Here is a 57,671-nt window from a genome sequence, read left to right as displayed (position 1 = left end):
ATGGTTTGAGATTTGGGTTCACTGAGTTTGAGATACGCTTGGTGTAGCGCGCCGCCAAGTTTTGAAAATGTAACCGCTGGGTTTTGAAAATGGCAAGCGATATCGAGTATCTTTTCGAGTCGGTAGGTGTTGAATAGTTAGTACAGCGAGTGTTGCAAACACCTAAGGTTTAACGTCCTGTAAAGTTAGTCTAATCCCTAAATTAATGGTGGTAATCGTCCTTTGGGCTCATTTTTATGCTGCTATGGCTTCAACAACTATTGTTGCCACTGACAAAATAAGGTTAAGGGTAAATGTTACTTTAAATCAACAATATACCTTTGAACCCACTGTCCTTTCATATTGACTTCAGAGTCGAGCATACCACCGTTGCCGATTATCGCTTTAGCCGACGCAAGATTCGATTGAAGACAATGCAGATGTACTTGTACGACCCCTCTCTGACGTAAGTGTTCTATAGACAGTTGCATGAGTCGTTTGCCCCAATTTTTACCACGCTGTGAGGGGCGTATACTCAACCCGACATGACCACCACAATGGGCAATTTGCGTTGTTAAATAATGCCTTATGTTAGTCACTCCTATTATCTCGCCCTCATAAATCAGCCACAAGGTGGTGCTGGCAGCATAACCGGGAGGCAAGTCTTTTCCTTGAGCAAAACGGGCCATCTTAGCTAACATGGCTTCGAAGTCGTGATGCTCGAAATCAAGCGGAAACGGATAGCGCTCCTCATCACCCAGCTCGTCAATATAACTCAGATAACTCGCTTGATATTGCATTATTGGCAAGAGTAACTCCATACCACTCCTTATGCTTAATCATTCAATAGGTAGTATTAACAAAACTTCAGCATCTCAAAGGGATCATAATGTTGATATTGATAACCCAGCTGCCGACAAATGAGCGAGCCATCGACCACTTTATCCTCCGCCTTATCTCCAGATGAGGCAAACTCTGGCTCAGCTACGCCGAGTATTGCCGCCGCGCGCTGATAAAACGCTGCCTTATTGGGATGTTCGGGTGAGCAGATATTATAAGCTGGTGCCAGTTGGCCTTGATGGGTAAGTAGGGTCATTACGCCACCAACGCAATCATCAAGGTGAGTCATGTTGACCGATAGCATTGCCCCGGTTAAGCCGGTTTTACCGGCAAGAAAGCGCCCCGGATGACGTTTAGGCCCCATTAATCCGGCAAACCGGACAATAACAGCCCCTTTAAACATGGCTTCAGCCTGCAGCAGGATCTTACTCGTATCGTTATAGGCTGTGGCGTCAGCTTCATGTTGTACCTTGCCATTAGCAGGATACACACCTGTAGTGCTAATAAAAATAATGCGCTGATAGGCATGTTTGCCCATCAGCGTCTGTAGACGTTCAAGTCGCACAAGATAGCCACTGTCGCCACGACGAAGCCCTGGGGGAATATTAATGACGATTGCATCGGCGTGAAGTTTAGCTAATTGCTCACCATCAAAAGGCTGCGGCGCGTCAAGATCTAACACAAAACCATCAATGCCCTGCTCTTTTAATGCAGATGCTTGTGTTGCATCCCGTTTAGAGCCGCTAACTAAAAGCCCTTTTTCCACCAACGCTTTGGCTAATGGTAAGCCAAACCAACCACAACCAACAACAGCAACTGAATGAATCATAAAGTGTCTTTACTAAAAAGTCGTACTGATAAAATACCTTAAATGCACTGTTCAGCAAAGCGCTGCTACTCGGTATGACTAAAATAAAAACTACTGCCCACACCACTTTGAAGCACCTTGTGTAGACGCTCATTTAGCTCTGCGTGAGTCACAACGCGCTCAATATCGATTTGCTCTTGATCTAAAAAACGCAGTTTAGGATCGCTGCCATCGGAGGAGCAGGCCCATACATGTGGCTGTTTAACCGATGCTGTGGTGAGCATCACTTTAGCAAACTGACCATCCGACAACTGCACTAGTGTACCGGGCGGATAGATGCCTAATAATTTCACTAATAGCGCGATCAACGTCTGGGCGTGTTTACCCGCATGATTTTTAAATAGAAAGCCAAGAGCTTGCTGTGGGGAATGCTCTTCATTCGCCCACAACTGAGCATCAAAATCATTGGCTAGGCTCACCACTTGGGTCAACATCGGGATCTGCTTGTCTGTTAAGCCATCGGGGTAACCAGAGCCATCAACATACTCATGGTGATGTAATACGATATTAAGCACCGCTTTATTAAATAGGCCCGTTTTACTCAACATGTCGACCCCAAAATTTGGGTGCATCTTGATAAAGTTCATTTCAGCAGTGCTCAAGTCGGCTTTTTTATTGCGGATGTTTTCGGGCACTTTAAGCTTACCAATGTCATGGAATAGACACCCTAAGGCAATATCGCGCATATCCGATTTCGACAAATCCATTGCTTTAGCGATGATTAACGCTAGCACAGCGACACTCACGCCATGTTGAGTCACACTCGTCGCTTCACCTGTGGTGACAATGGCTAATCTTGGGTTATCGGTTTGGTGCAGATGCTCCAGTAATGACTCGACCAAGGTGGCGGCATCACGATAGGCGCCTGCGGGATCGTTTTACCAAAGGCCGCGCGGCAATGATTGATACTGTCGATAAAACGGCTTTGGCTGAGCCGTAGGGCTTTTTTAGCCGTATGCTTGGCCGCTAGTAGGGCCTCATCTTCGCTAGGTTGTGCAGCAGGTGCTACCACGTCCGCTTTAGGCTGTGGGTTGTCTTGTAGTAAGGTTTGCCCTGACAATAAAAATACATAAGGCACATCTAGGCTTTTAATCAGCTCTATTTGCGCCTGTTGCTCAATTTTAATCCGGTTGAGCCAAAAAGGATGATGTTGCCAAGACAGCGGCAACTTAACCGTAATGCCAATTCTAAGTTGAGACAGGGGTAATTGTATCGCCTGCGCTTTAGCCACTTTATGTCGCTCCCTATAACCTTACCTCTTTACAGTAAAGTCACGAAGTCGACAAAAAACAATCATTAGCCAAACAGATTAAACCGTTACAGCAAAGCTAGCTGTAAGTTGCGAGCTTATTTCCCGCTATCGATATGGGTCATGTTAGCGTCATTTCGCCAGTCATTAAGGTAGTAACTTAAATGTTTAGAACTGGCGATATACAGCAGGCTCCAAAACAAAAAGAGCGCGTCCAAGCCGAAATGCCATGTGTACAAAAAGTGATTATGTATTAAGCGTTGCAGTAACAAGCCACCATCAATCATCAATAGCAACACCAACAACCATTTCAATTGATTGAATACAGGACGAACCCAACGAGGAGCGCGTTTCCGCTCGGCTATCACCAATGCATACAGTATCAATGCCCCGGCACCGGCGGCTAATGCCAACAGAAAATCAGACTTTTGCGGATAGATCAACGCCACCAAAGCCGCTCTATCACTGGCTTGAGTCAGCGAGGCAATAAATACACACCAACCTCGAGCGATAAACGCCAATATCAGATAAAGCATGATAGGCGGTTTAAAGTGCCCATTATCGTCAATCCAGTTGATGTGGCCAAAGTTCAAACGTATATCTCCGTGATGAGCCAATCGCTATCGGCAGCGCCTAAACGCGATACTGGCAGAGTACTAACTGGATATATTGTGGCAAGTAATCGAGATTTCAACCATATAGCCAATATCGCGGGTCCCCCCAGCTGGGACTCACGCTTAATCCCTTATCTGACAGCGGTAAAAAAGGCGGCCGTTGACAATAAAAAGCTGACAGATAACCCATAATGCTATCGGCCAGCCGAGTGATTTAGGTGTTTTGGCTAACGATTGAGCAATGCTAATAACTCATCTTCATCGATCACCTTCACCCCTAACTCCTGCGCCTTAGTTAGCTTTGAGCCGGCCGCTTCACCCGCGACTAAGCAGTCGGTATTTTTCGACACACTGCCCGCCACTTTGGCACCTAATGCCTGTAACTGCGCCTTGGCATCGTTACGATTAAGCTGATTTAAGGTGCCGGTTAACACCCAAGTTTGCCCTTTTAGGGGTTGCTCTTCGGCGGCAACCTCTTCGATTGCAGGCCAGGTCACGCCCGCCTCTAGCAGTCGCTCGACCACTTCAAGGTTATGGGGCTGGGCAAAAAAGTGAACTAGATGCTGCGCCACAATCACCCCGACATCATCGACCTTCATAAAGGTCTCGGCATCGGCCTGAATCAACTTATCGAGGGTTTTAAAATAATGGGCTAAGTTAGCGGCGGTGGCCTCGCCGACCTCGCGGATCCCTAATGAATAGAGGAAACGAGCAAAGGTGGTTTGTTTCGCCGCCTCAATGGCTGCGACTAACTTGGTGGCTGACTTAAGCCCCATACGATCGAGCATGGTCAATGATGATGCGCTCAGCTTAAATAAGTCTGCTGGACTTTCGATAAGCTCTTTGTCGATCATCTGTTCGACCACTTTATCGCCCATGCCATCGATGTTTAATGCCTTGCGTGAAGCAAAGTGCTTAATCGCCTCTTTACGCTGCGCTTCACAAAACAGGCCGCCACTGCAACGGGCCACCGCTTCACCTTCGATACGCTCCACATCGCTACCACAGACTGGGCACGCCATAGGAAAAACAATGTCTTGCGCATCATCGGGACGCTTATCACTTACTACGGCGACAATTTGCGGGATCACATCCCCAGCACGGCGAATAATGACACTGTCGCCAATTTTCACCCCAAGACGTGCGATTTCGTCGGCATTATGTAAGGTGGCATTCGACACCGTCACCCCCCCGACAAACACAGGTTTTAACCGTGCCACAGGGGTCACTGCACCAGTGCGCCCGACCTGAAAGTCGACCCCTTCGAGTACCGTCAACTCCTCTTGTGCGGGGAATTTATAGGCGGTTGCCCAGCGTGGCGCTTTGGCCACAAAGCCAAGCTGCTTTTGCTGCGCGATATCGTTGACCTTAAGCACCACCCCATCAATTTCATAAGCCAGGTCGGCCCGGCGCACCATAATATCTTGATAATAGGCAAAAATAGCAGGGATATCCTTGCAGACTTTCACTTCGGCGCTTACGGGCAGCCCCCAAGCTTTAAGCTGCATTAACTGCTCAAAATGATTATCTGCCAAGGGCCAAGATTCAGGTTCGACGACCCCGAGTGCGTAGGCATAAAAGGCTAATGCACGGCTGGCGGTAATTTTACTGTCGAGTTGACGTAGGCTGCCAGCAGCGGCGTTACGCGGATTAACAAACAGCTTTTCACCCTTTTGGCGCGCCTTGTTATTGACCGCTTCAAACGCGGCTTTGGGCATAAACACTTCGCCGCGCACCTCTAACAGCGGCGGAAAATCATCACCACGTAGGCGCAGCGGTATCGACTTAATGGTGCGCACATTTTCGGTAATGTCTTCGCCAACGGTGCCATCGCCGCGGGTAGCGGCGCGTTCATATAGCCCATTGCGGTATAAAATACTGACCGCCAAACCGTCGAGTTTAGGCTCACAGCAAAATGCGGGCGCCGTTATGGTTTTATCGCTCACGCGTTTGTAAAAAGCATTAAATTCGGTATCACTAAACACATTGTCTAAGCTAAGCATCGGCTTTAAATGTGTCACTTGTTCAAACTTTGCTAGCGCTTCGCCACCCACTCGTTGAGTCGGAGAGTCCATCAAAGCAAACTCAGGGTATTGAGCTTCTAAACTCTGTAAGCGGCGCATAAGGCGATCATATTCCGCATCGGGAATAGACGGTGCGTCGTCGACATAATAACGGTAATTGTGAAGATTAAGTTCGGCGGTGAGTTGTTGAATTTCGTCTTGTATGGCTTGCATGGTTTCTCGTCCAGATTAAGCAATAGAGGCCGCAGATGCGGCCTCTATTTTCAATATATATGATTCAATTTACGCTTGGGCACGGATGCGTTGCAGGTATGACTGCTTGGTTTGTTCGCTCCATAAGCCACGACCACCGTCGAGTACTTTGCCGCCTAAATCATCGGCCAATTGGTGCGCCGAATTCAGCATGATTGAAAAGTTCATCAGTGGATCGCCATAGCAAGGTAGCGTCATAAATAACACAATACCTTGAGTGGTAAACTGCTCCATTTCATCGGGGTTAAACACACCAGGCTTAACCATATTCGCCAACGAAAATAAAACTTTACCAGTGCCGGCGTTATCCTCATGGCGATGGAAAATATCCATGTCACCAAATTTAAAGTTAAGGGTTAAGAGGCTAGGCAGTAACTCGGCGCCTTGTAACGTTTCGCCCTCATTGGCCACAACATGCAACACCAGCACATCTTGTGGTTCGCCCAGTGGCTCATCCTTTGTCTCAGCTTGCGCCGGTGCCGCGGCTATCGATTCTGCGGGGGTTTGAGCCTTGGACTGCTGTGCTGCAGAGGACTCATCCGTGTGGTGCGAGTGAGCAGCGTGAGCCGCATCATCGAGCGGTTGAACATCATCAAAAAATGAACTCTGAGCCGGAGTTTGGCCTAAACCTAATTCCATCTGCTCTATAGTCTCCTGGGTATGTTCAGTGTCGCCCATACTGGGCTCAACGTTATGGCCTGTATCGCGTCCAGACAACACCGGCTCTTGGCGCGCACGCGAGACTTTGGCGTGCGGCGTGTCTGATAAGGTAAAATCGGTTTCGCTGTCACGGCTTGGCGCTTCCGCTGATGTCACAATACTGTGACTGTGGTCTCGGTCATTCATCGCCGCGCTATTATCACCTGCACTGCGCCCAGGTGCTTCTTCAGGGCTCAGTTTGCGTACACGCACAGCACCAATACCATCGGCGTCAAAGCCTTCGCGATCACGATTTTTATCTGTGTACATTTCAGCCATAGAGCCAGACTTTAATGACCTAGGCTGCTGCCGTCTAATGGACCAAAAACCATGCACAAGTACCGCGATAATGGCTATCGCTCCTAACACGAACAATACCAGTTGCAAATTTTCCATTGATTACCCTGTTTTTCCCAAAATTATCCTGCGTCGGCTAATGCCACCGCTTCATCAATATCGACGGCAACTATGCGTGATACCCCAGGTTCATGCATAGTGACACCTATTAATTGATCCGCCAATTCCATGGTGATCTTATTGTGACTAATATAAACAAATTGTACGCTTTGAGACATCTCTTTAACCAAACGACAAAATCTGTCCACATTGGCGTCATCGAGAGGCGCATCCACTTCATCTAGCATACAAAAAGGCGCCGGATTTAGCCTAAAAATTGCAAATACCAATGATAAAGCGGTTAGCGCTTTTTCTCCACCAGAAAGCAGGTGAATTGTACTATTCTTTTTGCCCGGAGGACGCGCCATAATGGTCACTCCGGTTTCAAGCAAGTCATCATCGGTCAATGCCAGCTGTGCACTTCCTCCACCAAATACTTTAGGAAACAGTATTCCAAGGTCTTGATTAACCTTATCAAATGTCTCTTTAAAGCGGGTTTTGGTTTCTTTATCAATTTTGCGGATCGCTTCTTCTAAACTATTAAGTGCCTTATTTAAGTCGGCATCTTGGCTATCTAAATAGTGTTTACGCTCACTTTGTTGCTCATATTCTTCAATCGCGGCCAAGTTGATCGCACCTAACTGGGCAATGCGCGCCCGAGTCCGCTCTAGGGCTTTTTGATGCTGGCCCACTGTAATGGCAACATCTAACGTATCTTTGACCGCCTCGAGATTAATCTCGTGCTCTGCCAGCAAAGCTCGCTGGCTATCGGCTTGTCCCTTAATGCCTTCGCGTCGTAACTTTAACGTGCTGATAGCCTGAGTCAAGTGTTCGATATTACCAAGCTGTTGTTTTTGCGTTGTTACTATCTTATCGAGTTGATTTTGTAAGTGTGCTTGCTGGCCACGTAATGCCGTTAATGCTTGCTGCTTACCTTGTTGTATTTCCAGCTCTGCATTAAGTTGCTGCTGCACTTGCTGTGCGCTGTGATCGCTGATTGAGAGAGCCTTGCCCTCAAGTTGCTCTTTCAAGGAAGCTAATGATGCTGAATGTTCACTGATCTGTTGTTGCAGTTGTTGTGTTTGCTGTTGATTGAGCGCCAAGTCTGTCTGTAGTGTTTGCAGCGCGCTTTGGCGCTGACTGCACTGGCGAGCACATTCGGCTCGCTGCTGCTTTAATCGTTTGAGTTGGGCGCTACTTTCTTGCTCCGCACGAGCTAATCGCTCGCTTTGCTGAATCAGGTCGCTAGCACGGGACTCATCCTGAGCTAAGCGCTCACTTAACGCTAGGCAGCGTTGCTCATCGGCCACTAAAGTCAGCTCAAGTTCACTGAGCTGCACCTCAAGCTGACTGCGCTGCTCGCGGCTATGAGCTATACGCTGCTCTGCGGCGTCAATTTGGCTGCGCATTCGCTCAAGGCTCAGCTGCATTTGTTGCATTTTAACCGCGCCATCATGGCAACGGCTGCGGTAGTTTAGCAATTGATTAGCGCACTGCTGTGACTGCTTGCGCAGGGTATTTAAGGTTACTTCGCTGCTTGCAATACTGGCGGTTAATGCCTCTTTTTCCATTTTAAGCTGAACTAAGGCGCTGCCCTGCTCGCTTTTTTGCAATACAAACCCGTGGCCAATTAAATAGCCATCGGCTGTCACGATGCGCTCGTGTTGCTCGATACTGGGCAACATGGCTTGTGCACTACTTAACTCGTTAGCCCAGCGCAAATGCGCTAACCAAGGTGCCAAGTTAACGGCGGCGCTAACATCACCCCATTGATGGGATTCAGTGGTGACAAACCCAAGGCCAGACGCAGCGTCCACCTTTTGGGTCAGTACCCCCTCGAGCGCCAAATCGATTGCCACTTCCCAGCCCGGTGTCACGTTGAGCGCTTGCCATAAGGCACTGCCATCATCGGCATCCGCTACGGGCAGCAGACGATTAACCACATTAAAGCGACCACGCTCCTCGGCGAGCGACTGCGAGAGAGCATCTATCTGCTGCGTGAGACGCTTATCTTGCTGCTCTAGCTCGTTTAATTGGCTATTTAACTGCTGATTACTCTGGTTAAGTTGCTCAGATTGTATCTGTAACTCATCACGCTGGGCTTGCAACTGCTGCAGTTGAGTTGTTACATCATCTTGACTCAGCTTGCTAAGCTGGGTTACCAACGCCGCTTTTTGAGAGCGCTTTTGCGCCAAGTTACTTTTGCTGTGGCTCAGTTCTGTTTGCGCCACTTTATAGGTTAACTGATGTTGGTTCTGCGCCTGTGTGGCGAGAACTTGCGCCTCGCTATCTTGCTCAAACCCTTGCTCAGCTTCGACGAGCTGCTCATCAATCACCTCAAGTTGCATCGACAGTTGCTGGTACGCATCGATCGCTTCTTGGTGATGTTGGCTTAATTGTTCGCGACTATCATCTAACTCTGCCAACTGACGCTGAATCTGGATAAGCTTTGCTTGGGTATCTTCAACCCGTTGATGTAGATGGGCATCTTGCTGCTGACGATGTTTTAGTGATTGTTCGAGTTTGGCGATATGGGTGCCGGTTAGATAAAAATCTTCGACCTGACGATGCTCTTGTTGATCGAGTTCATCGAGTTGCACCTTGAGCTGAGTATGCTCCCTTTGCAGCGCCTCTTTCGCGGCATCGAGCTCACTTTTTTTCAGCTCATGACTAACTATTTCGCCGCTGAGCTTATCAAACTGAGCTTGTAACTCGACAAAACGACAAACCCCGAGCTCAGCATCTTGAGTGCGCTCGGTCTGTTTTAAGGCACGATATTGTTTAGCGGCTTGAGCTTGCTCAGCCAGTTTATCAATTTGACGCCCTAACTCTTGGCGAATATCACCTAAACGTTCGAGGTTTTCACGGGTGTGACGTATGCGATTTTCGGTTTCACGGCGGCGCTCTTTATAACGTGAGATCCCCGCGGCTTCTTCAATAAACACTCTAAGCTCTTGCGGCTTAGACTCGATAAGCCGCGAGATAGTACCCTGCTCAATAATGGCGTAGCTGCGCGGTCCAAGCCCTGTGCCCATAAACAGGTCGGTAATATCTTTACGACGGCACTTTTGTCCATTGAGAAAATACGCCGAATCACCATCGCGACTGACTTGACGCTTAACCGCGACCTCTTGATAACTGGCATATTGCCCAGCTAAGCGCCCCTGTTGATTGTCAAACAATAACTCTACGCTGGCGACAGAAACGGGCCGCCGAGCCGAGGAGCCATTAAAAATAACATCGGCCATCGAGTCGCCACGCAGATGTTTGGCCGAGCTCTCACCTAACACCCAACGCACCGCGTCGATAACATTGGATTTACCACAGCCGTTGGGGCCGATAATAGCACTTAGCGGTTGGTTAAAAGGGATTTTAGTAACATCGACAAACGACTTAAATCCAGCAAGTTTTATCTGTTTGAGTCTCATTGAGCCAGCGGGTCGTCTTCATTGATGGAGCGTGAAAAACTCCGGCGAATATTGGTTGCCACTTTAGCAAAGCACGGCGCATTTTGTAACGTTTTTTATCGCTTAGCGGCTCATTTCGCTCTTGTTTTTCGCGCTATGCTGACACACAATCGTGGCTAATTCAGTTAACGGTGGTATTTAACACAATGAATCAACAAACCCGCTCGACGCCCAAGAGTGGCGTCAACTATTTTATCGATGGTTTTCGGCTCATAAAGCAGCCAGGATTAAGACGTTTTGTCTTTATCCCGCTAACCATCAACTTACTGTTATTTTCGGCAGTGATCTATGTTGCCATTGGGCAATTGGAGCAGATGTTTGCTTGGGTCAGCAGCCAATTACCCGACTATTTAACTTGGCTTAACTTCTTACTCTGGCCACTGGCGGTACTCACTCTACTGGTGGTGCTCTCTTTTGTGTTTAGTTCGGTGATGAACTGGCTCGCCGCCCCTTTTAATGGGTTGTTGGCCGAAAAAGTCGAGCAATACTTAACGGGTAAAGACCTTAATACCGGCACCACGATTGATCTCATCAAAGACTTGCCCCGCATCATGGGCCGAGAATGGATCAAGCTAAAATACTATTTACCGCGGGCATTGGTGTTTTTAATTTTGTTCTGGGTGCCATTTATTGGCCAAACCGCCGCGCCCATTCTGTGGTTTATGTTTAGTGCGTGGATGATGGCTATTCAATATTGTGATTATCCGTTCGATAATCACAAGGTGCCGTTTGAGGATATGAAGTTTGCCCTCAATCAAACCAAGGGCAGCAGTTTCAGCTTTGGGGCATCGGTCACCTTGTTTTCAATGATCCCCATTGTTAACTTTATCGTGATGCCAGTGGCCATCTGCGGCGCGACCTCAATGTGGGTCGACAAATATCGGGCTGCCTATAAAAATAACCTTATTGCCCCCGAGTAATCGCCCACCTTTTACCCGATACGTAAAGGGCGCTGCTACAACGCAGCGCCCTTTACTATCTCGCCCTGCGCCATTGATTAAGGGCTGAAAATGTCGATTAGGTGGAAGTAACCGCTGCAGTGCCTCTGGTGGGCTCGGTCGGATTTAGCCTTTTTTTAGATAAATCGATCACCACAGTTGCCGATATTTTATCTTGGATAGCTTGGCGATTAGCATCCCAAAAAATTTGCAAAAACCCTAGCAACCCGGTGGCGAACCCCGCGCCATAACCGCCATACCGCCCAAAGGCATCCCAGAGTGAAATGGCCGTCCCATCGAGCTGGATCACCCGAATGTTGAGTAGTTTTTTACCCAAAGTTTGACCATCGAACCAGGCGGTGAATACAGTAAAATAAAACGCTGCCCATCCAAACCCTAAGCCTAAATCGTTAAGTAGCCCCTTGGCCCACGCCAACAGACTGTAAGGCGCGTGGTCACTGTTGTCCGACTGACGGCGGTTTGTGTCAGTTGGCTTGCTATTAGGGAGCGGTATACTGCGCGTCTCCTCGATAATAACATTGTTTGTAGTGCCATCTATTTGGGTTAAGCTAGACTCTGATATTGTTGATGCTTCTGATATTGAAAGTGGTGCTTTTGCAGTGATGTCATCGCCAGCACCTGTTGCCACGCGTGCTTCGGCGCTATCGCTGGTAATCTCAATATTCGAGGCAAACATCTCAGACACCGTATGGGATAAGTCTGCCTTATCCGCAGGCGGTAGCTCCAGCTCAGAGACAATGTCCAATAACATCTGCTGCTTGTCAGCCTCGCTCAAGCTTACATTAGCGAGCTTACTGGCCAATAAGGTCAACTGCTTATCGGCACAAAGTCGGCTTTCGCATAGGGTTAAGCTTAAGGTGTCGGGCAATAATGTCAGTGACGCCAGTGCAAGTTTATCAGTGTTGAGGTCTTTACTGTCTGACTGTTGCGTATCGCTGTTCGAGCCTTGTTTAAATTCAATCAAGTTATCACTGGTCACCCAGATGGTCATCAGCAGCATTGCGGCATATAGCAGCCATTTTAAAGCGCGGCCCAATTGATGGCTTTTACGCTCAATCAATAAGGTTAATCCCACCAGCAAGATAAACACAGCGCCAGCCTGCTCGGCCAACACGCTAATCAATAGCCCATCAATAATCATTGCCAATCCCCGTTTTAATGGAGATGCTAACGGCGTATACAACACGCTAGGAGCGATATTAAACGCCAGCGGCGTGACTATGGTTTTTGGATCTTTGTCTCGATTTTTAAAGGCACTATCAAGGTTCACACGTCCGCTCCATGGCATAATTAAATTATCTATATTGAACAAAAAACAATTAAGATCAATAGTTAATGGCTTACACCAATATAAACTAACAAGACGCCCCTCTCACACCACAGACATTTGCTAGCGGCCAGCGGGTTGAGTTGCAGCGGGGTATTTATGATAAATATCTACATATTAATAACTAAAAAGAATAACGAAGATGAAACTATCATTTCTAAACTGGCAAAAGAACACTATGATTTAACAATATAAATAAAGGAGCAAGCAACCCATGAGTCACATTTTCGAAGACAATTCACATACCATTGGCCATACCCCTCTTGTTCGTCTCAATCGTGTCAGCAAGGGTAATGTCCTCGCAAAAATAGAAGCACGTAATCCAAGTTTCAGTGTTAAATGCCGCATCGGTGCAAACATGATTTGGGATGCAGAAAAAAAAGGCTTACTGACTTCGGATATCGAGCTGGTAGAACCCACATCAGGTAACACAGGGATTGCATTAGCCTATGTTGCTGCTGCTCGCGGATACAAATTAACACTCACCATGCCCAATACCATGAGTCTTGAGCGTCGTAAGTTATTAAAAGCCTTAGGGGCTAACCTAGTATTAACCGAAGGCGCTAAAGGAATGAAAGGCGCTATCGACAAAGCTGAAGAAATTCGTCAATCGGCGCCAGAAAAGTACCTTATTTTAGGCCAGTTCGATAACCCAGCTAACCCAGAGATCCATGAAAAAACCACCGGGCCTGAGATCTGGAACGACACCGATGGTGAAGTCGATGTTATCGTGGCCGGTGTTGGTACTGGCGGTACTATCACAGGTATTAGCCGTTACATCAAAAATGTACAAGGTAAGGCGATCACGTCAGTGGCGGTTGAGCCAGTCGACTCACCCGTTATTGCTCAAACGTTAGCAGGGCAAACTATACAACCTGGCCCACACAAAATTCAGGGGATTGGCGCGGGTTTCATTCCGGGTAACCTAGATTTAGAAGTGGTTGATCGCGTAGAAGCGGTCAGTAATGAAGATGCGATTGAGATGGCCCAGCGACTCATGAAAGAGGAAGGTATCTTGGTAGGTATTTCATCGGGTGCCGCTGTGGTTGCCGCTAATCGTATTGCTGCCCTGCCAGAGTTTGAAGGCAAAAACATCGTAGTGATTTTGCCTTCTGCAGCCGAGCGCTACTTATCTTCAGTGTTGTTCCAAGGCCAATTTGGTGATGCAGAAAACGTGCAGTAACACTTAAAATAGCGATGGACTAATAATCAGATTAATTCATAACGCTTTAATGATTAAAACCAGCCCTTAGTGGCTGGTTTTTTTATGAGTCAGCTTCACACTTTACTTTCCATCATGCAAAACCTGCATCCATCTTAATACTAAGCCTCACTGAGCAGCGAAGTCTAACTCCGTTGCGACTACCCCATCATTAAGTCATCGGCTAACGACAAGCATCCTGATAAAAGCCATGCTATTCACCTTTGACACCTGCACGACGCTACACCACTCAGAGGTGAAGAGTGAACAGCAGTGAATAAATAAAATTTACTATTTAAATAAAATAAATCAAATATTCTTATCCAAATTTCCCACTTAAAATGCCATTTAAAGAGAAGAGTTAAGCGTTTATCACTCATTTTTAAGTGATTTTTACGCTGTGTTCGAGGCAATAATTCAACAAATTAAAGGTCAAAGGGGGAAATCATGAGACAAAAAATTCACTCTGTGTATCACGGTGCATCACGCTTACCCAGCCCATTGGGTGGCTTAGCATTGGCTATCGCCAGCTTAGGTTGGGCTTGGGACACCTTGTTACCTCAGCTTAATGGCACAGGACAAACACTGGGCGCGGCGATAGCGAGCGTGCTTTTACTTGCCCTTGTGGCTAAATTTTTGCTTCACCCTCAAATATTAAAAGAGGAGTTAGCACACCCAGTTATCGGCAGTGTGTTACCTACTTTCGCCATGGCCTTGATGGTGATTTCTAACAGCGTTAGCCAATTTCACCTTCAACTTAGTCAAGGACTCTGGCTAACAGGTATCGTATTGCACTTAGTATTTTTATCAGTGTTTCTCTATCATCGCGCACGTGAGTTTCAGCTCAATCACATGGTGCCGAGCTGGTTTGTTCCCCCTATCGGCATCATAGTGGCGGCAGTGAGCTACAGCGGCACCGACTACCAATGGCTTGCCCAAGCACTGCTTCGATTTGGGATAGGCTGCTACTTAGTCTTACTACCTGTGATGTTATATCGGTTAATTTTCTGTGGTGAAATTGACGATGCCGCTAAGCCAACGATTGCTATCATGGCAGCCCCTGCAAGCTTGTCTTTGGCGGGCTACCTTAACATCACTGAGCATCCGTCAATCATGTTAGTGGCATTATTATTAGGTATCGCATTATTAATGACCATCCTAGTGTATATGGCGTTGGTGAAATTATTCACCCTGCCTTTTTCACCAGGCTATGCGGCATTTACCTTCCCACTCGTGATTGGGGCCACCGCTTTATTTAAAGTGTATGACTGGATTAATCACGAATTTGGTCCAACTGACTTAGCCATGGGGATTAAAACAACTGCCATCGTTGAGTTAATTATTGCCAGCGTAGTGGTTAGTTATGTTATTTATCGCTATGTACGTTTCTATAGTATGCGCACAACTAAATAATGAGTAACGGCCAGCATGGCCACATACAATTCGTTACTTAAATGACAACAATGTTAAGGCGCAACAAAACCAACCCGTATTTGCTTGTTAAATGTTCACATTTTAGCGAGAGATCTGAACTAAATAGCTCAAGATATAGCCATAGGTTACTTTTCCCCTCTCGATTATGTAGCGAGTATGTACGTAACAATTGGTGCCAAGCACCCCATTGATACACTGAAATTAGCTCTAAAAATACTCGACTTAAAAAAAACACATATTTAAAAAACTTTTTAAAAGCAACAATTGCAACAACAATAAAACATTTGATGTTATGGAATAGCATTTTAAAGACACGTAAACCGACATAATTCAAATTATTAATATCTATTTAGTTCACAAAATAGATAAAACTAAGGCATCAATCTGATTAAAAAGTGTAAATGAATATATAAAGCAATCAAGGTGTTAATTTATTGGGTTCGCTACGTTAAAAAGATTCTTAACTTAAGCTGTAACCTATATGTTGCAGTTGTTATTTGGCTATGATTATATTCAAGTTAAGTAGAAGTGATTTATATAAGAAAACCTTTAAAAACCTTTTACTTAATAAAAACCAAACCAATAACAATATTATCAGGGAGAATCAAAATGCAGCCTAATTCTATATTGGCTAAAGCTGTGCGTTTTGCATTAATAAGTGGTGCCACTGCCGCCGCACTTGGAACATCTGTAGCCTATGCTGCCAATGAAGATAGTGGTGTTGAACGTATTGAAGTGACGGGTTCACGCATTAAGCGTACCGATATGGAAACCGCCACACCGGTTACTGTAATGAGTGCCGACGAGATGGCCAAACAGGGTTTTACTAATATTCAAGATGCATTAGAAAGCCTAACATCAACAACTGGCGCGATGACCACACAGTCTGTGCACGGTTTTACCCCGGCAGCGTCATCAATCAGTTTACGTGGCGCTGGCGCAAACCGTACCTTAACGCTTATCAATGGTAAGCGTCTAAACCAGTACCCGAAACCTGCTGGCGGTACCGATAACTTCGTTGATACGGCTAACCTGCCGATGGAAGCGGTACAACGTATCGAAATTTTGCAATCGGGTGGTTCGGCTATTTACGGTGCCGATGCCGTCGGTGGCGTCATTAATATCATCTTAAAGAAAGACTTCGAAGGCGTTGCCATTAAATATCGTCATGGCGATACCAGCAACGGTGGTGGTGGCAGTGACCGCATCGCCTTGTCGTTAGGTGCCTCTTCTGATCGCGGAAACGTATCAAGCTTTATTGAATTTACTGATAACCAGCAACTTAAAGCAACCGACCGTGATAATTTTGGCCTACATACTGACAAGGTCCCTTACAGTCCACATTCTGCATACAGCTCATACGGTGCACGCATTGCCGCTGTCACCCGTGACGATAAAACGGTTCCAACAGGACAACGGGTTCTGACGGCACAAGAGTGCACTGATGCTGGTTATACTATGGCTGGGAGCGTATGTGGCTTTGACCGCTCACAATGGCGCGATCTACAACCTGAAAGTACGCGCTTTATCAGCTCGACAAACTTTAACTATGAGTTAGCTGATGACATCACCTTTGTGGGGCGTCTCGATTTTGCTGAAGCCAAATCGGTAACCAATATCGAGCCTATGGCCATTGGTGATGAATATGGCATCACAGTCGATGGTAATAGCCTAACTGTGACTGGCGCGGGCCAAAGCAAAACGTTTGCAGACAAAACGTTAGCCCTTGGTGGTGACTTTGCCAATGCTGAAAACGGCGAATACTTTTACGCCCGCCGTCTGAGTGAATTTGGTAGCCGCGGTGGTGAAACCAAGACGCGTAACTACTTCTTTACTACGGGCCTTGAAGGCATGCTAGCCGACGAGTATAACTGGGATGCATCGGTAAACTACGGCCGTACCAATGTCGATGTGTTTAGCCAAGGCTTGGCAACAGAGCTTGGCATGTATAACTACCTGACTGCTGGAAATAACGGTAACTCATTATTGGAAAAAATGAGCGATAGCGATGTGGCTAACGCTGCTTATACGCCATTTGAAACAGCCCAGTCGACTCAGAAAAACATTCAAGCCAATATCTCTGGTATGGCGTTCGAGATGCCAGCTGGTGATGCGATGTTTGCCTTTGGTGCTGAGTACACAGAGCAAGATTACCAGAGCGATGCCGATTCTGAGTCGAAAAAAGGCAATATCTTAAACAAAGGTGGCTCATCAGGGTCGGGCGAGCGCTCATACTGGGCAACCTATGCCGAACTAAGCTTACCTGTAACCGATCTCATCACCATTAACGCGGCACTGCGTTACGATGATTACGATGATTTTGGTAGTAACTTGTCACCACAGATTGCCGTTGAATATCGTCCACTGCGCGAACTCTTAGTGCGTGGTTCGGTCTCTAGTGTGTTCCGCGCCCCCGATATGCACCGCGTATATGGCGATCCTACCGATGCTTTCTCATCGGTTATCGACTTCAAGCAGTGCCAAGCGATGGGCGGTACCCCGGGCCAAGCTTATGACAATGACGCAGCACTGAATGAAGTGTGTAAAGAACTGCACATAGATATGACCACAGGCTCTAACAAAGATCTCGAAGCCGAAACCGGTTATACCGCTAACATTGGCGCAGTATGGGGCGGCGATACGCTTAATGCTTCTTTCGACCTGTGGGAGTGGAAGCTCGATGACATGGTCAGTGATGTCAGTCCAAGCAAAGCGGCGCGTGAATATGAGCAGTATGAAGATATGATCACCCGCGATGAGAGTGGCAAAATCACTCACATCAACGCAGTAGCTCAAAACCTCGCCTTCCAAAAAGTGCGTGGTATTGACATCACTGCTGGCTACGGTTGGGATCTTGAGCAATTTGGTGAGCTAAAGCTTAACTTTAACGGTAGCTATATCTTACTGTCTGAAGGTCAGATCTCGCCGACCGATCCAGTCGAAGACGATATCGAAAATGGTGGCTTACCTCAGTACCGCGCTAACCTTGTTTTAGGTTGGTTTGTTGAAGATTTCGAAGCGACACTGGGTGCTTATCACACGGCGCGTATGCACGGTATGTACTACAAATCGTTTAAACAATCAGCCATTGATAAAGGACAAGCGTTTGACGAAAGTGCATATGAAGTGGCGTCGCAAACGAAGTGGAACCTGACTGCTGGTTACAACATTAACGATGCGATTAAGGTTAAAGCCGGGGTTGTTAACCTATTTGATGCCGGTCCTAACTTCGATCCAACGGCCACCTCTTGGCCACATTATGACCGCTCGGTTTACAATGCACGTGGACGCGAATGGTTTGTTGAAGGTGAAGTGAAGTTCTAACATAAGCATCACCCACTAAAAACGGCATCCTTGGATGCCGTTTTTTTATCGCGCCAAATAAGTTTAATGCACCAGCCCCTGGCTCATCATATACACGATAAGTTAAACAAAACCTAAATAATGCGCCGCGATAACCAATAAACTCGATACGACAAACAAACCCAGCATAAAACGCCAAATAAACTTAAGCCATATGGCCCAATCGACTCGGCACACGCCTAATGTCGCCATTAATGATGCCGATGTGGGCACCAACACATTGGTAAAACCATCGCCCAATTGAAAGGCCAACACCGCAACTTGCCGGCTCACCCCCACGATATCGGCTAATGGCGCCATCAAGGGCATAGTCAAGGCCGCTTGACCCGAACCCGAGGTGACAAAGAAATTAAATACAGATTGAAATAACAACATAAACCACGCCGATAACGCCGCAGGCAGCTGGCCAATAATACTGCCCGCCCCACTGAGCAAAGTATTAAGCACACTAGGCGAAGTCGGATCACCACCGCCCAATAAAATTAAGATCCCCGAGGCACAGCCCACCAAAATGGCCGGCTCTAACATGGTCGCCGCGCCCTGCTTAAAACTGCTGGCGACCCGATTAATGGTCATGTCATTGAGCCCAAACATCACGGCAATCGCCCCCACGGCGATCCCCATAGTAAAAAACTGACTGGCAATTTCAGGAATAAACCACCCATTAGCCACCACGCCCCATATCACCCACACCACAGTCACTAAGATGCTGCTAAGTACTAGGATATCGCCCCAGTTAAAACGCGAGTCTAGGCTGGCATGAGACTGATGATCACGGAAATACTTATCGCTATGATAACTGTATGACAAGCTAGGCGTGGCACGAATTTTAGCGCCATAACGCATGGTAAATATGATCCCCATCAGCGTAAAACCAGCCCACATCAACCCGCGAACGCCAGCACCCGACAACACAGGCACGCCAGCGATACCTTGAGCAATTGCCACACTAAACGGGTTCATCCACGAGCTGGCAAAACCGATTTGTGTCGCCACATATGTCACCATAACCGTGGTGATGCCATCAAAGCCTAAGCGGATCATTAATGGGCAGATAATAATCGCAAAGGCGATGGCCTCCTCCCCCATACCAAAGACGGCACCCCCTAGCGAAAATAGAGTGAATAGTGCAGGAATAAATAGGTTTTCATTACCTTGAGTTTTATCGATTAAGCGCAAAATACCATTGTCTATGGTGCCCGTTTCCATCACGATCCCAAAGGCACCACCAATCACCAGCATAAACATGATGACCCCGATGGCCGTGCCCCACTTAGACCCCGAGGCTAACCCCTCAAACGCAAAGTTAAAAAAGCCCACGCCACCGCCGCCCTCAAACAACGCCACGGGTTGCATCACAGCATTACCACTAACATCTACTTGATATTGAAATGAATATGGGTCAACCACATTGCGAGTTTTCTCAACACCATCATTAAGATAGACAATCTCTTGGGTGTCAAATGAGCCCACCGGCACTAAATAGGTTAATGCCATTGCAGCCAGGGCGACAAAGAAAATAATGACTAAGGTATCTGGCATCTGCCAGCGGGTGAACAACGTTGCGACAACAGAGGATTCTTGATTAGTTTGTGAGTGCATGTTACGACCATGATTCTTATTATGATGAGACAATCTGCACGCAAATATAAACTAATTCACCCATCATTTACACTGGCACAGCAAATTGCGGCCAAGTTAGATTCAAGCCTCACCTCGTCTGCTCATCACTTGCTCAATTAAACGTTCGACAAACAACAAAAAGCCGCTTAATCGGGCAGTATTAAGCGGCTAATCGGCTCAAAATCAACGGCTGATGATGTTAATCGTTACAAAGGTACATCGGCCTGCTGCGAGGGGCGCCGCTGGATCATATGGGTCAATAGCATCGCCACCAAAGAGACCGCCAAAGCCGGTACAATCGGGTGGATATGCCACATAAATGGCGCGCTCCATTGCAGCAATAAATAACAGCCTAAGCCCGAGAACATTGCCAACAGCGCACTGGTGCCATTAATACTTGGCCAAAAAACACCTGCGATAATCGGCCATAAAAATACCGCCTGCAGGGCTCCGAAGGCGGCCAAATTGATCCACACTATCATCTTGGGCGGCGATAGCGCCCAGTAGGTGGCCACCAAGGTGATCAGGGCGATGGCGATGCGCGTCAAACGCACCTGCACCGTCGAACTCAAACTGGGATAGCGTTTCAGCGCACCATCACGAATAAGGCTAACCGCCGATTGCAGTAGCATAGAGTCCACCGACGACATCACAGCCGCGATGGGAGCCGCCAGCAATACCCCAGCCCAAAACGGATGAAATAAGCCAGCAATCAAGGTCGGCATAATGTCATCAGGCACTGACAGCTCAGGATACAAGGCTCGGCCGAGGACGCCGCACAAATGGGGCAATAGGGTCATCAAGAAACAGATCACTGTGCCCCAGACCATACCTCGCCTCAGTGACGGGCGATCTTTAACGGCCAATAATCTGACTAGAGTATGAGGTAACCCCATGGTGCCAAAACAGATCAGCACCCAAAATGACAACATCATTGGCCAGCCAAGCGCATCATTTAACCCGTGGGGACTTAACATGGCCGGTGAATGTTCACTAACCCGCTGCATCAGCTCAGGTAATGGCGCCTGTAATAAGATCACCACCAACAGCAGTAACAACCCAGCTAACATGACCATGCCCTGCAGGGCATCGGTCATGACGACTGCGCGAAAGCCTCCCGTTAGGGTGTAAGCTAGCACTGTAGCCACAAATAACCCTAAGCCCAACTCATAACTGATGCCGCTGACCCCTGCAAATAGGCGGGCGCCGCCAATAAATTGCACCGCGATCATTGCAATAAAGCCCGTCACGAGACTGAGTACCGCTATTCGGCTAAGCCAAGGGCTGTGATAACGGCTGTCGAGCCATTCGATTAAGGTAGCATGCTGCGAGGCGCGCTGACGCATAAACTTAGGGCCCAACACTCCTAAGGTTAAAATGGCAACAGGCACTTGAATTAATGCCAGCCATACCCAGCCTAAGCCCATTTTGTAAGCCGCCCCAGGGCCGCCAATAAATGAACTGGCACTGGTGTAGGTTGCCACGAGAGTGAGCGCCAGCAATGGACCGTTCAAAAAAGCACCACCAATAAAGAACCGTTTCGCTTTATCTGAATAAAGCTCGCCACTGCTTTGATTTTGCCTATGGCTCCACCAGCGAGTGATCACTAAGCTCAACAATAAATAGCCTAATACTGGCAGCAGATTAATCATCATCAACCACGCTCATTGTTAACACCAATACCAAAATAAGCAGCAATGGTGCGGCAATGCAGGAAAACCAAAACCACAAGGGTAACCCAGCCCATGTACCAGCCTCTTGCAATAATAAGGGGCCAGCGCACCACAGCAGTAAGTAACCAAGGGTTAATACCAGTGCCGTTTTCGACAATGAAACCATAAGGAGCACACGAGAAATAAACCAAGGGCTCGATTCTAGACAAAACCATAGATATGAGCTAGCCCTAATCCATCACACTGAGGGTGGAGTAGCAAAATGACGCCGTACCATACTCTAATATCATACTCTAATATCATAGCGCTAAGATCATAGGCTTAAGATCATAGCCACGCCATGTCAATCAGCTGCGACCAAGATGCGCCGTAACAGAGAGGTGATTGACATTGAGTAGCCAAGGTCAGCCCACCAGTAGATAACGGAACCGACAAGAGTGCGTCATCGCACAGTCACCACAAAAAAGTGAACCATATCTCTATCTCATCTAATAGATCAACAACTTACTTGTATCCCCTGATTGACGCCCCTACAATCATTGGTAAATAACCATCAATTATATTGATACTTTAAATTCATTCTTTTTTCCGTTAGGGGAAACGTTCGCTGTGATGAAGTATTCACTCAAGCAAATCATGGTTTTCGATGCCGTTGCCAGCTTAGAAAGTGTCAGCGCCGCCGCTAGAAAACTGTCGATGACTCAGTCAGCCGTCAGTATGTCACTGGGGCAATTAGAAAATCTCTTGGGGCGACCGCTGTTTATTCGACAGGGTAACCGACTCACGCTTAGCCACTGGGGCAACTGGCTACGCCCCCGTGCGAGACGCTTGCTACAAGACGCACAGCAAATTGAATTAGGCCTTCATGAACAACATCTTATCAGCGGGCGCTTCCGATTATGCTCCAGTCAGACGGCTGCAGAGCATCTCTTACCTGAACTTATCAGTAAAATCGATACTGATTTCCCCGAACTGAGGATAGAACTGACCGTTGAAAATACCGAAAATGTTATCGAGGGCCTGCTCAATTACGAATATGACTTTGGCATTATTGAGGGGCGTAACGACGACACTCGCCTGTACCAAGAACAATGGCTCGACGACCATTTAGTGGTTGTTGCCGCGCCACATCACCCATATGCCAGCTATAACACCACCAGCTTATCGCAATTAGAGCAGGCAAAGTGGGTATTGCGTGAACAGGGTGCTGGCACACGGCGTATTTTTGAAGGGGCAATACATGGCGTAATAGAGAAATTAAATGTATGGAAAGAGTATGAACATGTCTCTTTGCTCAAAGCGCTAGTTAAAAATGGACCTTACTTGAGTAGCCTGCCCTTTTTAGATGTAGAGAAAGAAGTCGCCGCAGGTGAGTTGGTGATCCTCGCGACGCCGCAGCTTAATATGCAGCGCCATCTCTCCTTTGTTTGGCGTTGTGATTCTGGAGAAAACCCGCTAAGGGACTGTTTAATAACGGAAGCACGCAGACTGACTAAATACCGTCAGAGAACAAGATAACTCGATGATATATAATAAGAATGGAGCCTTAAGCCCCATTCTTAGCGGTCGTTAATGATCAGTGAGGATTATCCATATACTCGGCTGACTCTTGCCGCTATCGCCTCGCGACTAATCATCCCAAGTAATTTACCCGCTTCCACCACAGGAAAACTGCTGGGTTTATTAGCGTAAGCATGCCTTAAACGCTCCTCATAACTAGCAAACGTACTGCCGGTGAGTACACCCATTTGGTTAACAGGGAATAATTTATTTCTGTCGACCACCATAAGTTCAATCAAGTCAGCCACGGCATCATTAGGAGCGACCGTTAGCACTTGGGTTTGCATTAAGTCAGCCACTTTATAGGCAATGCCACGCACATATTCTTCTGACCAAAGGCTACGCAATAAATCTTGCTGTGAAATAAACCCTAATAACCTTTGCTGTTCATCGATCACTGGCGCCCCCCGTTCATTGGCATTAGATAGGCGCTTAAGGCCTTCATAGACAGATAACTCAGGCGTTAAAGTGAAAGGCGTGGTGTTCATGATGTCGCTAACATTTAGTTTTTGAATTGATTTAGGCATTGATAGGTCTCCAGAAGGCTCTACTGATAAAGGATGCGCTTGCACATAAGCGTTTTGTGTCACCGCTTGATTAACTGACTCAGCCAAGGAAGATGGCAATTGCGTGACTGATTTTTTAACGGCTAAAGGGGTAATGCACTCGGCCAAAGGTGGCGGAGCAACCTGTAGCACAATGGCAGGCTTAGGCTGTTTTTCTATCAGCCAGTAGCCTAGGCCGACTAATACTCCCCCGCCGACTATGTTGCCCAGTGTCACGGGGATCAGGTTATGTAAGATAAAATTACTGATGGTTAAATCGCTATACTGCGTAGCATCGACCCCAGCGCTAACAAAAAAACTCGCATCGGCAAAATGGACAATAGCGATCCCAAGCGGCACCATAAACAGGTTGGCAATGCTGTGTTCAAAGCCACTGCTGACAAACATGGCCACCGGCAGCATTAACAAAATGGCTTTAGTCAGTGCATCTTTGCTAGCAAAGGTCATCCATACCCCAAGGCAAACCAGCATGTTACATAACACACCCAGTACAAAAGCTTGTCCCCAACCATAATGCAGTTTGTGCTGCGCGATATTCAGTGCATTCACGCCCCATAAGCCGCCATCGAGTTGATGCATACCACCAGCAAAAACCAGTCCCAGCATCATGAGGGCGCCGAATAGGTTGCCAATATAAACACGCAGCCAACAGATAAGCAGAGCATTAGTATTCACCTGCTTTTGTGCCCAGGCCACGGTGCTAAGTACCGTACTGGTGAACAGCTCACCGCCACAGATCACCACCAACATTAAGCCCAAGCTGAAGGCCAACCCACCCGCTAGCCTAACTAAGCCCCACGAACCAGTCGCCCCTGTTGTCACTGTGATGTAAAACACAAAGGCTAATGCAATAAAAGCACCGGCAAAAACAGCTAAACCTATGGACTGGCCGTGGGACTTACTGACTTTTGACAGTCCGTAATGCTCGGCATGTAAATACATGCTCATCGCTCCATTGACCGCAGCGGCATTAGGATGTTGCACATAACACTGGCGATGATGACCCGCTGGCGAGTTTAACGAAGAGGTTGACATGACCGCCCCTCTTTCGCACCGTCACAAGGGGGATGGTATCTGTGGCATTTACTCAATAACATTCTGTTCTCCATGATAAATTACCGAAAATAGTTACTCGATATCGATAAGTTAACGTTAAATAAAACAGAAGAAAATCTGATAATAATGATGAGTAGTATCAATATAAATGATAACACTAACTAGTGCGCCCTCAGCGAATATTGAGATAACGTAAAAGCGGCGAGGAAACCTCCTAACTCGCTGTATTAAAAGCTTTATACTAGGTGTAATTCAATAAGCATGGCGGTGGATTTTAACAGTGAGCAACAGATGCTCAAGGTTGCCCCCCCCTAACACTTAATGCTGACCATTAATGACTCGGCATATCCCAACGCCAGCCAACAAACGTGACCCACCCCACACTCCAGCACATCTTTGCGTCATACGGCTACCCCGCAAGCACAATAAAAGAGAGGTAACTCAAACTAAAGCCAAGACCAGCGGGACGATTCACAAAATAGTGAGATAGTGAGAGCCCTGCTGCGGCGCAATATGCATGCCTAATTGGTAAAAATCGGCTAATTGGTGGCGTAAGTTGTTAAGTGGCTCCCAATTCATCTAATCTTTAGTTTCAACTTTATTGATACTTAATGTCAGCCTTATTTGGCTGTGTTAATATTTTTGAGGTAAATTGGTCTGACCAATTTTAAACAAGAAAAGGACGTATCTGCTCACTTTATAATGGAGCGTTTTCATTTCATTTACAGTGGCGGCCAAGTTAATCGAGTATCACAGACGGCATACAAGCCAGCGCCGCTTGACTAACTTATTAGGGATTCTGTTGCAGCCATCATCAATTTAGATGAATCACTATGTTCTTTTCGGAGAATGAGAAATTATGTCAGAAACCGTCAAACACGCAGAAATGGAAACCTCAGAGCAGTCTTATAAAGCGCTTCATCGTCCCGCGTCTGAGTTTAATACTCGTGAAGAATACTTAGATCATGAATTACAAATCATGAAGCCTAGGCGTTGGGGTCTTAACTTACCGGGTCGAGATTTTCGCTTTGAATGGGAAGACCTTGTTCCCGCCATCGCTGGCACTATCGGCATTACCGTTATGTATTCTGCGGTAATGGCAGCTTGGGCTGCTGGACTGACCGAGAAATGGGAGCACGTTAATTTAGGTGCCGAATTTGCCATTCAAGTTGTTCGAGTAGAAATGCTCATCCCTGCGTTACTCTTTTGTATTATCAGTTCCGGTTTTATCAACCCTCGCGCCAACCTTGGCGGTAATCATGGCCCCATGATCCCACTGATAGGGGCAATCGCCTTAGCTGGCGCACACCCTCTCGCACTGGCCATTTTACTCGGTGTCTTTGGCCTTATTCTCAGTTATTTTAAAGGCGGATCGCGACTGGTTAACCTCACCTCTAGTGGCGTGGCCGGTGGTTTATTGGTGTTCCTCGGTTTTATGGGGGCCAAGAGTCAAATTAGCTCATTGTTCGATTGGGCTGGGAGTTTACAATCCAAACATGCTCTGGATTACAGCTTAGGCTATGTAGCCTTCTTTATTTTGTTGGTGAATGTGATCTTATATGCCTATCTTGCTAAGGTGGGTAAACGTTGGCTAGCTATCCCATTGTGCTCAATTGCCGCGATTGCTTTAGCATTTGGCCTAGGAGCGGGGCTAGATCTGCAATTTGTGACGGAGCCTGGTATCCCTAATTTGAATCCAGCTTATTGGTGGGGTTCAACCGAATACGGTTGGCAACTAGGCCTGCCTAATGCGGCGCATTTTATCGCTTCACTTCCCTTTGCGATTTTGGCGGTTGCCATGTGGTCACCAGACTTCTTAGGTCACCGTATTTTCCAAGAACTGAATTACCCTAAAGGCACTGAAAAAGTACTCATGGATGTTGATGACACCATGACCACCTGTTCTTTACGCCAAATGGTCGGCACCGCTGTGGGTGGTGGTAACATCACCTCATCATGGGGCACTTATATGATCCCTGCTGCCATTGCAAAACGCCCTATTCCTGCTGGTGCTATTTTACTCGGTACACTGTGTATCATAGTTGCTGTACTTGGCTATCCAATGGATGTGACGGTGTGGCGCCCTGTAATGTCAATTGCTTTACTTGTGGGGGTATTCTTACCGCTACTCGAAGCGGGTATGCAGATGGTCAAAGACACCCAAAGTAGCCAAGCGGCGGGGATCTGTATTTTCGCCTCGTTTGTGGCCAATCCTGTGCTGGCATGGGCACTCACCATGTTCTTAGACAACAATGGCCTCATTGGTGACAAAGAGCGAGCTAAAACATTAAGCGTCGCTGACCGATTAATTATCCCAGGTTTGGCCTTCGTTATCTGCCTTGCAGCAATGCTAGCAGTAGGCATGATCCAAGGGATCCCAGCTCTATTGTAAACACTGTGCCACAAAGTGGTGGATCCCCCTGCTGTGTGGCTATTCTTTTATACTTGTGATGATTAAGTGCCCTCTGATTTATAGTCAAGATTATCGTTGCTAAACATAGGGCCTGTTGATTTTTCAAGGTTGTTTTTGCAGGGAATTGTTGGATATTCATACAAAGCAGAAGCTTTGTGGTGTAGTGATTCTACATAAAAAGCTGAGAACGCAGTAGAAATGACCAACAAACGCTGCTCGAAGGGGTCGGCTAAAAACGTTTTACTCTTTGTTAAGTGAATTTTGCTTAGATGACTAGGCTGCAATCCACTCGCCTCGATTAACACGTTTTTGTCTCGAACAACATTCAACCAGCAAAGATCAACAGGCCCTAACAATCTCATACTCAATCGGGATTGTTATTCGTGCACAGTGGCGATAATTTAGGTCTAAATAACCGACTTTAAGATGAGATGCAATTAGAGAATGCGGGTGAAAATGATAGGTCGGTTACAGTTTTGCCTTTATCTCTAGCGAATCTGATGCAGCTAGCAAGTGGATATGCTAATATCCATCAGGTAAATTGGTCTTACCAATTAAGTGGTCGCCGGTAAAACTGTAACGTGTCATCTTATCGGCCATCTAAAGTATAGAATTTAATCGATTCGATAATCGGTTCCCATCATCAGGGCAACATATTGAGGGGAGCTGTTAAGACTTAGCTATTGGTGTATCGCACTCTTTGTTATCAGAGCCAAATCGATACCCAATAACCTTTATCTCAATACAGAAGGTATTAGTACGATGACCGAAAAAACTGAGCTGTTCACCAAAGCGTGGGAAGGTTTTACTCCTGGTGATTGGAAGTCTGCAGTAAATGTACGAGACTTTATTCAAGCAAATTACACCCCGTATGAAGGCGATGAGTCATTCTTAGCTGGCCCAACCGAGGCGACCCTAACATTATGGGACAAGGTCATGGAAGGCATCAAGCTGGAAAACCGCACCCATGCGCCTGTCGATTTTGATACCGATAAGGTATCGACTATCACCTCTCACGAAGCCGGTTATATCGCTAAAGAATTAGAAACCATCGTTGGCCTACAGACTGAAGCGCCTCTTAAGCGCGCTATGTTGCCAAACGGTGGTATCCGTATGGTAGAAAGCTCTTGTGCTGCCTACGGTCGTGAATTAGATCCAAACATCAAATATATCTATTCTGAGCTACGTAAAACTCATAACCAAGGTGTATTTGATATCTACACCCCAGAGATCATGCGTTGTCGTAAATCAGGTATCCTAACTGGTTTACCCGATGCCTATGGCCGTGGCCGTATTATCGGTGACTACCGTCGTATCGCGCTCTATGGTATCGACTATCTGATGCAAGATAAATTTGCCCAATTTAGTTCGCTACAAGAAAAGTTTGAAGCCGGTGAAGACTTAACTGCCACAATGCAACTTCGTGAAGAAATTGCAGAGCAGCATAAAGCTCTTGGCCAAATGAAACAGATGGCGGCGGGCTATGGCTTTGATATTTCACGCCCAGCAACCAACGCCAAAGAAGCGATTCAATGGACATACTTTGGTTACCTTGCGGCAGTGAAAAGCCAAAATGGTGCGGCTATGTCACTGGGCCGTACGTCGACCTTCCTTGATGTATATATCGAGCGTGACCTGAAAAATGGTCTGATCACCGAAGAACAAGCGCAAGAAATGGTTGACCATTTCGTGATGAAACTGCGTATGGTTCGCTTCTTACGCACCCCAGAATACGATGAGCTATTCTCTGGCGACCCAATCTGGGCGACCGAATCTATTGCAGGTATGGGACTGGACGGCCGCACTTTGGTGACCAAGTCAAGCTTCCGTTTCTTACATACGCTATACAACATGGGCCCAAGCCCAGAGCCAAATATCACCGTACTTTGGTCAGAAAAACTGCCTCTAACCTTTAAAAAGTACTGTGCTAAGGTGTCAATCGACACTAGCTCTATTCAGTATGAAAACGATGATCTAATGCGTCCGGACTTCCAGTCCGATGACTATGCAATTGCTTGTTGTGTCAGCCCTATGGTTGTGGGTAAACACATGCAGTTCTTCGGCGCACGTGCCAACCTTGCTAAAACCATGCTTTACGCTATCAACGGCGGTATGGATGAAAAACTCAAGACCCAAATCGGTCCTAAGTTTGAGCCTATTACTGACGAAGTGCTCGATTTTGATGACGTAATGGGGCGCTTAGATGTCATGATGGATTGGTTAGCTAAGCAATATGTATCAGCGCTTAATGCCATTCACTTCATGCACGATAAGTACTCTTATGAAGCGGCCCTAATGGCGCTACATGACAGAGACGTTCGTCGCACCATGGCGTGTGGTATCGCGGGGCTTTCTATCGCAGCCGATTCATTGTCAGCTATCAAATTTGCCAAAGTGAAGCCTATTCGTGACGAGCACGGCATTGCTATCGATTTCGACATTGAAGGTGATTATCCTAAATTTGGTAACAACGATGCACGCGTCGATGATTTAGCTACTGAACTGGTTGAGCGCTTTATGGCGAAAATCCGTGACATGAAAATGTACCGCGATGCCATTCCGACTCAGTCAATTCTCACCATCACCTCAAACGTGGTTTATGGTAAGAAAACAGGCACGACTCCAGATGGCCGCCAAGCAGGAGCGCCATTTGCGCCAGGTGCCAATCCAATGCATGGCCGTGATGAGAAAGGCGCTGTCGCTTCATTAACCTCGGTGGCTAAACTGCCCTTTGCTCACGCTCAAGACGGTATCTCTTATACCTTCTCTATCGTGCCAAATGCACTAGGTAAAGACGATGATGGTCGCCGCACTAACCTGGCTGCGTTGATGGATGGCTATTTTGCCCATAACGAGTCTCGTGAGGGTGGTCAACATCTTAACGTGAACGTAATGAACCGCGAAATGCTTGAGGATGCAATCGTTAATCCTGATAAGTACCCACAGCTGACAATCCGTGTTTCTGGTTACGCAGTGCGCTTTAACGCCCTAACACCAGAGCAGCAACAGGACGTTATTACACGTACTTTCACCAAAGGGATGTAAATTTAAGCGTTCCCCAGTATTAACTGTGGATTTTTGGTGAATTTAAGATAGGCTGTGCGGCTAATTTAGCACAGCCTACTTTATAGGAGTCGCAATGACAGTAAAAGGCCGGATTCATTCACTCGAATCCTTTGGCACAGTCGATGGTCCAGGCATCAGGTTTATCGCCTTTATGCAGGGCTGTTTAATGCGCTGCCAATACTGCCATAACCGTGATACGTGGGATCTACATGGTGGCCGTGAAGTCGAGGTTGATGAGCTAATGGAGCAGATCATTAGCTATCGCCCGTTTCTCGAATCGAGCGGTGGAGGGGTAACTGCCAGTGGTGGTGAAGCCATACTGCAAGCCGAGTTTGTTGCTGCCCTCTTCCATGCTTGTAAAACCCAAGGTATCCACACCTGTTTGGACACTAACGGTTTTGTCCGTAAATACACCCCAGTTATCGACGAACTGCTCGATAACACAGATTTAGTGCTACTGGATATCAAACATATTGATGATGCCAAGCACATCGAATTAACCCAAGTCAGTAATCATCGCACCCTGCAATTTGCGCAGTACCTTCAACAACGCCAACAAAAAACATGGATTCGCTATGTGGTTGTAGGTGGATTTACTGATGATATTGACTCAGCGAAAAGCCTCGCTGAGTTTATTAAACCCATGAATAACGTTGAAAAGGTAGAGTTATTGCCCTATCACGAACTCGGCAAACACAAGTGGGAAGCCCTAGGTGAAGAGTATCAACTGAGCCATATTTCGCCCCCGAGTCGCGACACGATGGAACAGATAAAACAGATTTTTTTAGATGCAGGGATCAATGCGGTTTATTAACCACTACAGATTTTCCCAGTAACTGTTATCGAGACGTTCAAAGGCTATTTTTAAAATCACCGCCATATCGAGATAACACGCTTTTGCCCCTAAAGGGGCACAAGCAACCCCTATGCTTTGCAGTTTGATTGACAAATTATTACACCAATCGAGCAAGCTTAACGGTAACGGATGCGTAGCTCGCCAGCCGAGCCAAAATAAACCTTGGATAGGTAAACTGATAAAAAACAACGCGATGGTAATGGCTTGTGGTAAAAAAGCCCATCCATAAAGATACAGTTGACTGCCAGCAGCAATAATGGCTAACAACGGCATAAAGCGTAATCCCAGCTGAGTCGCCCTGACAACGCGATACTCTGGGAAATAGAAACTAAGTTGTTTAACCATGGGCCACGTCTTCATATAACGACGACCGTCCCCTAAGGTTTTAAACACTTTTACTGTCAATGATGACACCTAAACTTTGAGACACTGTCCTTACCATAGCACAATCGGTTTAAGAGTCCCAAGTACTCCAAACCCGCTTAAGGCAGTTTATTCGCCCCAATATTGGGCAAAACACATGGTTTGCACTACATATTATTGCAGCCATTACATTTTGGTGAACGCACCCGATTCATCTACTTTGCAAAAGGTTTTAAACATGTCAAATAAACTGGTATTGGTACTTAACTGCGGCAGCTCTTCATTGAAGTTTGCTATTATTGATGCCCTCACAGGTGATGACCAGATCTCTGGCTTAGCTGAGTGTTTTGGTCTTGAAGACTCACGCATTAAGTGGAAAGTTAACGGCAATAAATCTGAGTCAAAACTAGGCGCCTTTACCGCTCACCGTGAAGCGGTTGAGTTCATTGTGACCAAAATTTTGGGTGAACACCCACAAATTGCCGAGAAGATCCAAGCCATTGGTCACCGTATCGTTCATGGCGGCGAGAAATACACCCAGTCTGTCATTATTGATGACACCGTACTTAAGGGTATCGAAGACAGTGCCGTATTTGCACCACTGCACAACCCTGCTCACCTGATCGGTATTCGTGCGGCGCAAGCCTCTTTCCCTGAGCTACCACAGGTTGCCGTGTTTGATACTGCGTTCCATCAAACCATGCCTGAACATGCTTATATTTATGCACTACCTTATAAGCTATATCGTGAACACGGTATCCGTCGTTATGGCGCACATGGTACCAGCCACCTATTCGTTAGCCGTGAAGCGGCTAAAGCCTTAGGTACAGAACCGAGCGACACCAATGTTATCTGCGCTCACTTAGGCAACGGTGCATCGGTTACGGCGATTAAAGGCGGTAAGAGTGTTGATACCTCAATGGGCTTAACCCCTCTAGAAGGCTTGGTGATGGGCACACGTTGTGGCGATATGGACCCTTCAATCGTGTATCACCTTATCAATAAACTTGGCTACACGGCTGATGAAGTCAACAACTTGATGAACAAGCAAAGTGGTCTATTAGGCATTTCTGAGCTAACCAATGATTGCCGCGGCATCGAAGAAGGTTACCAAAATGGCCATAAAGGCGCGACATTGGCATTGGAAATATTCTGCTATCGTTTAGCAAAATATATCGCCTCTTATACTGTGCCACTGGGTCGCCTCGACGCACTGGTCTTTACTGGCGGTATCGGTGAAAACTCCGATCTTATCCGTGAAAAAGTGCTTAACTTGCTTTCAATCTTCAATTTCGAAGTGGATACAGAACGCAATACGGCTGCGCGTTTTGGCAAACAAGGTCAGATCACCACTGACAATGGCCCTATCGCCATGGTTATTCCAACCAATGAAGAGTGGGTTATCGCCGAAGACGCGGTATCACTGCTCAATAAATAATAGTGAGTCGGGATTAACCCGTCTCGCCTAAGCGTAAATTGACCTGCAAGTTACGGCTTGCAGGGTAACAAGAGGTATTTATGTCTCGCAATATCATGCTCATACCCAACGGCACTGGTGTAGGCTTAACGTCTATCAGTCTCGGTATGGTTCGCGCGTTAGAACGCCACGGCGTTAAGGTGCGTTTTTTTAAGCCTATCGCCCAGCAGCGTCCAACCGATACAGGCCCTGAACGTTCGACCACTATTTTAAGTAAGTCGCCTACAGTAAACCCGCTTGAGCCGTTCGATATGGCTCACGCTGAAAACCTGATCCGCAACGATCAAACCGATGTGTTAATGGAACAGATCATTGCGCGCGCCACTGAATGTGCCGATGCCAGTGAAACATTGATTGTCGAAGGTTTAGTGCAAACCCGAAACCATCCGTTCTCTGACGACATCAACTATCAAATTGCGAAGGCGCTCGATGCGGATATTATTTTCGTCGCAGCGCCGGGTAATGAAACCCCAACGGCACTGATGAACCGCCTTGAAATTGCATTCAACGCTTGGGGCGGCATTAAAAACAAACGCATTATCGGCGCGATTATCAACAAGATCGGCGCACCAGTTGATGATGAAGGTCGTGCTCGCCCCGATCTGTCTGAAGTATTTGACCATCAAGATGTGCAGCGCCCCGATCCAGCAAGTATGTTCCAACTGCCAGGTAAGAGTAAACTGCGTATTCTAGGCAGCGTACCTTACAACTTAGATTTGGTCGCACCACGGGCATCGGATCTGGCTAAGCACTTACGCGCGCGCATCATTAACGCTGGCGAAATGCATACGCGCCGCTTACGTAAAGTCACCTTCTGCGCACGCAGTATTCCTAACATGGTCACCCACATTAAAACCGATTCATTGTTAGTCACCTCGGGCGATCGCTCAGATGTGATTGTATCGGCCTGCCTAGCGGCAATGAACGGGGTCAAGGTTGGCGCGCTGCTGCTCACAGGTAGCTATGAGCCAGAGCCTGAGATTATGGCATTGTGCGAACAAGCCTTTGAAACCGGTTTACCTGTGTTCCTAATCGACACAAATACATGGCAAACATCACTTAATATTCAACGTTTTGATCATGAAGTGCCTGTCGATGACGCCGTGCGTATCGAACAAGTACAAGAGTATGTGGCTAGCCATATCGATCAAAATTGGGTAGAGAGCGTGACCGAAAACTCACCTCGCGAACACAGACTCTCGCCACCAGCTTTCCGTTACAAACTCACTGAAATGGCGCGTGCTGCCGCTAAAACTGTAGTACTACCTGAGGGCGACGAACCCAGAACCATCGAAGCGGCAGCCATCTGTGCACAGCGTGGTATCGCTCGTTGTGTGCTACTTGGTAATCGCGAAGAGATCTTGCGTATCGCCAACCAACAAGGGGTTACACTTGGCGAAGGCGTTGACATTGTTGAGCCAGAATCCGTACGCGAACGTTATGTTGAGCCTATGCTCGATCTTCGCCGTCATAAGGGACTGACCGAAGTCGTTGCGCGTGAACAACTCGAAGACAACATGGTACTAGGGACTATGATGTTAGCCCAAGGTGAAGTTGACGGTATCGTTTCTGGTGCAGTCAACACCACAGCGAACACCATTCGCCCACCGCTACAGTTAATTAAAACTGCGCCGGGTTCAAGCTTAGTCTCCTCTATCTTCTTTATGTTGATGCCAGATCAAGTGTTGGTGTACGGTGACTGTGCGATTAACCCAGATCCAAATGCAGAACAACTGGCCGATATCGCCATTCAATCGGCAGAAAGCGCAGCAGCCTTCGGTATTGAGCCCCGCGTGGCAATGATCAGCTACTCAACGGGCAGCTCAGGCACGGGCTCTGATGTAGATAAAGTGCGTGAAGCGACCCGTATCGCCAAGGAGAAGCGCCCTGATCTGATCATCGACGGCCCACTGCAGTATGACGCAGCGGTTATGCCTAATGTGGCTCGCTCTAAAGCTCCCGATAGTCCTGTTGCCGGTCAAGCGACGGTATTTGTATTCCCAGACCTAAATACAGGTAATACAACTTACAAAGCCGTACAGCGAAGTGCTGATTTAATTAGTATTGGTCCAATGCTGCAAGGCATGCGCAAGCCAGTTAATGACCTTTCACGTGGTGCACTCGTCGATGATATCGTCTACACCATCGCACTGACTGCGATTCAAGCTTCACAAAGCTAAGCGATAATCCAAGATAAGTCGTTACCAACAAAAAAGCCTGTCAATCGACAGGCTTTTTTATTATTGCGGCAATGGAGTCGAGATAAAGGCAGATAAGCCCAGTAAAATCACAATGCATCAAAATTTAACCAGTAGTTATTATCAATTAAGTTCAACAACTTAAAAGTTATGCATCGAGTCTTCAACATAGTTGTCCACAGAATCTGTGGATAACCGCAGTAAGTTATCTATTCAGATATGCCTCATTGCTGCATCATAGTCAAGCCATTTATGACAACAAACTTAATATTAACATCGCCGCTAACGTCCACCGCCATAGGCATGAAGCTTCAAATGACGACTTCGCTTATTGTTAATTGCCTCACCAACTTATGCAGACAACGCTTGTCGATGTATCCCAATCTAGGCAAGCTAACAGCACAACATAAACGCTAATGATGACAAATCCCCTCTAGCCCTTGCCAAGTAAATACAGAGCCGCGATACTGTTAAGCAAATTTCATTGATATAAATTACATGAAAAACTTACTTTTTTTGGTGATGGTCTTACTCGCTGGTTGTGGCCAGGGTAGCGACCCAATGAAAGGGGTACAGACCCCTGAACAGGTTTCATTGGGCTTTTTCAACGCTATCTATGTCGATAGAAGTGTCGACAAAGCATTACAATATGTTGATGAGCCAATGCAGCGAGTACTGCAGCACTATTATATCGCCTCAGCAGTACAGCGCCATGTACTCAACTTATCAATGACAGATGTCACATTAGAGATAGAAGAAATTGATATCGATTTTTTTCGTAAATTCACCAAAGACATTACGGTGATAGTAAAGATATTTGGTCTTAAAGATGGTCAAAAATGGATAGACGACCGTACGATCAGGTTGCATAAGGTGGATAACCGCTGGGTGATTGTTGAAATATTACCCGAAAAAGGGAATTTAAATTAAGACTAATCAACTTAGTTTCTGCACTCTTTATCGGCGATAGAAATGAGCTTATTTATCATATAAATAAGCTCATCTTAGCAGGGTATTTTTCGCGGGCTCCCCCAGTCTAACAAGGTTAGCTCAGGCAATACGGTGAATATCAATAGTAACAAACAAAAAAATAGCAACCTAATGGTTGCTATTTTTATCTAAAATCGGCCTTATGCGCATCGAGGGTACGGTAATGCAGATCCAGTAATGGGGTTACCCATTAACACAATCCCTTATCCAAAAACGTTTCGTCATCCATTTCAACAGGAAGTGACTCAATCACATCATCTTGAACTTGGTAATATGCGCTTTCGTAATCACGTGCTTCCATAACGACTCCAGATAGTATTGTAGGGTACAGGCATGCCTTTATGAATGCATTTTGCCTTGGGTCTTAATCTGCCTTTCAGCAAACTATGGGCGGCATACTAACACCAAACAACACCGACTTACAAAAAACTTTCACAATTGTCGCCCCAAATAGGCCTAAAACCTTAATTCACACAAAAACCACCACGCAAGAATGAAAGACTTTCAAGGTCAGGCACACTTTTACGACTCAAGGCTTATGAAGATGACGCTTACAATTAAACAGCCTATTGTTCTGATCTCAGTGCCGAGACGTCATAGACACTGTTTACGGTTGTTGGTCAATCAATACTGCTGCGAAACGGATATGGATGCACTGGTGGAATTTGATGTGAAAAAATTAGTCGACCTGTTTGTTCAAGGTGACACATTGTCAATCCATGTGTTTATGGCTCCTGTGTCCATTTCGTTCGTATAACCCCTAACCTCTGTATACTATTTATATCCTTTTTAAACGATTATCTTGATTTTGATCAAAGTTAATACCTTGTTCTCTTTGGTGTGTCCCCCTAAAGTGTAATTAATATTATATAGGGGATCATTTATGTTTCACCCTCTAGTCATCAGAACAACCATACATATTGAAGAAAAAAATGAAATAAGACTGCCAGTTATTTACACGCAAAATGGGGTCTTGAAATCATATCTGGATTATTCAATCTATAAACGAAATAAGAGCATGTCTTGGATTGATGCGAGTGCTCGAGCAGTTTGCTTACTCGTCGAATTTGTAGAATTCAATAGCACGTATTTCAAATATCCTGCAGACCTTTTCTCAGCCTTTTCAGACAAACTATTCTCAGGAACAATCAACCAAAATGGTGAAGATCCAACGGGACTCCGATGGAGAAAGCGAAGTATACAAAATGGCAATAAAATCATTTCGTATGTGACTCAATACTCTGATTGGCTTTGCGACCATAAAGAACTTAACAACAAAGACAACCTTAATCCTTGGCGTGAAGCTACAAGCCACGAGGAACGATTAAATTGGGCAGCATATTCACATAAACATAAAAATGCTTTTCTAGCACACACATGGTCAAAAAAATCAGCGCAAGATAGAAACAAATTATCTAGAAATGTTCGATACCAACAAGAGCATAGGGGCAATGATAACAACTCTGCCTTGAACAGGTTCCCTGATGAGTATATTGACGACTTAATTCATAAAGGGTTTGTAAAGCCCGGTGTTTTAGCTACAGCCCCAGCTTATACCCGTCTTGAATTAAGGGACATACTCATCACTATGTTGCTTCATTTTGGTGGGTTGAGAAGATCTGAACCTTTTCATTTATGGCTTGAGGATATAGAGCTTCATCCTGAAAATTCAAATGAAGCTTTGGTATGTGTGTACGAACCTGAAATCGGGCAGTCTCCTATGTCATATACCAATGGGCGCATTGAGGTTCGTGAAGAAACACTGGCTAAAAACTTCCAACTTTTGCCCCGAAATAAATATGAAAAAAGTAAAAAGGTTTATGCAGGTTGGAAGAATAATAAATTATCCCCATCGAAAAAAAATTATATGGTTGTGAATTGGTTTGAACCATCAGCTGGTGAACAGTTTTTGTTTTATTGGCGTTTGTACCTAGCTAAACAAAGGATTAGTCCACATAAAAATCGTAAACACCCGTATGCTTTTACTAATCAATTTGGTGACCCTTACTCGATAGATGCATTTGAACGAAAATACAAAAAAGCAATTGAACGGGTTGGGCTTGTTTTTGAGAAAGATTTAGGGACAACGCCACATGGCCACAGATATGCTTATATAAATCGTCTAGAAAAAGCTGGTGTTAGTAATTTATTCGTAGCTAATGCGGCACATCACAAATCGATAAAATCTCAAGACTCTTATAAATCACTATCGCCAAGAGAGATTAGGTTGGAGTTTAAAAATTTCGAAAGCAAAACTAGAGAAACGTTAGAATTGGAGAGTGTTTATGAGTAAATACACAACGATTCAAGAGGCTTCAACAGCCGCCATCAAACTCGGGATTAAATCGCAACGTAATTATACAAAGCGCTATAGAGAGGATCCTCGGCTTCCTTGTAATCCTGACATCTATTATGGTGAGAACTGGCGAGTGTTTGGCAGATGGTATGGTTTTTTAGGCCGTTCTATCCCAAATTATTACACCACGATTCAAGAGGCTTCAGCAGCTGCCATCAAACTCGGGATTAAAAAGCAATCTGACTATAGTAAGCGCTATAAAGAGGACCCGCGGCTTTCTAGTTGTCCTGACGTCTATTACAGTGAGGCTTGGCAGGCGTTAGGTAGATGGTATGGTTTTTTAGGGCGTTCTATCCCAGATTATTACGTCACCATTCAAGAGGCTTCAATAGCAACCATTAAACTCGGGATTAAATCGCGACCTGAGTATGTCAAGCGCTATAGAGAAGACCCTCGGCTTCCCTGTGCTCCTAATAGCTATTACAGTGAGGTCTGGCAGGCATTTGGCAGGTGGCATGGTTTTTTAGGCAATGCTATCCCAGATTATTACGCTACGATTCAAGAGGCTTCAACAGCTGCCATCAAACTCGGAATTAGAAACCAACCTGACTATATCAAGCGCTATAAAGAGGATCCTCGGCTTCGCAGCAATCCCGCTACTTATTACAGTGATGACTGGCAGGCGTTTGACAAGTGGAAGGGGTTTTTAGGCAATACTATCCCAGTTTATTACGCTACGATTCAAGAGGCTTCAACAGCCGCCATAGAACTCGGGATTAAATCGCGACCTGAATATTTCAAGCGCCAAAAAGAAGACCCTAAGTTCCCCTGTAATCCTGACATCTACTATAGCGATGACTGGCAGGAGATTGGAAGATGGTATGGTTTTTTAGGTCAATTAAAGCCTTATTCTCGTGGAGACATAAGCTTGAGTTTTAATGGATGGCGAGATTTATTTGATTCATATATAGAGCAATCTCAGCGTAACATTGCAATGAGAAAAAGAACTAGTATCTGCTTTATCTGTAAGTTCATCATGGAAAATAATTATCCAGCCAAACCAGAGGTATTCCTGTTTAAAACAACAAAGATTGATCGTAATCAGTATGAGCAATTTTTAAAGTTTTTTGGTGAACAAGATAAGTCTAAATTCCACGTGATCGTTCTTGAATTTCTTCAATATTGCCTTTCTCAATTATGTACTTTGGAAGATGAGGATGAAGTTATTATCCATCCTGATTTTCATAACCCATTAAGTCAATTTCAAAGTCATTTACTGGAAATTAAAGCTAATAAATTACCTGAATCAGATAAACCTCTTTTAGCTTATACATATGTGGTTAAAGCAAGAGAGTGGATTGTACCATCAGAATCCAAAAATCTATGTGATTTAAATCATTTGCACGGTTTGATGGCAAATGATTGGTTTGATGTCGACCCTTCTTTAATTGATGAAAGTGATCCGGATTGTGTCTACCGATATGTAGAAAAAGATCGTCGAAAAGGAAAGCATACTGGAGAGTTAATAGGTGCTTACAACGAAAAAGTTTGTCAAATATGGTCTCCAGCGCGTTTTTTTGCTTTATACACTTTATTGAGTGTCCCTTCAAGAGGACAACAGATTCTCTGGTGCGATAGCGGTGAAGCTGATAAAAAAATTCCTGAATTTGTGAATGGTAAAATCGAATGGATGGAAAATGCTGGTTTATTAGCGGGGAGGACAAAGAAACAAGGTTTTATAAAAGAGTATCCTGATAATGAGCTAGGTTTACATTTTACTACCAATAAAACATCGCGTCTGGAAGGAGGCTACGACATACCTTGGGTTCCTGATAATTTAGATTATTGGATGATCAAACTTAGAAATTGGCAATCAAAATATAATGCTATTACTGAGCCAACAAAATGGACCGATCTCAATCATAGAGTTCCTATTGGAAGTAGGGTTTTAGAGCAACGAGGCACTAATTGCTTTTTATTTAGAATGGGCAATAGTTGTCAACCTCACCAGCAGCCTATTTTTTCTAAGGCGCTTGCGTATGTTCTGCATCAAATAGAAGAAAAAGGTAATCCATTAACAAATAAAGTTAATAATCAAGAGGGTGTAGGTTCGTATAAATCAGACTATACACCTCACGCCATGCGTGTAAGCTTAATTACAGCATTTGTAGTTGACGCAAAAGTACCTATTCATATTGTTCAAAAATTGGTCGGTCATGCAAGGTTAGTGATGACGATTTATTATACTAAGGTAGGTCATGCCGAAATACGTGATGAACTTAATGCGGCAAATAAACGAGCTTTAGCCGTTGCACCATTAAGAATTCAGCAACAAATTCGAAATAAACAATTTGAAGCAGTAAGAGACTCCCTTGTTCCGAACGATCAATTAGCTTTTAACAATTTAAATAACGAACATCCGGCTTCTGCATTTTCTTTTACAGATATAGGTATATGTCCTATGGGGGGGGGGAAATGTGAGGAAGGAGGAGAAGTTGAAAATAATGAAGTCAAATATAAAAAGTATTTGTCAGTAGGATCCGGATATCTTGGTGAAAAAAATTGTATTCGTTGCCGTTTTTTTATCACAAGTCCCGCATTTTTAGGTGGTTTAACCGCAGTGTTTAACGAAATTTCATTAAAGCAATTTTATATTAAGCAAAAAGAACAGAATCTAATTATTCATATTGAGTCATTAGAGGATGAACGTTATGACGCTGAAAAAAAGGAACAGGTGTTCATTAAATCCATGGAGTTAGATAAAGCGGCATCAAACCTTGAAATGATAGCTAAAGAAACCAGTATGTATGCGACTGATACAGTGCATATTGCACGGCTTATTATGCAGTGTACCAACCTATTGAACCAGTCCATTGAGGCGGAGGAAGGTAAAGGAACTATGTTAGTTGCTAATACGGAATCTTCCTCTATTAACTGGAGTATTGATGAAACTAATAGCGAGTTTCATCAGCTAAGCACAGTGTGTGAAAATGCAACTATTTTTACACTAAGTGATGCATCATTGGCCAATGCTAGGCGCTCTCAATTAATCGACAAGATGGCGCACCAAAATGGCATTCAGCCATGGTTGTGTATGCTTTCGCCTGAGCAGCAGCTAGAAGTGGGAAACCAAATGAGTGAGCTATTAAAGAGTCGTTTAAAGTCGTGGGATAATGTCGAAAAACTGATGAGAGCAGAGATCCTTTTAAGTGATTTTAATGATGATAATCAGCTCATGCCGCTTCATGATGAAGTGAAGAAGATCTTACTCCAAAGTGAAGCGAATCAACTGACTACTACAAACAAGCCTTTATTGGAGGCTGTATGAGTCATGAACCTAATGAACTTTGTGAAGCACTTAAGAAAATTTCAACTCCCAAAACGGCAAGTTCAATAGAGCTAATTCATCAGATATGTATTGAGCAGTCTGAACGTGGGTCCTGTGATTTTACAATAGCGACTATTGGACGTTTAAGTGAAGCTGTTAATGGTCCGAAGACACAGGCCATCAGAAATAAAACAGGTGAAAAATACCGAGCGCTTATTCAATCATGGGCAGAATATAAAAAGCCCCTAAAAGTTATCTCAAGCAAAGTAAAAGAGCAAAATTCTTGGGTGGGTGATATTGACGACGCTCGCATCAGATGGCTTGTAATGGATTTAATAGCACAAAATAGTAAGTTAACTGGGCAACTTCAATTAGCAAAAGAGCTATCCAATATTAATATTGATCTAAGGCCATCAGCTAATAACAATGCAATGGAAAGTTCATCTCATCCATCTTTAACTAAATCGAATCTACTTCCAACAGAATTAGAAGCCTTATCCCATTCTATTGATCCTGATACATTTGAAAAAATTGGCTGGACAGTAGATAAGCGTGGCAGAGTTAAAGACCGTGATGGTAATACAATATTTAAAGCTGGTTATGTCGATGCTATTGAAAAGATATTGGCTATATAAGACCTAAAATAGTAGACATTTTCTTGAACAAAATATTGTCCTAGAGCAACGGGTATAGGCAATCAATGCTAGTAAGTAGCAAGGTTAAACCTCGTTCTAAAATCTGACAAAGGTAGTATATGTTAAAAACCGAAGATACGATCGCAAACTGGTACTTATACTATATGGGTCCAACTATTGATCTCCTGATCGTTTTTGCCGATTCCACAGAGTCACAAATATCTAGTCAGATACAAAATTACCGAGAGAACAAACAGAATATTGTAATTGAGCATGATGGAATACCTGAAGCAGACTATATGGTCACAGAGTTTGCTGGCCTCACTAGCGATACATGGGACTTAAAATCTGTTTTTTCAGAATACTACCCTAATCTACATCGACGTTCTGCCATTTTAACAATAGTGGGCATTTTTGAGCATGAGTTAGTTAATTTATGTACTAAGTGCTTTGAAGAATTCGATTTACAAGAAAGTCTTAAGGATACACGTGGTAAAGGGTTAGAAGGTGCGGTTAAGTATTTGTCAAAAATAGTGAAAGTCGAAATGCACAAATCGACTCAAACTTGGCAGACAGTGCTCAAGATAGTTAAACTGCGAAATGCTCTAATTCATCAAGATGGAAAGGTTATTGACCATGCAGGCAATGAGATTTCAGCTATTATAGAGCACTGCAGAGCAGTAGATAGCCTTAGTATTGATGAAAATAATCAATTAGTTTTGCGTGAAGGTTATTTGCATTTTGTCTTAGATACATATCGCAAATACATTGAGCTGGTAAATAGATCTTTGATAGCGAAAAAGACTTAACTAACGATTTGAAGTGACAAATATTTTTTGATTTTTTGATTTTTTGCTTCAAAACGGGCTTTGTGGCTGGAGTGTTAGTTTTAACTTCAACGCATTTGGCTGTAATTTAAGCTGGGCACGACTTCACATTTGCCCACCATACTTTTCTAGTTAAAGCTAATTAATGAAAATCAAATCTCTCAGGAGCTGATTTTAATCAATACCACGACTAATTAGTTTGGAAATAAAGCCTACTATTCCTTGCTCACTGTTGCTGGCACATCCATGAACTAAGTAGTTACGGATACCAAAGAACGCACCAATCAGAGCACAAGTAATGCCTATCCACTCAAACCAATGAATACGTCGAATAAACAGAGACTCAAATGCTTGAGTTACCATACTACCGTTAGTATCAGTTATCTTGGATTCTAGATACGCAGGTATACCAAAATAGAAAAACACAAAAAGTACTGCCCCAAAACTCATTGCTCCCCACCATGGCAGACGAGCTGAAATATATACTGAATCCCTAACTATCTGGGCTCCGTTTGAACCATTTCGATATCCTCTTCCCATCACCTATTCCTTAGCGTAAAAACTTCCATAACGACAACTATCGCAAATTTAATACATTAAACAAATTGCTTTTTGAACTAAGGCAACAGCTCCCTTATATCACACTCCAATACTTCAGCTAGTAGGTACGCCTTTTCGAGGGTAATGTTCACTTCTCCGCGCTCGATTCGTCCAGCATAACTGCGGTCAATCTCTGCTAATAACGCCAATTTATCCTGAGAAATGCCTAGTGTTTTGCGCTTATCACGCAATTTTGCTCCAAATTGGATAGCTAAGTCTTTCATTTTTCATCTCGTTAAAGATAAAGACTATCCAAAGTTGCGGCTTATAAAGCCACGGATTATAATCCGTATTTAGTTTAATGCTCATTACAAAGAGCTTAAGACAGTGAACCACTACCTCTTGCGAGAAAGTAATGTCGATAATTTCAATAAAAATATGCACAAGGTTGCATACTATTCTCCAGGATGAGAGCTTTAACAATTTTCGTGTGTCTCAATTACGGGATGCATATTTAGCAATATCTCCTACTAATAAGGATTCTGTAGATGTTCGCAAGTATGTGTATAGACAAATTCTGAGACTAGTTAAGAAAGGTCTATTGTTAAAAAAAGGAGCGAAAAACTCTAAAAAAGTTACGTATCAGAAATCGGATCTGTTTTATGAAGCGAGCTACATAACTGAAGGAGATGCAGCAAAGGTCAATAAACCTAAAGTGATTGTTGATGCAAGTACTAATTTTGCATTCCAACAGCTTGAAAAGCGCCTAAAGGAATCTGAAGTTGATTTACTAACTAGTATTGGCGAATCAGAAGAATATATGCGGTTGTATCAATCTTTCCCAGAGATGAAAGCGCACCTTGAATCCCAGTATTTACAAGCCCGTGAAAATAGCTCGAAACTACTCGGCCAAATCAAAGCGATTAAGTCTGTTCTCGCTCATCAGCAAAAGTAACCTTAATGCATTTAAGACAATGGCAATCAGAGTGCGTCAATCGCGCTCTAGAGCACTTTAGTGCCAAACATAAACACTTCCTTTGTTTGGCAACCCCAGGCGCTGGTAAAACGATTATGGCTTCAGAAGTCGCTGTTCAGCTGCTTGAGCAAGACCTTATCGATTTTGTACTTTGCTTTTCACCTTCGATAAATATATCGCAAGGTATTAAGCATACTTTCTCGAAACGGCTGGAATGCCGTTTCGATGGCGTCATAGGTGCCGTTGGTTGCTCCTATACGTATCAAAGCATGTTGTCTTTTAAAGAAGATTTCTGGCAACTGTTAAAACAAAATCGGGTACTCGTGATATTTGACGAGATCCATCATTGCTCTGGCAGTTCTCTTGAAGATGCTAACGCCTGGGGGGAAGAGATCTTATTGAATATTCAAAGCCAAGCCGAATATACTTTAGCGTTAACTGGCACTCCATGGCGCTCAGATCAAGCACCGATAGCTTTATCTCGTTATACAGATCCAGACAATCAAATACAGTGTGATTATATATATGGATTAAGGGACGCTGTTGCTGATGGTGTATGTCGAAGTCCAAAGATTGTATTAATTGATAATGAAAGGATTTCGGTTACTGACGAAGAACATGAAACTAAGACGTTCAATAGCCTAGAAGCTCTATTCAAAGGTTCATTAGTTACTTACCAATCGATCATCAAAAATGATACAGCCATTCGGCATGCCTTAACACTGGCGACGAACAAGCTAGACAACATTAGACGGCATAACCCTAATGCTGCAGGACTTGTCGTTGCATCATCGATAGAGCACGCCGCATATATCCTAAATATGCTCAGAAGTGAATATGGGCAAACTGCCGAAATCGTTACCTATAGAGAAGAGCTACCTTCACTTAAAATCAATGAGTTTAGGAACAGCACAACAAACTGGATTGTCAGCGTAGGCATGATAAGCGAAGGTACAGACATCCCGCGTTTGCAGGTGTGTTGCCACCTAAGCAGAGTTAAAACCGAACTCTATTTTAGGCAAGTACTCGGTAGGATTTTACGAGTAAACAAGGCTATCAATCAGGAGGCTTGGCTATATACTTTTGCAGCACCAAAGCTTGTAGAGTTTGCAAATCGGATCGCTGAAGAAATACCTGATGTACCCGTCATATTCAGGGAATTCGATACTGTTACGGTCTCCGTTGAGCAGGGAAAAAGTGAAATAATAAGAGCAAGTTCCCCATCTCAAGAGAGTCATACTGTTAGGTTTAGTACTCCACACATAGCTGCACAAAAGCACTCGTTCATAACCGCTTCGAACAATCAAAACCTATCTTGGCCGACCTCACCATCTTTTGAAATTTTAGGTGGTTTTAGAGAAAAGGTGGTATCTACTTTCAACTCACCTTTTTGATGCGGTAATCTTATTTATGGTGTTTTTGGTTCGTGTAAGCATATATTACTTCACATAATATTTGAGATTGACGTTCACTAATTGTGATTATTACTTCTTAGCTCGAACTTTTAATAGTAATTTATCCAGAGTTCTATTAACGTCTAACTCATCACCAACATCTAAAGTAGGTAAAATTGCTTTCATTAAACACAACGTATTCTCAGGCCAAGAATAATCTTTCACTGAAAGAGCTTTGTTTATATTAGCAAAGTGAATTTCAGGATTTTTTAGTAAATATCTATTCGGCCCCCAAAAAGCTAACCATTTAACTGTAATTGATTCAAAAGCCAATCTGGATATTAAGTTTGACTGTTTTATGTCAATACCAATTTGAATAGCGATTAGAGCATGGTGAAATACTGTAACAATTAAATCAATGGGTTCTCTATTTTGCTGATGGCGTAAACGCATCAATAATTTTGAGTTGTGAGATAATGCATCAGTTGCATTTATATCTTTTCCTTTCAATATACTAAATAATTCTTTGCGAATAACCATTTCAGGTTCTATTGAAATATAGTCAACTAGTTTGTCGACTTCACCCCACTTATTTTGTAGTGTACAACTTATAACAAAACTAAGTAAGTATTGCTCTACTATACCACTATAACGTTCAAAATCGGCTATGGTTGCTTTTGGTAGTATTTGATATGTGAAATTAATATCTATTGATTCATTTTTATCGATTACAGTAGCTAAAGCATAACTTAAATGTGGCACGAAGCTTTTCAAAGCGTTCACAAATAACTCTCCATTTGGTTTTATGATTGCCGTATCAAGTCTTGAAGAAACTAAAACAAACTCTCCTTCTACAATTGGACCATTAACCAAATTTACTAAAAGCTTTGAAGGTATACCTACATCTAATGAGCAATAATTCTCTATCGAAGCTAACATGTACCAAGCCATTTCGATAGGCGTTAACCCTTGCTTGCCTATATCTATACTAGGCTCAGGGTTACTAACGATTCCTGGAAACATACAGACCTCTTCACCGCTAGGTACAAATTGCTTATTTTTAGTTGCTTCTTGTTGAAGCCATAACAAAATGTGACGAGATGTTGCGTGGCAGTGCGCGGCTTGTAACGAGCTTTTAGGATCTATTTCTTTAAGTTCAAACAGCACTTCAGCAAGATCTTGAATGCACTCTTTTCTATTGCCACTATGCCAACTCGCTAAAGCTGCATCAGCTTTCAAACCTACTTGCATAGGTTTATTTTCTAGAAACGCCCTTTTTCTGTTAGCAGAAGCGCCAAGTAAATAATACTTTCTTGCTAATGAGTAACTACTCTCATTTTCTGCACAAATAGCGGAATCCCGATAAAAATATATTTTATCGACATGATTAAGTGGGGCATTAGAGTCTATCAGTTGATTTGAAAGAGAAAGGCTTTTACCATATTCTTTTGCCCTAAATAGGACTTTTGCTTTTGCTCTTATTAAGCCAAAATTTGAATCTCCATACTTCGCTAGACCTGAATCAATGACCTCTAGCGCTTTCTCTTTTTGCCCTCCTGATTCATCCCAAATAATAGCGGAGAATTGTACGCAAACTGACGCTAGCTCCTCATACCCCCACTTATTTGCAAAAAATTCTAGTTCAGAGAATATAGCTGAATGCTTTTCGCAATCAATTGTTTCTCTTTTATACTCATGTAACCATGCCCCTCTCACAAAAGCATCTACCCCAAAATCAATTTGTTCTATAGTTTGGAACAGCTCTTCTCTAGCATCTGATTCCAATGTATCAATAAATTCAAATAATGAAGTTAGTGCATCTATCGTTTTAATTTGACTGATTTGATTAATAATTAAAAAACTTACAACTGATATATCATCAACTTTTGTCGGTATCTCTTTATGAGGTATAGAAGACGGAAGTAATACTGCTTTATTTTTATATAGAGTGTTAAGCTTAGTGACTATTAAATTCCAGTTTGGTAAAACTCCAAATTTAGGCTGAGATAAAAGTAGCTTTGAGTATATCATGATGCATAATAATACCGAGCTGCCAGGCTCTTGAACATCAGAGTTATCTGCTTCGATTTCAAAACGGTTAAACGTTTCTAAGTAACGCTCTTCTTTATCTTCAAAACACGTTAACAGTAGTAGTTGAGCGCCTCTCAGCATAATATTTACATTTGAGTCATTTTCATAAATTGAACGGTTTGTATTCAAAAAAGTAAACATCATTAAATGTGGGGCGATCATTTGAAGTTCACTGAGTTCAGTTGTAAGGATTAGATAGCATAACAGTGTAAGCGCTCTAGTATTTTCTCCTGCAAATGCAGCAATAAATGCGGTATTAATTGTAATTGGATCAATTTCTTTTGTACGGAGAATTGAGTCCGCAATTTCACTTTGAACTTGTTTTTGTTGTTGTCTAGTTAGGGTTGCAACTGCAAAGTTTGATAACAGAGGAGATAAAGAAAAGCGATCTATTTCATGCTGATCAATCCAAGATCCTATAAGTTGGTCAAAGGTAATTCCTGCGTCAGTTATTTTAGGGGGTAAGAATGCTAAATCAAGAACCAGATGCCTGTTAAACCTACCTGTAATTAGAGATATTCGCTCGACAAGTTCCCTTGCACTAGCTGGTAGTTCACGAAGTAACCGTTCCCTTGTTTTCTTCTTAACTTTTTCTACCGTTTCATTTTTTTGTAGTAAAGAGTCTAAGGTTCGAAGTTCTTCAATGTTCCATTTGCTTGTATTCATACTTTGAATCATTGCGATAACTAGTTGAGGATGTCCTCCACCTGATGACATATATATATACCGTGCCCAATAACCCTCTGTCACACCAAAAGACGATAAAATTTCTTCAATATCTTCCTCCGAAAAATCATCAACTTTTTGTTCAATATTCTGGGGAAGGTTAGCAGAAAAAAGAAAGTCCTCATCAATCGATTTTGAAGATGTGAAAACCAGGCAGATATTAGCATTGTGACAGGAGCTTTGAAGGCTAATTAACTTCTCTTGAACCATAGAATCACATGCACAGTCGAAATCATCTATTAGAACGCCACTTATTTCATGGTTGTACTGATTAATTAAAGGGCTAGCGAGTACTTGGCAAACTTCTTGTGAATTTAGCCCTCTTAAATTTACTCCAAACCAATTTCCACCGACACATTTTGCCGCCATTTTTGCTGAAACTGTTTTTCCAACTCCAGCAGCACCGTACAACCATGCTGTGCCATGTTTATTAAGGGAATCGGTAATACCGTCGATCAAACTATTTCTTGATGCGATTGCTGTAGGTAGCGGAACACCTTGGATTGAGCTGAAATTAGATATACGAGATACAACTAAATCCGAATTCCCCGAAAGAGCACTGGGTAAAATACTAGACATTAAATTTTGTGTAATCGCACGTGACAAAGCTTCTATATCTGGAGTATCACTACCGGTGATTAAATGACTTTGTTTCTTAGTGAGTTGATTATGAGGTAATTGTTGGAAATCAATTAAACTTATTTCAGGAATTAAATGTTCCTTAAATAAGGATATACAAATACTATTTATCCCAACAAAGTTGTCTTTACTTACTGATTTAACTACTGACGTTAGAAAAGCATCACTTGAATCGTCATCATGAATAAACACTCCGCTACCAGATAAACCTTGTAAAACCTCAGCTCCAGATTCGCCTTCAAAATCAGTATAATCTTTAACAGGTATCTCAATATGAATATCTTCCCCCGCAGTACCGTTTTTACTACAAGGTTTTACTGAGTAAACTTTTCCACTTTCAGACTTAGAACGCCCTCTAAATATAAATTGCAACTTAGGGTTGTTTGTATCGTCTGTAAAAAGTATTTCTGGAAATTTTTCACATTTGACTTCAACCTCGACAGCTAAAATGTCATGAGCTTTGAATATATCAAGATTTCCTAACTCTTTAACAAAAATTAACTCTCCAATTGATTCTGACTCGTAAGTTAAGGTTGAACTAAGATCTTCACTGTATTGATTACATTCTTTCCCGAACGGTACATGAGCAGCGGTTAAAACATAAAACACATCCTCAACTTTAACGAGTACAGCACTTCCAAGATAGGTTGATTCGTTAAAAATTTGAACCGTCGTATAGGGCAGAAATGTTAGGTGATTCATGACAATCTAATCTCATTTTGTTCTATGTAATTTATCTTGTACAAAAAGCGTTCTTCTGCACTTAATAAAGGGCCATTTCTTGTTTCAATAGATGAAATTGAGTGATTAAAGTAAAAATTAATTTCATCATTGCCATTTCTATCAACCAAAGTTGCTAGCTTGGCAATAGTTTCAACACTAGGGTGCTTACTCCTTGCCTTTCCACCGTTTGTACTAATAATAAAGTTATTACAACTAATCATGTTTAGTAGCTGTTTTGAGATGCTTTTTGCACTGCCATGGTGCGACAACTTAATAAAGTCAAATGCTGCTTTTTGTTTAGAGTTAAAACCTTCCTTTAGTAGATATTCTGAAATAACTTCAGGATGTGAATCAGCTAAAAAAAGTACTTTTTTATCTCTAAAATTGAGAATGAAAGCAATAGAGCTAGCATTAGCAATATCATCATTTTTTTTAGGGAATGAATCTGGTTGTTTTGCCCACTCAAGAAGAGGCTTAGCGACTGAGTTTAGGGATATGCTTGTTCCCTTAGTATTCTGCTTCACTGTAGCTAGATGGTCATTATATTTCTCGTAATAATTATCTAGCTCGGTTTGAGTTGGAGAGATAATATCTAGCGATAGGTTTTTAGAGACCTCAATAGTTTGCCCTTGAATTAGACCCTCAAATGGTAATTTTTTGTCTTGTAGCAAATTAACTAAATCTTTTGCTTGCCGTATAGATATTACGCCATTAGTTCTGGGAATCGGTATAGATTCAGGGGAGTTTACGTAAACTTTATCTAAGGCAAATTTTTCAGGGTAGTCATTAATTAATGGAAAAGCGCCATTGATGTGATCCTCATCAGAGTGCGTTAGAATAATGAAGTTGGCTGAATTGATTTTCTTCTTTATGTGATGCTGGTAGGTTAATTTGAACCCACAATCAACTAGAAGCTTTATACCACTGACATGCTCTTCAATAAGAAAAGCATCCCCATATCTTGCTTCAAAACTAGTTATTATCAATCCCATGTTTACCTGTTAAATCCTCTATTTGGCATTAAACTATTCAGGTTGCTTTTTGAGCGTTAGATTATTTAAGTATTGAAATTTGGCTAATTATTGACATCGATGTTTCAGTACCACCACATTAATCCTATCTTAAATCAACATCATAATCAGAAAAAATTTTACTTCTCATCTGCTTCAAGTGAAATCCACTCAAGCCATTTTTTAGCACCGTTAGTGTCAAATGTTTTGGTTCCATACCCAATAGATAAAACGTCGTCTGGCAAGAACTCATCAAACTTCTCGACCTGCTTTTCTAACACTGATTCGGCTAGCATTGTTTCGTTAGGCAATTGGGCTTGTGCTAAAGTTTGTAATGTAGCTTTAACATCTTCAAGGGATGTTTTTTCTATCTCAATAACTCCAGCATAGGCGCCGGCTTCATAGCCTTCCCTAATAAGAAGAGCTACGATCGTATTTACTATTTTGTCTCCCAACCATGTGAATATGTAGGTTGTATTACTAGCCTGTAGCAATGACCTGTTTGCTAGCCCTGCTGTATTAAAAAAACCAATACTTTCATGGAATAGCTCTTTAGCTGGAGTATCTGCAAAATCTACTTTTTGGTCGCCGACTGATATCCTGTAATCGCCTTCTTTAAGCATGCGATACATTTCTTGGCGCACGACGTCATGAATTGACATCCCGCCACCACCGAACTTTGGCGGTTTTCCACCTTTGGCGAACTCTACATAGATAGCTTTTTTGTCGGTATCGACATCTTTTACTTTCCAGCGCTTTCCAGCAAAAATAATGTGCTGGCCAACTAATACAAGTGAATCAACAGGCAGTGTTCCAATTGTATTTACGCCATTAATAACCCTGAACTCTTCTGGAGTTTTGAATACCGCATAAAATGAATAATGATTTGTAATGCGCTCACCTGATAGCCCTAAAACAATCTCACCGTTACCTAACTGCGTTATTAGCTCTGTTTTCCCCATATGACTCAGGAGAGCTTTAAAGTTCTCAACTCCGACGTTCTGAAAAGGGCCTTCCTTACAAAGTAATTTAAACAACTGCTCCGCTCTAATACCACCCCATTGTGCAATGACTGCAAGTGTCTGATGCAGAAGCGCTGAAAAGTGGTAAAGGGATGTATCAGCAGGCTCATACCATTTATTGCTAATTAATAATCTGATCATTGCGAGGGATTGCACTAACTCCAATCGGAGTTTATCGATAACACTCGAATCTTTTGTTAACTCATCTTCAGCGATCAGCATTCGAAGTATAGATGGACCCCCACGCCGCCCTGAACGTCCCATTCGTTGCCTTAAACTAGAAATGGAATGAGGGGCCGTAACCTGAACAACCGAATTTACTTTTCCGATATCTATACCCAATTCTAGTGTCATTGTACAAACAGCTGTAGTAGGTAATTGCTCTTTTTGAAGTCGCTTTTCTAAGCTCTCTCTAAGCTCTTTCGAGAGTGAACCATGATGAGGAAAAAACTCATTAGGTACGATTTTTTGATCACAAAAATCACTTAATGTTGCGGCTATACTTTCAGTTCGCTTTCGACTGTTTGCAAAGACTAAATGATTACCTCCACGGCAAAATTTTAACAAATCTTGGCATATTTGGTATTCCGCATCTACTGGAGCCTTATCATCTACACCTGCGGAGTTTAGATAACCTTTCACTTGAATCTTAAATGTAGATGTAGAGTACGAATCTTTAATTATTTTGCACGGAAAGGATTGGTTTGGCCTAAGTGACAATGGCACCTTTTCCAATTCACCGAGTGTTGCGCTCAATGCAGCCCTGGGAATTGGTGACTTTAATCTCCCTAGAAGGTGCTCCAAACGATGAAGCAGGGAAAGTAAGTGATGTCCACGTTCAGTGCCAAGAAAGGCATGGAATTCATCAATAACAATATATTTTAAATTAGAAAATGCAGACTTCACCCAGCCAGCATCACGAATAAGCAATGACTCAAGTGATTCAGGGGTAATTAGTACAATACCAGCTGGTGAACGCCTTAATTTATTCTTCCTACTTTGTAGGCTATCACCGTGCCATGGGGTAACAGGCATATCTAGTAAATCTGAAAGGCTCTCTAAACGTCTATCCTGATCATTGATTAAGGCTTTTAGTGGGCTGATATATAGAATACCAACCCCTTCTTTTTGATCTGCTATGGCACTGATTGCTGGTAAAAAAAAAGCTTCAGTCTTACCCGCTGCTGTTGAAGCACTGATCAGAACATCAGTTTTGGCAGATAGTATCGGATCTATAGACAAACATTGTATTTCTCTTAAGTTTGCCCAGCCTTGCTTAAAGATCCATTGTTGAACCCCGATATCTAGCTTTTTATATTCGTCGATCATAGTTTAAAGTCAGCAAGTCCATCTTCGCTCTCTTCTACCTCAAGTTCGACATCTGAGGGTTTTTCTTCTTCAATAGAAACCGATGAAATTAAACTGTCCCATACAATAGATGGATTTTGATCAACTACCGCAAGCATGTCTAAGAATGCTTTTATTGTATTACGAGGAGTCCTGAAATAAGCGTCCCCAATTGTCTGACTACAGTGGTGAAGAAATGATTTAAGCGCCTCATCGGGCACAAGGTACTGCGATTGGTCACCAGAAGCATAGACGTGTCGTAAATTTTTCAAAAGAATATATAGCTCTTCTGGTGTAAGGCTAGTCAGGTGCAATGCTGGTGAGGAGTAGTCAATTACACCTGCTTGCTTAGCAAATGTATTTCCTGCTAGACGTGACTGAAGAGCTTCATAGCTGTATAGCCCCTTTCGTGGGTCTAATAAGAACTCCGGCGTACCACCTAGTAGAAAACCAAGGTGCTCCGCTGACCCTTGTAAACAATCATTAAGCATTCTTAGAATTTGCTCATAATTAGACGTTCTTGCTTGAGTGCTATGTAGCTTGTACAAATTAACCAATTCATCGAGGTTAACAATCAAGCCTTGGTATCCTGCTTGCCGAACAAATAGACTTAACAGTTTTAGAGAGTCGTAAAAGGATGCATCCGTAATTATGCTTCTGACACCTAAGTCTTTACGAGCATCTGTCTTGGTTGAATACTCTGCTCTAAGCCACTTTATCGCATGACTTTTTAAGTCATCATTATCTTGCTCATGACCTAGCCAATAAGCTTCAATAACTTTGGCAAAATCATACCCTCCAACTAACTCTGATAAAGACGAAAGACGTTCATGAATAACTACGGTTATTTCTTTGTTTGATGCATCAGCTTCTTTTCTAGCTTCAGTAATAAATTTTTCAACGACACTTGTTAGAGCGTTACCGTCAGACTTATTCCGTGTTGACATGTTACGCATTAACTCAGAGTAAAGATTACGAGCTTGACCTGATGAAGCATGAATACGGCGATCCGGTGATAGATCAGCATTAACGGTTACCAATTTTCTTTCAAGAGCGATAGATCTTACAACACTCAAGAAAAATGTTTTTCCCGAACCATACTCACCAATAATGAGTCTAAAAGCAGAGCCACCATCTGAAACACGTTCAATATCTTGAATCAGTGCTTTTAACTCTTTTACTCGGCCCACTTGAATGTGTTGGATCCCTACTTTTGGTGTCACTCCTGACTTTAAAGACTGGATAATTGCATCTCTTTCTTTAGACCGTATTTTTTTCGCAATCATCATTTATCCTTTTAACTCTTCAACAATTTCAAGATCGACATAGATGTCACCATCATCATCTAATACCGGAGCATCTACTTTTTCATAAGCCCAGTCATTGATCGTTTCTATCGCACCATCGACCATGAGGCTAAGCTTGCCACAAAATTCATGAACTTCATTACGCGACCATGTTTCTTTACTGAGCAATGTGTCGAACAACTCTTTATGAGCATGGTCCAATCCATCAGACTCTGCTTGCTCTCTAATAACCTCTATTTCAGGTTCATCATCAACTGCAAAAATGTTTTCTAACATTGTCTTGGCGTCACTTGTTTCACTTTCATGCATAGCCAAAATGCCTTCATCCAATTTAAATGTATTGGCGCTAGTATCGGAATTTTCTGAACGAGTAATAGTACGGCTATTCGAGGAAGTTAAATGATGGATATCACTAGTAACAAGAGACCTATCCAACCCAAGTGAGGTGTAAAGCTTTTCGATTTGTTTTATTTCTGATGAATCTACTTTCCCATCAGCTAGTGCTATGGAAATCATGAACTTCTTTAGAAACTCAATTTCATTAGTTTTAAGCTTTTCAATTCTTGCTTTCAATCCAGCAGTATTTGCTGGGCTATTTAATCTCCAGATCAAATAGGCTTTGAGTGAGTTTTTTTCTGATGGGCTCATATTTTCATCTTGATCTACTAGCCTTTGCAGTACTAGTTTCTCTTCTTGATCAACGTAGCCATCGATTGTTGCTACCATTGCTCCAAGCCTCATAGCTAAGCTAACTTGATTGAATGCTTGGCTTGGTTCAAAGAACTCACCATGAGCAGGTGTGAACAGTACAATATTGCCATCAGCTTTAACCTTTGCTTGATGAAAGCGTTGATCTGGGGCAATTCCTATATTCGCTTTGGTCGCTAGATTGGTTAGTAACTCGTGTTCTTTTTTATTTATGGCCTTAGGAAATGGCATCCCAGTGTGGGACCAAAACTCTTTAACAGTAGTAAGCCCATCTTGCTTTTCTATGACTTGTTCTGCCCACTTTTTAAATTCTCCAATGACAGGGGAGTTTGACTCATTTACCAACTCTTTAGGCAATAGCATTAATGCAGCAATATCATTTTTAGAAGTATCAGCCTTACCCAGGTATCTGCTGTAACTTGCCAGCTCCTCGGTACAAGCTTCTGCAATGGGAATTAGTTTCTTAATGGGTCCTTTTAGAATGCTCGGATCGGGTAATTCCTCAACAGCTAAATCAATCCCATGAATGCCATTACTTGCGGCATGATACGAAAGACGCAGCTTTGTTTTATTAGGCTTAACAGATATACCTTCACCAAACTTTTGCGAAAAACGGATTTCAAAAAGTGTTCTAAATTCTTCTTCGCATCTTCTCGCTGGCATTTTGAGTGAATACTCAAAAGTATTTTTCAACCAAGCTAGAGCTAATTTAACTCCAACTATCTGGTCATTAACAACTGTATTAGCTAATTTAATTTTGAATGATAAAGCATTATTCGTATCGGGTATTTCGTCCATCCGATACTCAAGTAAAGAAGGCCTGAACAGAGTCATCAATTCTAGAAAGTCAGATGAATATCTATTAAATGAACCGTTGGAACTAAATACTTTATTTAAGCGTAGAACCTCGTCGAAGATAGCTATGAACTCTGGATCAGATACATCAGAGGTAGCTTTGTTTTCTATGATTCTTCGTTCAAAGCCGTAGAAATAAATGAAAACATATCCAATTGGTATATTGGGATTTGAACGCTCTGAAGCTAACCAATCGAGATATGCTCCTCTACAACCTTGCGATAGTGATGCATAGCTTGGCCAATATCCTAAGGATTCATCAGAATGTGTTTCTGCATTTTCATTTAAAGGAGGCTTAGATACAGGTCTCTTTTCATCAACTAACGAAGGCTCTATCCCATACCCATCAAGAGAATTCATTACTCCACCAAAGTAGAAAAGACCTCTTTTGAGTTTTCGACCATTAATAGTTAACTGTTCACTTTCTCCAATCCATCGACCCTTTTGCTTATTCGATGATTCTTCAAGTTCATAACCAAAACTTGTCTCGATCGTGAAAGTTGCAAATTCGTCATCATCACTGCTGTCAAATGAAGAAACTGATGATCTGTTCACGCTAGATGAAGCAGAGGAACTAGTTCTATGTGGTAAGCCCCTAATATCTTAGACACTTAACTGTTTCTCAAAGTACTGCTTTTCGAACTGCACAGGAGACAGTCCATTATTACTACCATGACGACGCACTGGATTATAGAAATATTCGATATAGTTAAATATTTCTGAGCGAGCTTCAT

39 protein-coding genes and 1 pseudogene are annotated in these 57,671 nt (G+C 43.6%); 19 read left to right on the top strand and 21 right to left on the bottom strand.

Annotation, left to right across the window (positions count from 1 at the left end; all coding sequences use genetic code 11):
* Positions 1-296: 296 nt before the first annotated feature.
* The 4 genes and pseudogenes from DN599_RS06860 to DN599_RS06845 form a co-directional block, all read right to left on the bottom strand.
* On the bottom strand, positions 297-800 hold the full coding sequence (locus tag DN599_RS06860; RefSeq protein WP_110456928.1) for a GNAT family N-acetyltransferase: 504 nt from the start codon (positions 798-800) through the stop codon (positions 297-299).
* A gap of 35 nt (positions 801-835) precedes the next feature.
* Entirely contained in the window at positions 836-1,648 is an 813-nt protein-coding gene (locus tag DN599_RS06855) for an SDR family oxidoreductase (protein ID WP_110456927.1), read from the bottom strand.
* Between the two features lie 65 nt (positions 1,649-1,713).
* A pseudogene (locus tag DN599_RS06850) lies at positions 1,714-2,918 on the bottom strand (HD-GYP domain-containing protein).
* A gap of 116 nt (positions 2,919-3,034) precedes the next feature.
* Positions 3,035-3,529, bottom strand: a complete 495-nt coding sequence (locus DN599_RS06845; RefSeq protein WP_110456926.1) for a DUF2919 domain-containing protein — start codon at positions 3,527-3,529, stop codon at positions 3,035-3,037.
* On the opposite strand from DN599_RS06845, the gene DN599_RS06840 reads away from it, so the two are divergent.
* Positions 3,488-3,742 (top strand): hypothetical protein, encoded by a 255-nt coding sequence (locus DN599_RS06840; RefSeq protein WP_162599168.1) that lies wholly within the window; start codon positions 3,488-3,490, stop codon positions 3,740-3,742. The genes DN599_RS06845 and DN599_RS06840 overlap by 42 nt on opposite strands.
* Before the next feature lie 35 nt (positions 3,743-3,777).
* On the opposite strand, the gene ligA is transcribed toward DN599_RS06840, so the two are convergent.
* From ligA to DN599_RS06825, 3 genes are all read right to left on the bottom strand, one after another.
* Positions 3,778-5,787 (bottom strand): NAD-dependent DNA ligase LigA, encoded by a 2,010-nt coding sequence (gene ligA, locus DN599_RS06835; protein WP_110456924.1) that lies wholly within the window; start codon positions 5,785-5,787, stop codon positions 3,778-3,780.
* A 69-nt stretch (positions 5,788-5,856) separates the two neighbouring features.
* A complete protein-coding gene (gene zipA, locus DN599_RS06830; protein ID WP_110456923.1) occupies positions 5,857-6,921 on the bottom strand; it encodes a cell division protein ZipA in 1,065 nt (354 codons plus the stop codon).
* 23 nt (positions 6,922-6,944) lie between these two features.
* Positions 6,945-10,349 carry a chromosome segregation protein SMC gene (locus DN599_RS06825; protein ID WP_110456922.1) on the bottom strand — a complete coding sequence of 1,135 codons (3,405 nt, stop codon included), beginning with the start codon at positions 10,347-10,349 and terminating at the stop codon, positions 6,945-6,947.
* A gap of 185 nt (positions 10,350-10,534) precedes the next feature.
* Between DN599_RS06825 and cysZ the strand changes: the two genes are divergently transcribed.
* Entirely contained in the window at positions 10,535-11,308 is a 774-nt protein-coding gene (gene cysZ, locus DN599_RS06820; RefSeq protein ID WP_110456921.1) for a sulfate transporter CysZ, read from the top strand.
* Positions 11,309-11,405: 97 nt separating this feature from the next.
* On the opposite strand, the gene DN599_RS06815 is transcribed toward cysZ, so the two are convergent.
* Entirely contained in the window at positions 11,406-12,617 is a 1,212-nt protein-coding gene (locus DN599_RS06815) for an RDD family protein (RefSeq protein ID WP_239473249.1), read from the bottom strand.
* A 271-nt stretch (positions 12,618-12,888) separates the two neighbouring features.
* Between DN599_RS06815 and cysK the strand changes: the two genes are divergently transcribed.
* The 3 genes from cysK (at position 12,889) to DN599_RS06795 (ending at position 18,633) form a co-directional block, all read left to right on the top strand.
* On the top strand, positions 12,889-13,857 hold the full coding sequence (gene cysK / locus DN599_RS06810; RefSeq protein WP_110456919.1) for a cysteine synthase A: 969 nt from the start codon (positions 12,889-12,891) through the stop codon (positions 13,855-13,857).
* Positions 13,858-14,322: 465 nt separating this feature from the next.
* On the top strand, positions 14,323-15,288 hold the full coding sequence (locus DN599_RS06805) for a TDT family transporter (protein WP_110456918.1): 966 nt from the start codon (positions 14,323-14,325) through the stop codon (positions 15,286-15,288).
* Between the two features lie 630 nt (positions 15,289-15,918).
* Positions 15,919-18,633 (top strand): TonB-dependent receptor plug domain-containing protein, encoded by a 2,715-nt coding sequence (locus DN599_RS06795; protein ID WP_110456916.1) that lies wholly within the window; start codon positions 15,919-15,921, stop codon positions 18,631-18,633.
* Between the two features lie 102 nt (positions 18,634-18,735).
* Here the strand turns inward: DN599_RS06795 and yfcC are convergent, their stop codons facing one another.
* The 3 genes from yfcC to DN599_RS06780 all read right to left on the bottom strand — a co-directional run bounded on the left by yfcC (position 18,736) and on the right by DN599_RS06780 (position 22,134).
* Positions 18,736-20,274 carry a putative basic amino acid antiporter YfcC gene (yfcC, locus tag DN599_RS06790; protein ID WP_110456915.1) on the bottom strand — a complete coding sequence of 513 codons (1,539 nt, stop codon included), beginning with the start codon at positions 20,272-20,274 and terminating at the stop codon, positions 18,736-18,738.
* A 227-nt stretch (positions 20,275-20,501) separates the two neighbouring features.
* Positions 20,502-21,947 carry a sodium/pantothenate symporter gene (panF, locus tag DN599_RS06785; RefSeq protein WP_110456955.1) on the bottom strand — a complete coding sequence of 482 codons (1,446 nt, stop codon included), beginning with the start codon at positions 21,945-21,947 and terminating at the stop codon, positions 20,502-20,504.
* Entirely contained in the window at positions 21,940-22,134 is a 195-nt protein-coding gene (locus DN599_RS06780) for a DUF997 family protein (protein ID WP_110456914.1), read from the bottom strand. The genes panF and DN599_RS06780 overlap by 8 nt, the downstream gene beginning before the upstream one ends.
* 446 nt (positions 22,135-22,580) lie before the next feature.
* On the opposite strand from DN599_RS06780, the gene DN599_RS06775 reads away from it, so the two are divergent.
* Positions 22,581-23,486 (top strand): LysR substrate-binding domain-containing protein, encoded by a 906-nt coding sequence (locus DN599_RS06775; RefSeq protein WP_110456913.1) that lies wholly within the window; start codon positions 22,581-22,583, stop codon positions 23,484-23,486.
* A 68-nt stretch (positions 23,487-23,554) separates the two neighbouring features.
* Here the strand turns inward: DN599_RS06775 and focA are convergent, their stop codons facing one another.
* Positions 23,555-25,042: a formate transporter FocA gene (gene focA / locus DN599_RS06770; RefSeq protein WP_239473253.1), complete on the bottom strand. Its 1,488-nt coding sequence runs from the start codon at positions 25,040-25,042 to the stop codon at positions 23,555-23,557.
* A 967-nt stretch (positions 25,043-26,009) separates the two neighbouring features.
* Here focA and DN599_RS06765 point away from each other — a divergent pair.
* From DN599_RS06765 to pflA, 3 genes are all read left to right on the top strand, one after another.
* Positions 26,010-27,542 carry a DUF3360 family protein gene (locus tag DN599_RS06765; protein ID WP_110456911.1) on the top strand — a complete coding sequence of 511 codons (1,533 nt, stop codon included), beginning with the start codon at positions 26,010-26,012 and terminating at the stop codon, positions 27,540-27,542.
* Positions 27,543-28,325: 783 nt separating this feature from the next.
* Complete coding sequence (gene pflB / locus DN599_RS06755) at positions 28,326-30,608, top strand: formate C-acetyltransferase (protein ID WP_110456910.1); 2,283 nt, start codon at positions 28,326-28,328, stop codon at positions 30,606-30,608.
* A 94-nt stretch (positions 30,609-30,702) separates the two neighbouring features.
* Positions 30,703-31,443: a pyruvate formate lyase 1-activating protein gene (gene pflA, locus DN599_RS06750; protein WP_110456909.1), complete on the top strand. Its 741-nt coding sequence runs from the start codon at positions 30,703-30,705 to the stop codon at positions 31,441-31,443.
* A 3-nt stretch (positions 31,444-31,446) separates the two neighbouring features.
* Here the strand turns inward: pflA and yfbV are convergent, their stop codons facing one another.
* The gene (gene yfbV / locus DN599_RS06745; protein ID WP_110456908.1) at positions 31,447-31,890 is read right to left on the bottom strand and encodes a terminus macrodomain insulation protein YfbV; all 444 of its coding nucleotides are present in this window, start codon (positions 31,888-31,890) and stop codon (positions 31,447-31,449) included.
* Between the two features lie 196 nt (positions 31,891-32,086).
* Between yfbV and ackA the strand changes: the two genes are divergently transcribed.
* From ackA to DN599_RS06710, 8 genes are all read left to right on the top strand, one after another.
* Positions 32,087-33,286 carry an acetate kinase gene (gene ackA / locus DN599_RS06740; protein WP_110456907.1) on the top strand — a complete coding sequence of 400 codons (1,200 nt, stop codon included), beginning with the start codon at positions 32,087-32,089 and terminating at the stop codon, positions 33,284-33,286.
* Between the two features lie 80 nt (positions 33,287-33,366).
* Positions 33,367-35,505, top strand: a complete 2,139-nt coding sequence (gene pta / locus DN599_RS06735) for a phosphate acetyltransferase (protein ID WP_110456906.1) — start codon at positions 33,367-33,369, stop codon at positions 35,503-35,505.
* 516 nt (positions 35,506-36,021) lie between these two features.
* Positions 36,022-36,453, top strand: coding sequence for a nuclear transport factor 2 family protein (locus DN599_RS06730; protein ID WP_110456905.1), 432 nt, complete (start codon positions 36,022-36,024; stop codon positions 36,451-36,453).
* A gap of 604 nt (positions 36,454-37,057) precedes the next feature.
* The gene (locus DN599_RS18620; RefSeq protein ID WP_162599170.1) at positions 37,058-37,270 is read left to right on the top strand and encodes a hypothetical protein; all 213 of its coding nucleotides are present in this window, start codon (positions 37,058-37,060) and stop codon (positions 37,268-37,270) included.
* A gap of 126 nt (positions 37,271-37,396) precedes the next feature.
* A complete protein-coding gene (gmtY, locus tag DN599_RS06725; RefSeq protein WP_110456904.1) occupies positions 37,397-38,806 on the top strand; it encodes a gamma-mobile-trio recombinase GmtY in 1,410 nt (469 codons plus the stop codon).
* Positions 38,799-42,137 (top strand): gamma-mobile-trio integrase GmtZ, encoded by a 3,339-nt coding sequence (gene gmtZ, locus DN599_RS06720; RefSeq protein WP_110456903.1) that lies wholly within the window; start codon positions 38,799-38,801, stop codon positions 42,135-42,137. The genes gmtY and gmtZ overlap by 8 nt, the downstream gene beginning before the upstream one ends.
* On the top strand, positions 42,134-42,772 hold the full coding sequence (gmtX, locus tag DN599_RS06715) for a gamma-mobile-trio protein GmtX (protein ID WP_110456902.1): 639 nt from the start codon (positions 42,134-42,136) through the stop codon (positions 42,770-42,772). Before gmtZ ends, gmtX begins: the two co-directional genes overlap by 4 nt.
* Before the next feature lie 119 nt (positions 42,773-42,891).
* Positions 42,892-43,581, top strand: coding sequence for a hypothetical protein (locus tag DN599_RS06710; RefSeq protein ID WP_110456901.1), 690 nt, complete (start codon positions 42,892-42,894; stop codon positions 43,579-43,581).
* Between the two features lie 192 nt (positions 43,582-43,773).
* Here DN599_RS06710 and DN599_RS06705 read toward each other — a convergent pair whose 3' ends face one another.
* Both DN599_RS06705 and DN599_RS06700 read right to left on the bottom strand, forming a co-directional pair.
* The gene (locus tag DN599_RS06705) at positions 43,774-44,139 is read right to left on the bottom strand and encodes a hypothetical protein (protein WP_110456900.1); all 366 of its coding nucleotides are present in this window, start codon (positions 44,137-44,139) and stop codon (positions 43,774-43,776) included.
* Between the two features lie 77 nt (positions 44,140-44,216).
* Positions 44,217-44,423, bottom strand: a complete 207-nt coding sequence (locus tag DN599_RS06700) for a helix-turn-helix domain-containing protein (protein WP_110456899.1) — start codon at positions 44,421-44,423, stop codon at positions 44,217-44,219.
* A gap of 131 nt (positions 44,424-44,554) precedes the next feature.
* Between DN599_RS06700 and DN599_RS06695 the strand changes: the two genes are divergently transcribed.
* Together DN599_RS06695 and DN599_RS06690 are read left to right on the top strand one after the other, a co-directional pair.
* Entirely contained in the window at positions 44,555-45,094 is a 540-nt protein-coding gene (locus DN599_RS06695) for a response regulator (protein ID WP_110456898.1), read from the top strand.
* A gap of 5 nt (positions 45,095-45,099) precedes the next feature.
* Positions 45,100-46,509, top strand: coding sequence for a DEAD/DEAH box helicase (locus DN599_RS06690; RefSeq protein ID WP_110456897.1), 1,410 nt, complete (start codon positions 45,100-45,102; stop codon positions 46,507-46,509).
* A gap of 90 nt (positions 46,510-46,599) precedes the next feature.
* On the opposite strand, the gene DN599_RS18720 is transcribed toward DN599_RS06690, so the two are convergent.
* From DN599_RS18720 to DN599_RS06660, 6 genes are all read right to left on the bottom strand, one after another.
* Positions 46,600-50,667, bottom strand: coding sequence for a hypothetical protein (locus DN599_RS18720; RefSeq protein ID WP_204165108.1), 4,068 nt, complete (start codon positions 50,665-50,667; stop codon positions 46,600-46,602).
* Positions 50,664-51,680 (bottom strand): ComEC/Rec2 family competence protein, encoded by a 1,017-nt coding sequence (locus tag DN599_RS06680; protein WP_110456896.1) that lies wholly within the window; start codon positions 51,678-51,680, stop codon positions 50,664-50,666. The genes DN599_RS18720 and DN599_RS06680 overlap by 4 nt, the downstream gene beginning before the upstream one ends.
* A gap of 158 nt (positions 51,681-51,838) precedes the next feature.
* Positions 51,839-54,049 carry a DEAD/DEAH box helicase gene (locus DN599_RS06675; RefSeq protein WP_110456895.1) on the bottom strand — a complete coding sequence of 737 codons (2,211 nt, stop codon included), beginning with the start codon at positions 54,047-54,049 and terminating at the stop codon, positions 51,839-51,841.
* A complete protein-coding gene (locus DN599_RS06670) occupies positions 54,046-55,356 on the bottom strand; it encodes an ATP-binding protein (protein WP_239473248.1) in 1,311 nt (436 codons plus the stop codon). The genes DN599_RS06675 and DN599_RS06670 overlap by 4 nt, the downstream gene beginning before the upstream one ends.
* Positions 55,357-57,492, bottom strand: a complete 2,136-nt coding sequence (locus tag DN599_RS06665) for a tellurite resistance TerB family protein (RefSeq protein WP_204165107.1) — start codon at positions 57,490-57,492, stop codon at positions 55,357-55,359.
* Between the two features lie 48 nt (positions 57,493-57,540).
* Positions 57,541-57,671 (bottom strand): IS3 family transposase (locus DN599_RS06660; RefSeq protein ID WP_162599169.1); only part of this gene is annotated, 131 nt, incomplete at its 5' end.

It is taken from the genome of Shewanella algidipiscicola, assembly GCF_900380485.1.
Lineage (GTDB): Bacteria > Pseudomonadota > Gammaproteobacteria > Enterobacterales > Shewanellaceae > Shewanella > Shewanella algidipiscicola.
The sequence above is the reverse complement of the archived record's forward strand: the minus strand, read 5'-3'. Positions and strand labels throughout refer to the sequence as shown.

Excerpts from the sequence above, each read along its gene's own strand:
- ackA (WP_110456907.1), top strand. The coding sequence starts at position 32,087 with ATGTCAAATAAACTGGTATTGGTACTTAACTGCGGCAGCTCTTCATTG.
- DN599_RS18620 (WP_162599170.1), top strand. The coding sequence starts at position 37,058 with ATGACGCTTACAATTAAACAGCCTATTGTTCTGATCTCAGTGCCGAGA.
- DN599_RS06860 (WP_110456928.1), bottom strand. The coding sequence starts at position 800 with ATGGAGTTACTCTTGCCAATAATGCAATATCAAGCGAGTTATCTGAGT.
- DN599_RS06795 (WP_110456916.1), top strand. The coding sequence starts at position 15,919 with ATGCAGCCTAATTCTATATTGGCTAAAGCTGTGCGTTTTGCATTAATA.
- DN599_RS06780 (WP_110456914.1), bottom strand. The coding sequence starts at position 22,134 with ATGGTTTCATTGTCGAAAACGGCACTGGTATTAACCCTTGGTTACTTA.
- gmtX (WP_110456902.1), top strand. The coding sequence starts at position 42,134 with ATGAGTCATGAACCTAATGAACTTTGTGAAGCACTTAAGAAAATTTCA.
- DN599_RS06690 (WP_110456897.1), top strand. The coding sequence starts at position 45,100 with ATGCATTTAAGACAATGGCAATCAGAGTGCGTCAATCGCGCTCTAGAG.
- DN599_RS06825 (WP_110456922.1), bottom strand. The coding sequence starts at position 10,349 with ATGAGACTCAAACAGATAAAACTTGCTGGATTTAAGTCGTTTGTCGAT.
- zipA (WP_110456923.1), bottom strand. The coding sequence starts at position 6,921 with ATGGAAAATTTGCAACTGGTATTGTTCGTGTTAGGAGCGATAGCCATT.
- pta (WP_110456906.1), top strand. The coding sequence starts at position 33,367 with ATGTCTCGCAATATCATGCTCATACCCAACGGCACTGGTGTAGGCTTA.
- pflA (WP_110456909.1), top strand. The coding sequence starts at position 30,703 with ATGACAGTAAAAGGCCGGATTCATTCACTCGAATCCTTTGGCACAGTC.
- gmtZ (WP_110456903.1), top strand. The coding sequence starts at position 38,799 with ATGAGTAAATACACAACGATTCAAGAGGCTTCAACAGCCGCCATCAAA.
- panF (WP_110456955.1), bottom strand. The coding sequence starts at position 21,947 with ATGATTAATCTGCTGCCAGTATTAGGCTATTTATTGTTGAGCTTAGTG.
- cysK (WP_110456919.1), top strand. The coding sequence starts at position 12,889 with ATGAGTCACATTTTCGAAGACAATTCACATACCATTGGCCATACCCCT.
- cysZ (WP_110456921.1), top strand. The coding sequence starts at position 10,535 with ATGAATCAACAAACCCGCTCGACGCCCAAGAGTGGCGTCAACTATTTT.
- DN599_RS06695 (WP_110456898.1), top strand. The coding sequence starts at position 44,555 with ATGTCGATAATTTCAATAAAAATATGCACAAGGTTGCATACTATTCTC.
- DN599_RS18720 (WP_204165108.1), bottom strand. The coding sequence starts at position 50,667 with ATGAATCACCTAACATTTCTGCCCTATACGACGGTTCAAATTTTTAAC.
- DN599_RS06670 (WP_239473248.1), bottom strand. The coding sequence starts at position 55,356 with ATGATGATTGCGAAAAAAATACGGTCTAAAGAAAGAGATGCAATTATC.
- ligA (WP_110456924.1), bottom strand. The coding sequence starts at position 5,787 with ATGCAAGCCATACAAGACGAAATTCAACAACTCACCGCCGAACTTAAT.
- DN599_RS06700 (WP_110456899.1), bottom strand. The coding sequence starts at position 44,423 with ATGAAAGACTTAGCTATCCAATTTGGAGCAAAATTGCGTGATAAGCGC.
- yfcC (WP_110456915.1), bottom strand. The coding sequence starts at position 20,274 with ATGCACTCACAAACTAATCAAGAATCCTCTGTTGTCGCAACGTTGTTC.
- DN599_RS06705 (WP_110456900.1), bottom strand. The coding sequence starts at position 44,139 with ATGGGAAGAGGATATCGAAATGGTTCAAACGGAGCCCAGATAGTTAGG.
- DN599_RS06680 (WP_110456896.1), bottom strand. The coding sequence starts at position 51,680 with ATGGGATTGATAATAACTAGTTTTGAAGCAAGATATGGGGATGCTTTT.
- DN599_RS06730 (WP_110456905.1), top strand. The coding sequence starts at position 36,022 with ATGAAAAACTTACTTTTTTTGGTGATGGTCTTACTCGCTGGTTGTGGC.
- DN599_RS06765 (WP_110456911.1), top strand. The coding sequence starts at position 26,010 with ATGTCAGAAACCGTCAAACACGCAGAAATGGAAACCTCAGAGCAGTCT.
- DN599_RS06775 (WP_110456913.1), top strand. The coding sequence starts at position 22,581 with ATGAAGTATTCACTCAAGCAAATCATGGTTTTCGATGCCGTTGCCAGC.
- DN599_RS06855 (WP_110456927.1), bottom strand. The coding sequence starts at position 1,648 with ATGATTCATTCAGTTGCTGTTGTTGGTTGTGGTTGGTTTGGCTTACCA.
- focA (WP_239473253.1), bottom strand. The coding sequence starts at position 25,042 with ATGAGCATGTATTTACATGCCGAGCATTACGGACTGTCAAAAGTCAGT.
- DN599_RS06805 (WP_110456918.1), top strand. The coding sequence starts at position 14,323 with ATGAGACAAAAAATTCACTCTGTGTATCACGGTGCATCACGCTTACCC.
- gmtY (WP_110456904.1), top strand. The coding sequence starts at position 37,397 with ATGTTTCACCCTCTAGTCATCAGAACAACCATACATATTGAAGAAAAA.
- DN599_RS06710 (WP_110456901.1), top strand. The coding sequence starts at position 42,892 with ATGTTAAAAACCGAAGATACGATCGCAAACTGGTACTTATACTATATG.
- DN599_RS06675 (WP_110456895.1), bottom strand. The coding sequence starts at position 54,049 with ATGATCGACGAATATAAAAAGCTAGATATCGGGGTTCAACAATGGATC.
- pflB (WP_110456910.1), top strand. The coding sequence starts at position 28,326 with ATGACCGAAAAAACTGAGCTGTTCACCAAAGCGTGGGAAGGTTTTACT.